Source organism: Hymenobacter tenuis, from assembly GCF_054780495.1.
On sequence record NZ_BAAGWF010000001.1, the window covers coordinates 1716137 to 1773241 of the forward strand.

Sequence of the window (57105 nt, forward strand, 5' to 3'; positions counted from 1 at the left end):
TCAGGCGCCGGTACTCGGGCTGCTGCATCCCCACCGACGACACGCCCAGACAAAAAAAGCAGGCATTGTAGCCCGAGAGCTGATCCTGAATTGGTGCTAAATCTTGAAAGTCACTGTGCAGAATTTCCCGCAGCTTCGGGTGCGTAATCCCGCTAGGCTTGCGACTCACAGAAAGCACCTGTTCCACCTCTGGGTGGTTTAAACACTCGTGCAGCACGCCCTCTCCCACCATGCCGGTTGCCCCGGTCACTATTGCGCGTAGTTTCATAGCTAGGGAGACGTATAAAGGGCGCAGATGTTTTTAGAGCTTATAGCGGATTCACGAACGGTGTACATGGTATCCACGGTAGTTGAACCACGCTTTGACGTCCTTGCTGGTAGTCCAGGCGCAGGCCCGTCTCATCTAGAAAGTAAAACCGGTGCATATCTGTTCACCCAGCAACGGCCTCGACGTGTTGGCGCCGCGACGCCCACACCCGTTCTGCGTCACGCTCACGGGCGTGCACGCTTTTTTGCGGCGCAGGCCCTGCTTATCTACCAAGCGCCCTAGACTAACCCGACGCTCACGCGCTGCCCGGTGTGGGCCAGTAGCGCCTCGCACAGTTCTGCCAATGTCGCATCCGGTTACCGCCCCACCTGGGCCACCAGCCACACCTACGCCTGCGTGTCCAGGCACCGCGGCGGACTACCCCAACCGGACAAGGCGGCCACCGAACCGATTTACAGCTGCTGCCACCTACACCAGCCCAGCACCTAGCTCGGTCAGCGCCTGCGCCACGCACTTACGCAAGTCTAAGGAATACGCTTGCATACAAGGACTTATACATTCTACCTGCTAGCGACTACACCATTCTCGAATCTGCTATAGTTTGTATGCATACATATAATTATTTTTTTTCACAAACGTGAAATCGAACTGAAATGTATTATTGCTAATAATAATATAAAATTAAAAAAACATATTTCTAAATGTGCTTAGTTTCCTAATGTGTAGCAAAAAAACGATAAGCTAAACTTAGATACAGCAAAGGTTATATCTAACCATAGTATAACACGGCAATCAGGCACTCGTTGTAATATCGATACGTTTGCACTCTTGACAAATGCTAGGCTCACTTACTTGCTCAATGAAGCTTATATAGCTAATTTGCAGATACATACAAGAGTTGATAGTATTCCACTTTACGTTCGAAACTATTTAGGCTGTCTTGCAGGGGCAACTTTTCTATAACCAATCTAAACGAGCGGTGTAACAGCTCATGCGACTTTGATGAGACTTTGATGAGACTTTACCAGACCAACAAATAACTTATGTAGGAGTTGGAAGGAGCATAATACTTTTCACCTATTATACTGGTAGTATTGGAAGAAGTCACCATGCTCTAATTATTAAAAATATTGATGGGTAGATCGAATACTACTGGCGTGGGCTAGTTACTTTTGAAGTAGGAAATGCCAATCAAATCATCCTTATCATAGCGCATATTCAGCTGAACAAATGGGCTATTAGAGAAGCGAACCTCATTAGAGAGCATGTTTTAAATTAAAAATGACACTTTAGTAGACGCGTATACTAAAGAATCTGTTATCCGTCATCGCCTTGCTCTATAAATCCTACTGCTTGTTCATTTGAATAATTCCGTAACAACTTAATTTAAGCTATCTTCTATCACCTGGGTTATTCTGATTTCTTTTACGCGTAGTTTTGTTGCTGTAGAGTCGGACAAAGCAGGCGAATATTATACATTGGCGTAGCAAATGTACTTTCATCCAATTCCCTAAGTGTAAACTTTGCAAATTCTATTCTCAGCGGAAGAAAATGGTCGATGGATAAATTGGCTATGTAGCTAATCCCATACTCAGAAGCAGGCTGCTTTCTACGGCTAAATTCATCAATCCGAAAGCCTAAACTAGTGCGTCTTTCTCTTTCTAGAATAGCGTCTATTGTGGCTTGAACTTGCTGAATATGCTCTTTATTTCTTATACCAGATATAATTAGCTGCGACCATACAATAGGCTTGTTCTCATGACTTTCCCAAATAATGACCTCAAGTCGGCTGCGTGAAGCGTCAAACCTAAACTGATCAGCAACAGCATCATGTAATGATGTTATTCCCGATGCACTGCCTTGTTTCATAAGCAACAATAAAAAACACAAGAACTTATATAGGTGATAAGAGCGTAGCAATTTGATGTTTCGCTAATCACCATAGCCTAGAAGCCCACTATTTAAATCAGTTGCTTTGTGTAATATAGTTATAAAGGATTTGCACTCCTTTTGCAAAGGGGCCGATGGTAATCGTTGTTGCAACTTTAGCAACATCCGCGCTACAATTTCATTTCCCCAGCGAAACTTGCCGTAATAATCAAGCCACGGCTCAATAATGCCCTCTTTTTGCAGTTGGAAAAACAACTCATCCTCGATGCCTCCAACGTGCTCTAGTTTCAGTCTCTTACTAGACAAATTTTGGCTGTCGTGAATTAAATAGAAATCCAGCATACATTAATTAACATGATAAGAACAGAGCCAGCTTATACAGCTGGCTCTGTTGATGTTGATGCCGACTACCCTACCACCGGCTCTTCCAGCACCTCCTTCTCAATCCAGCGGCCGTCTTCGCGCATGAGTTCGATGAGTTGGTCCACGGCTTGTTCCTCGGGCACTGATTTCTTGATGACTTCCTGGCCGCGGTAGAGGGCAATTTTGCCTTTGCCCACGCCCACGTAGCCGTAGTCGGCGTCAGCCATTTCGCCAGGTCCGTTCACGATGCAGCCCATAATCCCGATTTTCACGCCCTTCAGGTGGTCGGTGCGCTTGCGGATCATGGCAGTGGTTTCCTGCAGATCGAACAACGTACGCCCACAGCTAGGGCAGCTGATGTACTCCGTTTTGGACATGCGCGTGCGCGCCGCCTGCAGAATGCCAAAGCTGAGCTGGTTAAGCTGATCAAGGGTTTGGAGCCACTCCGCTTTCGGGCGCTCAGGTAGCAGCTCGGTGCTCAGCACTACCCCGTCGCCGAGGCCATCGAGGAGCAAACCGCCAACGTCGGTGGCGGCGTAGAGCTGGGTTTGCTCAGGCGTCAGCTCCGGATATTGGCGGTTGATGATGACCGGATTAGTTACGCCGTGGTTCATCAGCTCGAAGAACGCACGCCGGATTTCCGGCATGGCGTGGGCATTATCCGTGTACAGAATGATAACTGCCGTGGCGTCTTCGCGCAATTGCTGAAGCGCCGTTGCCGTGAGCGAGGCGAAGTTATGAAACACGAAATTGAGCTCGGGGTGGCGCGAGCCGTCGGCGGCGTATTCAGCCTGCGTGAGTACCGGGTAATGCTCGAGACGCTTGCCACCATCCAGCCAGGCATTGTAATCTACTACCTCTTTCAGGCCGTTGGGCAGCATGAACGGAATGGGTTGCTGGCCCGAGTACACGTAGTCGGCCCCGAGGTCGTTCATCTGGAACTTGTCGAGGAACGCGGAATACAGGTGGCCGGCTGCGCGCAGGTCGGCGTACTCCAGGCCGGGCACCCGCGACAGGTCTACCATCACGCGGGGCACGTTCTGGCCGCCCAAATTCAGCACTTCGCGGGTGATGCGGCGGTGATACTGAAACGGGTCGATAGGCACTTCCAGCACTGGCGCAATAGGCTTAGCGTCGGCGGCACGGGTAGTGTAGCGGTCAATGAGGGCTTTAGCCACGGGCGCTTCGGCTTCGGGAGCTTCGGTGAGCGAAACGCGCACGGTGTCGCCTAGGCCATCTTCCAGCAGCGTGCCAATACCCACGGCGCTTTTGATGCGGCCGTCTTCGGCCTCGCCGGCTTCCGTAACGCCTAGGTGCAGCGGGTAGGGCTGCAGGCCTTCTTCATCTAGCTTTTGCACCAGCAGGCGGTAGGCCTGCACCATTACCTGGGTGTTGCTGGCTTTCATGCTCAGCACCACATCGTAGTAATTTTCCTCCTCACACAGCCGCAGAAACTCCAGCGCCGATTCCACCATGCCCAGCGGCGTATCGCCGTAGCGCGACAAAATCCGGTCAGACAAAGAGCCATGGTTGGTGCCGATGCGCATGGCCGTGCCGTACTGCTTGCAGATCTGGACCAGGGGGCGGAACCGCTCCCGGATGCGGTTTACCTCATCCTGATAGCTAGCATCGGTGTACTCGATGATGTCGAACTTCTTCTTATCAGCGTAGTTGCCGGGGTTCACGCGCACTTTTTCTACAATGCGAGCGGCTAGCTCGGCAGCGTTGGGCGTGAAGTGGATGTCGGCAATAAGCGGCACATTGCACCCACGCTTGCGCAGCTCCTTCTTGATTTCCAGCAGGTTTTGGGCCTCCTTCACGCTAGGCGCCGTGATGCGCACATACTCGCAGCCCGCCTCCACCATACGAAGCGTTTGCTCTACTGAGCCCAGGGTGTCCATCGTATCCACGGTGGTCATGCTCTGCACCCGAATAGGGTTAAGGCCACCCATGGGCAGGTCGCCGATTTTCACTTCCCGGCTAAGGCGGCGCTTGTATTCAGTGAGGCTGGGGCAATAGTGTTTATTCATAACCCGATGGGGAGGCGTGTTTCAGAGGAGTAACAAAGGTACGGAAGGTTTGTGCTCAACATATGTGCCAGTGCTAGGATGCGGGGAGCAATACATCAACCGAATGGGTGTTGCGTTACTAGGCACCATGGCTCCCGCAACTTCCTGTTCCATTGCCTGTCTATAGCACAACTACTGCTTTTCTACTTCATGAACTACTTGAAATTCATTGCGCTGGCGGCGGTTCTGCTGCTAGCCCTACCTAGTAAAGGCCAGCAGGTAGCCGTTATTAAGCTGCCGGAGCTACAAAAGCGCCTGAGCCAACCCAACGACACAACGTACATCGTGAACTTCTGGGCTACGTGGTGCGCGCCCTGCGTGAAAGAGCTGCCGCACTTTGATCAGCTCTCGACCACCTACGCCAAGCAGAAAGTGAAGGTGCTGCTAGTTAGCATGGACTACGCCTCGCAGCTGGACAAGAAGGTGAAGCCCTTCGTGACCAAGCGTGGGCTGAAATCAGAGGTAGTACTGCTGAACGAAACCGACCCAAATACCTATCTTGATAAAATAGATGCCAAGTGGAGCGGCGCCTTGCCCTTTACGCTTTTGCTGAATAACTCCCGGAAGAAACGCGCCACCTTCGAGCAGGAATTCACGGCCGCTGAGCTCAACAAGCAGGTGCAAGCGTTTCTGCCGTAATCTTCCTAAGGTACCAGTTCAACCTCCCTTCCGGTTAGGCTAGGCAGCGGATGCTTTTGTAACGGTTTTTGCTAGGTATCTTAGGTAGCTCAAGCCCGCTAGTATTCCAACGGGCACAACAGGGCTTGCCGAATGATTCGACGTTTTTCTGTTTATTCTTCACGTTTTCCTCGCTCACATGAAAAAGCTCCTTCCTTTTCTGGCTTCCTGCCTTATGCTGGCTTTGAGCAGCTTTGTTTTGTTCCGGTCAGATGCAGTAGCTGGCTATCAGGTCGGCGACAAGGCTGCGGACTTTAAGCTCAAGAATGTTGATGGCAAGCTGGTGTCGTTGGCCGATAACAAGACCGCCAAGGGCTACATCGTGGTGTTCACGTGCAATACCTGTCCGTACGCCAAAGCCTACGAGAGCCGTATTATGGCCCTGCACCAAAAGTACGCCGGCAAGGGCTACCCCGTAGTAGCCATTAACCCCAACGACCCCGCCGTAGCCCCTGGCGACTCTTTTGCCGAAATGCAAAAGCGCGCCAAGGACAAGAAATACGCCTTTCCCTACCTGCAGGATGAAGCCCAGCAAGTAGCCAAAACCTTCGGCGCTACCCGCACGCCCCACCTTTACGTACTCACCCGCCAGGGCTCCGACTTTGTAGTAAGCTATATTGGGGCCATCGATGATAACTCGGAAGATGCTACTCTGGTGAAAACCAGGTATCTGGAAAACGCCATGACCGACATCATCGCCGGCAAACCCGTCAGCGTTAGCTCCACAAAGGCTATTGGCTGCACCATCAAATGGAAAAAAGCCTAGGTCTAGTTTCTGTTTAAACCCAAAAAAGCCCGCTGCTGAGCGGGCTTTTTTATTCAAAATCTACCAACCACTTAAGCGGCTTGCCCGGCCCGCCGGAAAACTCCATCCAGTGTATCGGTGCTAAGGCCCGGCGTTTCATCCAGGGCAGCATTGATCATGGCCTGCGCCACAATTCGGGCATGCACGGGGCGATACGCGCGCAGCGGCGGCACGGCCCCAACTAAAGACGAAAGCACTAGGCCTACTTTTTCGCCAAGCCTCGGTTTTGGGCGGCTTCCGGCCAATACGCCAGGCTGCAAAATACGAATATGCCGGAATGGCAACCGCTGAATATCCCGCTCCAGCTCTCCTTTCATGCGGTTATAAAACACAAAAGAATCGGCATCGGCCCCGGCCGAGGACACGAGCACGTAGGTGGGCACGCCATTTCGAGCTGCTGCCTGCGCCGTGCGATACTGGTAGGTATGGTCGACTTTGTATTGCGCCTCCTGACTGCCGGCTTGGCGCAGCGTGGTGCCTAGTGAGGAGAAGAGCACGTCGCCAGTAAGCAGGTTGCTCCAGCTCTCGGGTTGGTCGAAGTCCACCACGTGTTCTTCCAGCTTGGGGTTTTGATAGCCCGTGGGGCGCCGAACAAACACTTTGAGCCGGTCGAACCGCGAATCAAGCAGGAGTTGCTGAAGCAACAAGTCGCCCACTAGCCCAGTGGCGCCAATAAGAAGAGCAGTGCGCATATCGAAGAGAAAGGAAAATAAGGGAAGAACAGAATGTCAGCAAGCTACCTATAGTAAGCAAAACCGCTCTGGCACTAGCGTCCATTACCCATCAAAGCAATGAACAAGCCTTGAGTGCTTTGCCAGCCGTTTGGCACAAGGCTGCTTACGGTAACGTCAGAACAATTTTGCCAATGTGGGCGCTGCTTTCCAGCAGGCGGTGAGCTTCCGCCGCTTTGGCTAGGGGCAGCGTGGCATACACTACGGCGCGCACCTTTCTATTGTTGAGCAAGGGCCACACATGGCGCTCCACCTCGGCCGCCAAAGCGGCTTTAAAATCAGCCGACCGAGGCCGCAGCGTACTGCCTGTTATGGTCAGGCGCCTTGACATAACCTCCAGAGCATTGAAGTTAGCGGCTCCGCTCTGCATGGCATTAATGAACACCAGCCGCCCATCGTCGCGCAGCAGCCGCAGGTTTTTAGCGGTGTAGTCGCCGCCAATCATATCCAGCACCACATCTACCCCGCCCGCAGCTGCCAACACATCTTCAAAATCCTGCTCTCGGTAGTTTATACTCCAGTCGGCACCTAGCGCTTTCACGGCAGCGCATTTTTCGGCGGAGCCGGCGGTTGCGGCCACGTGGCTGCCTAGGGCATGGGCCAGCTGAACCGCCGTTACGCCTATGCCGCTACTACCGCCGTGCACCAGCAGGGTTTCGCCGGGCAGCAGCTGGCCCCGCTGAAACACGTTGTGCCACACGGTAAACACGGTTTCGGGCAGGCTGGCAGCCTCGGTCATGGTCCAGCCAATGGGCACGGGCAGGCAATGACGCGCATCCGCCACGGCGTACTCGGCATAGCCGCCCTGGGCCAACAATGCACAAACGGTGTCGCCGGGTTGCCAGCGGCTTACGGCCGCCCCGCATAGCTCCACGGTGCCTGCTACCTCTAGTCCGGGCACCAAGCCGGTTACATCCCCGCTTCCCCTGTACTTGCCCTGGCGCAGCAGCACATCGGGCCGGTTGACACCCGCCGCCGCCACTCGAATTAGGACCTCATGTGCGGCCGGAGTGGGCTGGGCTACGTGGTGGAGTTCCAGCACTTCGGGTCCACCGGGCTGGGTAATGGTAATTGCCTTCATATGGAGGTTCCTATTCGCGCCAGCAGCAGCGGCTTTGCCTATTCGTTGGAGCTAGTACGTAATTGGGCACCCAAGGCTTCGTTTTTCCGTTTCTTGCAGTATGAAAAAGATTTTTTTGCTGCCCCACTTCCTGCGCACGGCAGGCCAGCTCACTGGCCTAGCCGCCTGGCAAACCGGTCGCCTGTTTCGGAAAGCAGCCCAATCGGCACTGGAATCGGTACAGGACGTACTGCGGGCGGAGGTACAGAAGGGAAATATGCAGCTAGTGCGCGATTTTCTGACGAATAAAGCGATGCCTGCCGCCCGCACCTTGCTGCTGGAGCGTATGGCTGCGCGACTATTGGTGCGCTTAGGCTTGCGCGGGGTACTGGCCTCTAGTGTGGTTGGTTGGATTTTGCCCCTGGTTCTGGAACAGCTCATCAAAGTAGGTCACAAAACTGGTCTTTTCGACAAGCTTCGCGAGCACGCTACCGTGCAGGACACCCTGCAGCGCCTCGATGAACTCAAGCGAGCTACCTGGAAGCGCTTGGTCCCCGATCATGGTTCCAGCGCTGAACTCCTCCCCGACGACACCGAATTGCCCCGCCAGCTACCCGCCTAAACTTGCTGTAAACCCGCTTTTTCAAGCAATAATTCACTTTTGCGTTTTTATTAGCCGGTAGCACTTTTTCAATCAATTTACTAAATCCGAAGTCCGTTTTGCCCCCGTACGTGGGCACTATGAAAACAAAATTCAGTTGGCTTGGGGGTCCGTCCACTTCTCCTGATACTACCCAGACGGCACTTCGTGACTTATATCGGGCGGCGCGCCGACTTCATTTCTCCGAGCCATACGCTCCGGCCCGGCTAGCTCGCATAGCCGACCAAGCCGAATATTTCCTGCAGGAGTGGCCCGCCGAACGGTGGCCGGCCGGGCTACACTCTGGTCATCCGCTCCCGGCTCGTGAGGAGTTGTTACAGCTGGTACATGAGACCATGCGCATCAAGGCCGTCTATGAGCACACCTCCGCTCAACGCTGGTCGCACACGCACTGGCACCAAGCCATTACGTCGCTCTTGGCTGCACTAGAACCTTTTGCTTAAGATTTGAGCTTGGAGAATGATAACGACTTAGGAAAAACCTACCTAAGTAATCTATAACAGAGATACTGCATTTATAATACAATCTATCTATACATAAAAAAAATCATTTCAACCTTGAAATATGACAATATTCTAAAGTAGACATTTAAGCAATAGTTTAAGATTTAGAAAGCGTATTATGTAATAAGCCCACTAGTCTTTATCAATTATACAGACAGGTCTTGCTGAATCAAACGGTTTTGTAAATGCACAATTTTTACATTTTAAATTTCAGCATAAAATGCTGTTTGTGAAGACTAATAAGAGTTGGTGAAAATGCGTGCGGGGCCCAAGTACGTAAAAGCAAGCATTTTGGATTCTAAATATTTGACTATCTTTGTAAAAAACTGGTTGAGTTGATAGATTTTCTGTGTAGAGGAACAAGGCTGTTGGTGCTCATTAAAATCTGTGTTGTATGCGACTGTTGTCCAGCCTACTACTTTCCCTTATTAAAAAGCGTCAAGTAGGCTACATCCATGTTGCATTTGCTTACTTCTTTCTAATCAGCTTCTACTTTTTCTTTGATCAGTTAGCCGCACCGCCTCATCCAACCGTGGAAGCACTGGCCAAAGAGTTTGCACTCTCCGGAAGGGATGAACTTTACGATCCTAGGCTTGGAGACCTCACTTCCGTTGATAAAGTAATCGCCTACACAGACAGTTTAACTGCATCCGTCGACGCTGCTCACAGAGATTCTTCGACTTTTCCAACACTTCTGAGCAGCGTATTACGCCGTCGGTTTCATCATGGCTACTCCTACTTCGGACCACATGATATCCAACTCGCTTCGCTAGTAGCAAAGGTTACAATAACCGACTTACATGCCATTGTACTGCCAGATGAAATACTTCGTCATGCTCAAGCGGCCTGTAGCCAGCAGTCAATTGTGTGTATGGCAGTTTTGCGGCGAAAGGGCTATCAGGTTCGCAAAGTTGGATTTTTAGGGCCGAAGGAAGTTGGAGGCCATTTTGCCCTTGAAGCCCATCATAACGGCTCTTGGCATTATTATGACTCCAATCTGGAGCCTGATTCTGCACTGCTCGCCAAACACAACCGACCTAGCATTGCTGCATTGGTTTCTGATAGACAACTGCTGCACCAGGTATATGCTCACCGGTTGGATTCAACACAAATAGCTTCACTATTTCCTACTTATCAAGTAGGTGAAGTCAATGCGTCGCCTGCTCCTCGGGCTCATGCATTTCAATTGCTAATGAAATGGGTAACGTATGGCGCTTGGGTTGTTGTGCTGCTATTATGGGGTATATTTTCTTGTTCTTTGCGGAATCTAACCTTACAACCTATTCGACTACATACATCAGTAAGTCGACACGTACCCATTAATCCAATTACTCTCAAACAGCCCGCATCTGGACAAGAGCTAAAAAAAAGCATTTGCTATCCAATGTTTCCCGGCCATTTCAACTATCCCTTTCGGACGTAGAGAATTTGGGATGCGCATATAAAGCAAGTATATCGCTTCATACTGCTTTTATTGAATAGCAGTCAGTTCCCTTTATGATTCGACGCATTGAAAGCCTTAACACTAAAGAACAATTTTATCTGCCTTAACATTATCTTTTCTCATCTAGCCTAAATACAACAAACGGACTGCTTTATACTTTAGTAAGTTAAACGCAAATGATGGCACTCCTACCAATCTTCCGTTTATCCCATTCCTAGTTGTCAATACCGGTAGCTCCATTTGGTTGGCCTTCCTGCTCTTACTAATGTCTAGTTCTATATAGACATTTATCAGCTCATAAATGAGCTGCAAGAGTTTAGCGTCGTATGGCGAAGGCAGCAAAAATCTCGACACTATTCAGGTCTAAGCTTAAGACTACTTATCGATACGAATTTAAACGGCCTTACTGCTAGCAAAAAGGCCGTTTCACTAAGCAGAAAAAGTTAGGGCACAAAAACAAGCCGTCTCCACCCGGATTAGTTCAGTCCTGCATTTTAGGTCGCAGCTGCACTTTTACCTAAAATGGGGGCCATTTTGAGGGCGAGACCCTTGCCTGATACAGGGTGCAACATTACGCTGTAACCCTTGTTATTCAGCTTACAAGCTTCATAGAAGATACCCCAAAGCAAACACTAATTGAGTTTTTATTCAATATTTTATTGCGTTAGTACTACAAAAAGTGACATTGGCGCCGGGTTACGAAATTTTGTTACCTTTGGTTTTAAGGAATAATGTATATTCGTAAAAGCATATACATTTAGGCGTTCCCTACTGGTGGACCGGAAGCTGGCTGCCGCGGAAACAGGGAATTGACTTAAAACCGCAACCTATGAATCTAATTTCCAACGTCTTAGTTGCATTGGTTAGAAAGCATCAGGTACGTTACCTACACGTTGGCTTTGCGTATCTTTTCTTAGGAAGCTTTTACTTTTTCTTCGATCAGCTATCTGCACCTGCTCCCCCGACTGTGCAAGAACTCAAGCAACAGTTCGCTAAAGTTCATAGGGCCGAAATGTTTGATCCCCAATTGCACACCTTAAACTCCGTCGATGAGCTTGTTGCTTATACGGAAGGGCAGATGCATAATCAGATGGCCACAGCGCAGGATTCCTCGCTGTATCCTATAGTACTTAGCGCTGTACTGCGCCGCAGGTTTTATCACGGCTACTCCTACTTTGGCGACCATAATATTAAGCTGGCGTCGTTGGTAGCTAGTGTTACCCTGCCTGACTTGCGTGCCCTTGTTATTCCAGATGATATATTACATCAGATCCAAGCCGCGTGTAGTCAGCAGTCGATTGTATTTATGGCTGCCCTGCGTCAGAAAGGATACCCGGTACGTCACGTAGGCTTTTATGAATCCAAAGGCGGGGGACACTATGCCCTGGAAACGTATTACGATGGTGCCTGGCATTATTTTGACACGAATCTAGAACCCGACTTTGCGCTGCTAAATCAGCATAACCGGCCCAGCATTGCCGCACTGGTCGCTAACAAACCACTGCTCCACCAAGCATATAAAGGCCGCCTAGATTCGGCGCAAGTTGCGGCGCTGTTCCCCACCTATCAGGTTGGAGAGGTAAATGCCGCCCCTGCCCCCCGGGCTTATGCCTTTCAGCTGCTCATGAAAGCCGTGACGTATGGTGGATGGGTAGTAGTGCTGCTCCTATGGAGCCTGACTTCCTGGTATCTGCGCCGGATCACGCACCGGCATATGCAGCGGCCGTCCTTAGAAAGAATTAAGCAGAATGCCCCCTTGCGCATTAGCTCCCCTAGGCTGATTGCCAGGACGCACGCCATACAGCGAATCGGCGGGGACTTTGAGTGGGTGAGAAATGCCTCGGGGGTTCAGCAACCGTGGACTAAGCGTCGATAGCGCTTTACCGTGCTTTCACTGATGCCAGTTACTTCAACAATCTGATGCACGGAGAGGCCGGCGGCTAGGGAAGTCTTTACTTTTTTCAGCTTTTCCTCATTAACGCCCGGTCTGCGTCCCATATGCTTACCTTGGGCTTTGGCTAATTCAATGCGCGCCTGCCGACGTTCCCCGTTGCTCTCACGCTCAAATTCCGCTAAAGCCGCAAACACTGTTAGCACCATGCGCCCGGCCGGCGTGTTCGTATCGATGCCTAAGTCGAGGGCTACGAAGCGCACCTGCTGCCGGCTGAGGTCGGCAATGAGTTAAATCAGGTGGGCCGTGTTGCGGCCCAGACGGGACAATCGGTTTACGGTTACCGTGTCGCCGGGCCGAAGTAGCGCCAGCATCTTATCTAGTTCGGGCCGGGTCGTACTGGCTCCAGTTATCTTCTCCTGAAAGATGCGGTCCACGCCAGCCGCCGTCAGCTCCTTAAGCTGAGTATCGAGGTTCTGATCCTTTGCCGATACGCGGGCATAGCCAAAATTCATAAAGCAGGTCAAAAAGATGGGTTCAGAAAGTTACCATAACCTTTTTACTCGGCCCTACCTTTTGGCCCCAAGTTCTGGAAATAAGCAGGCCCCTCCCGAGCTGATTTCGGAAGGGGCCATGACGGACACCTTGTTGACCTGAACGGTGTACAAAAAGGAGCATAAAAACGGCCCCGAAAAACCGCGTTTTCAGGGCCATGTAGGCGAGTGCTCAACGTGTCCAGAAACCGTTCCCTTTTTGGATACCTTTACCGATCATTATTCTTGCTGAGTCTAATGGCCCCCAATACCTTCACCTACGATCAGGTTACGGTCGTAATTAAAGAGCTCACCGACCACAAGCTGGTGCTGCGCTATATCCCGAACGGGCGGGTGGTGGGTCAGCCCTACTTTGAGGGAGACGACATCTATGCGCGCTAAAGGGGTATTGTGCCTACCTCCTACGATACCTTCCAGATCTTGTCCTTTGAGCAGCAGCTGCCGCTGGTGTGGCTGGAGGGGCGCTTTATTGCCCGGCGCTGGGAGGAGGAAGATGCCGTGGCGCTCTATCACATGGATGGCGGTTTCTTCTGCGAGGTGTATCTGGAGCAGGAGCACTATACCGTGCTGCGCCTGGAGTGCCTCCACTGACTCTGAGCTGCTGGAGGATTATGCGCCCTACATCCACTTGGATGATCTAATCAAGTAAGCACCAATGGGTCAAAAACGCCGCCGCGCTTTCTGGCAGGGCTTTACTTGTGGAGTGCTGTTCGTGTGCCTGCTCTTCCTAGTGGAAATGTGCATGCGGGCGCAGGGTGGGCAATAAAAATATGCACGCTTGACCTACTCGGGCATATATACGCACCTGTGAAATAGGTAGCTTGCGTGCTATTGCCATAGGGGGTGCATCCTCTCGTTGCAGAAGATGCCATTATGAACAGCACTACACCTTTCAACACTTTATACCTACCCTATGCCTAAAGCATTACTCTTGCTTTTCGTGAGTTGCTCGTTGCTCCTTTCGGCGTGTAAAAAGAACGACCCTGAAAACCTGGTCCTAGGCCGCTGGAATATTGTAAAGGAGGGCAGATACATATATGATGAGCATGGCACGCTCCTCTCGACCAGTTTTTGGCCACCCTCTGAGTTCTACATGGTGATAACCAAAGACAGTGTTGAATACTGGGGCAGCACCAATTATAAAATATCAGCCTTTGCCTATCTGAAGGTAACGAAGAATGGATTCCAGAGGAGTGCTGACCCGGAAGACTACGTGAAGATTGCCGAGCTATCGAAGGACAAGATGGTAACCCATAGTAGCAGAAGCACCAACCTTTGGACGAAAGAATACTCGTTTATAGAATATACGTGGGGACGCTAATACGCTGATTCCCCTTTATCTCTGGACGTGTATTATACCCGGTCACGACCTGCTCTAGGCCCGAATACTTCAAAAAGCCATATGTGCGCACCCGGGAAAGCGGTAGCTTGCCGGGTACCACCATTCACCTTATTTCATTTCATGTTTCGAGTTCTATTTCTATTGTTTCTAAGTGTATCGGTATTCTTAGTCGCTTGTCAGAAGGAAGACGCCCCTACCGGCATGGAAGGTCGATGGAGTCTGCAATCCAGCTACTACGATAATTACGACCAGACCGGCAACCGAATTTCGGGTTACACGGACCAGCTCGATACATTGGGCGTTTACTTGATCGTCACGAAGGATAACATGAGGACTTATAATTCAAGAAATCAGGAAGTGCTGCGCTTTGAGTACACCCGGGAAGGCAACGTGCTACATATTACGGCATTTGCCCCCACCTCGACCCAATCTTCGCAATACGACCTCACCCTAGAGGAGCTGACAGATAAAAGAATGCTTACCCGCTTCACTGGCCAGCCAAACCCAGCCACGGGCGTTTACATAATGTCCGGCAGTTTATACACCCGCTAGTAGGACTTCACTCTATACCTCAGCAGCTGCTGAAGATGCCCTTACAAAGATAGCCCAACCATAAGTATGACCCTTTTCTACCGCTACCGTTTCCTCTTCACCTGTTTGTTCAGCTTGGTGCTGCTCACTCTGACGGCGTGTTCCAAGGATAGCTCTGAACCAGAGCCCAAACCAAATGCTCCATTGGAAGGCACGTGGGTGATAAAATTCAAGGAATACAATTCCTTTCGCGCGCAAGGCGCTTTAACGGAGAATAGTGGGAAGCAAGCTGCCTCTGGTACGGAAGTGTATACCATTACTCCTTCTTTGATAACTTTTGTGGATGAGCCGCAAGCCTTAGCTTTTGAGTACTCGTACACGCGTGCCAATGACATCCTTACCCTGCGTAATACCCGTACTGAGCTAACCTATGCAGTGACCATCGTAGAGTTGACTACTAACACGCTTATCCTGCAAGAGAAGGTTCTCGGTGTTCAGGGAGATTATACTATTGTGATTACACATATGGTTCGCCAATAGCCGGGCGGCTACGCCCGAATACACAATAAATCCTCCCAACACGTCGTATAGCCGGTGTCTGCCACTGGCTCTGCCCTACCCAACGTACCGCCGCTCCCCGCTCCCGCGGCAAGGCCGTCGCAAAGCGCACGGCTCCCGCCCCAAAGCGCTGGTTGACTTTATCCAGATCTACCTTATCTCTCTTCCCTTTATCAAGATGAAACGCTTGCTCTCTACCCTGTTTCCAGTTGCCTTGCTGGTTAACACTGCTTGCCAAAAGAACGACCCCACCCCTGCTGCTCCTAGCATACTTGGCCGCTGGGAACAGAAAGAACTTATTGTCCATCGCTTCGATGCTGCGGGACAGCCTCAGCCCGGGTACACAGAAGTAGCCGAAACTTTTTATTGGGATTTTACCCCCGACTCGCTTCATACTACAAGCATATTACACCCGGAATTACCACGTAGCGGTGTAAAGCTTACCCGTGCCAATGATTCGCTCTTCTTTGGGTCTGCGCGCACTAAAATCATGGAAGTAACCGAGCATAAGCTGTTGCTGAGTTTCAGGAGCCCTGCCATTCCTGGGTATAAGCTGTACCACGAGGAGACGGTTGTCTTCTCACGATAAGGTCTAGTGAATCGCTATGAGGTCGTGTATATGTACAGTCGGTAAGTATGCTTAAATTGCTGCTCTTCCTGCTGCTCACTGCCGCCGGTCTGCCTACTGCCTTGGCGCAACGCGTAAACAGTAGCTCTACCGCTCCTGAGCTAAGGCCGCGTCTAGCGGATGCTGCTACGCTGCTGGATCAGGAAAATGGCCTGGGGGCCTACCATTTCGGGGATACCATTGCGCTGTTTCCGCAGCTGCAGGAGTTCATGGCGGATGGCTCCACCGTTGCCTATACTAACCCGCAAGACGAATTACAGTACCACGGCACCCCGGTGGCCAGCATCCTCTATACGTTCACAGAAGGCCGACTAGAATCGATTTCACTGAACACTAAAGGCCGCCGCAATAGCGATCGGCTCCTGCAGGCATTTAGTGCCCGCTACGGCTCTGGGCAGAAAAGCCCCGCTCCTCTTACCGGCTTGCAGTGGCAGGGTCGCAAGGTGATGCTCAGCTTCAGTCCCGCCACCGACTACAATGACGAAGCGCAGGCCCTATTGCTGCGCATTCCCGAGTAAGCAGCCGGCACCTTCGATTTCACTTCGGACTATACACTTTGGCACAGGTGGTCTAACTAACGCGCGCATAGCTGGAGAGCCGTCCGCGCCGGGTCTCGGTGAGCATATGCGTCACGACGCCCCACACCGTAAACAGGTCGGGCTCGGTAATCTGCATTTCCGGAAAGTTGGGTTATCCGGTACCAGAAACCAGGCTTCCGGCCCGCGCTTTACAAGGCGCTTTACGGTGGACTGACCTTAGATTACAGCAATGACCACATCATCCGGGCGGGCCTTCAGCTGGCAGTCCACGGCCAGCAGCGAGCCGTCCTGAATACCGGACTCCCCTCCCGTCATGGAGTTGCCCATCACGCGCACCAGGTAGGTGGAATCAGGATGGGGCAGCAGCATTCGGTTCAAATCCAGCTTCACGCCGCGGTGGTCCTCCGCAGGTGAGGGAAAGCCGGCCGGTACCAAGGAATCAAAGAGAGTAAGCTATACCGGCTGGCGTTCTACGGGGACAAACAATACTTCACACATAGCAACATACAAGTGGGTTTGCCACAAGTATACGCTTGCCTAATTTTATTAGTTAAATTTTTACTAATTTTATTAGTCATACGTATGCAGCAGTAATCTGGCAGCAGGAGTGTGTTTGACTAGTTCCGCGGCCCGCTGCTTAGTTTTCGCCCCTCCTTATTCTTTGTATCTGCTATGGAAGTCACGCGTGAACTGCGGCTGAAACGCCTATCCAAAAAGAAGGGCACAGCCCCTATCCGCCTCATTTTTCGCTGGAAAAGTCTGCGCCTGCTCCTCTCCAGTGGCGAAGCCTGCCGCCCACCCGACTGGAACGAAAAGCAGGGCAAGGTCAAAGACAAGCCCGGCTCCTACGGCGATGTCATCAACGCCGTGCTCGACCGCTGGGCTCGGGCCGGCATCGACGCCCACCAGGACGCGCGCCGGGCCGGGGAGCGCTGGGGCGAGGAGCGTATGGAAGCCGAAATCCGGGTGCGCTACCAGCGCCTGGCCGCCCTGGCCAGCGGCACACCCGAGACAGAGGTGCTACCCCTGCCTCTGATTGCTAGCATGCCCCTGACCCTACTCGAGCACATGGACCAGTGGGCCGACTACATGGACAGCAAGGTTTCCCTGCGCTCGGGCAAGCCCCTGAGCGCCACCTACCGGCGCCGGCTGCGCCACCTGCGCGAGGAGCTGGCCGTGTTTGCCCAGCAGCAGAAGTACCCGCTCACCTTTGCCTCGATAAATGCGGACTTCTACGCCAGATTCCAGCACCACCAGCTCACGGTGCTCGGCAACAAGGTCAACACCTTCAGCGGCTACATCAAAAACCTCAAGAACTTTCTTTACTGGTGCGAGGAGCGCGAACTACCCGTTACCCCAAAATTTCGCAAGTGGGCCACCCCGGAGCACTACGTCGGGCGGACTTTCTCACGGCCGAGGAGCTGCAGCAGTGGGCCCGGCTGGATCTGACTACCCCGGAAGTAGCCGCCTACGTCGCGCAGCACTTCCCACCCGTGGCCACGACCACGGGCAAGGGCCGCCCGCCCCTGCAGGTGCAGGACACTTGCAGCGCCTGTCCTATGCCCGCGACAAGTTTTTGCAGTGCTGTTACCTGGGCCTGCGCATTTCTGATGCCGACGCCATGGCCCCGCACCACATTCACCGCGACTTGGTGAAAATTGAAGCCGCAAAACGGGCATCGTCTGCCTGATTCCTTTCCTCGATGATGCTGTCTTTAAGCCCGTGGCCCTGGTGCGCCAGTACGAGTCCTGGGGCCTGGCTACCTGCTTGCCCTACGTGCAAAAGAACGAGGACTACCTGCCCCACCTGGCGCGGCTGGCTGGTATCGGGCGCCTGCACATCACCACCCGGGTGGGCCGCAAGACCTTTGCCACCCTGAAGATTTACCAGGGCGTGCTCAAGTCCCAGGTGATGCTGGCCACTGGCCACCAGACCGAGAAAAGCTTTAACCGCTACTCAGGGATTAACGAGCAGGAGCTGCTGGAAATCTACCGGCGCACGGTCCGCACGGGGGCCTGAAAATGGGGGCGAGTTTGGGGGCCAATTGGGGGCGAGTCCAGGCTTAAAGCTGATTATCGCTGCTTAACGATGAAAAATCAAACGGCCTTCCCGCTAACAGGAAGGCCGTTTTACTAAGCACGAAAAGTCAGGGCGCAAAAAAAGCCGTCCCCACCCGGAAACGGCTTTTCTGAAATCGGGGCGCGGAGAAAATTCCCACCCAACTCCGGCCCGATTCTGACCTTGGACTTAGTGCCGGAACAACAGTTCGCGGTACTTTACCAGGGGCCAGTCCTCATCGGCTACCATCAGCTCCAGCTTGTCAGCAGAGCGGCGAATGGCATCGAAATGTGCTTTAACGGTGTCGCAGTAGGCAATGGCCCGCTCGCGCGTATCGTCAATCTTGTTAGCTACTTTGCGGGCATTGATCATCTCATCTACCTGAGTTTTGATGGTAGACATATGCCGCGAAATGGCTTTGATAGTCGCTACCGTTACTTCCGAGTTTTCGTCGTCGAGGCCAAGCTCACGCAGGCCACGCACATTGTTTACTAGCTTGGTTTGGTAGGCAACCGCCGTCGGAATAATATGGTTCACCGCCAAATCACCCATTACCCGGCTTTCAATCTGGATTTTCTTGATGTAGTCTTCCAGCAAAATATCGTGGCGGGCGTGCAACTCTACGTGCGAGAAAATCCGGTGACGCTCGAACAGCGAAGCGGCATCTTCTCTCACAATGGCATCCAGCGCCTGTGGCGTGGTCGGCACGTTTGACAGACCGCGCTGCGCCGCCTCTTCTTTCCACTCGTCGGAGTAGCCATTGCCTTCAAAACGAATGTTTTTGGAGGTGATGACATACTCGCGGAGCACATCTACGATGGCTACTTCCTTTTTCTTACCCTGCTCAATGAGCGAATCAACCGACTTTTTGAAGTCTATGAGCTGCTCGGCTACAATGGTGTTGAGCGTGGTCATAGCCGAAGAGCTATTGGCTGAGGAGCCCACGGCGCGGAACTCAAACTTGTTGCCGGTGAAGGCGAAAGGCGAGGTCCGGTTACGGTCGGTGTTATCGAGCAGAATAGCGGGAATCTTGTCAATGCCCAGCTTGAGGTAGATATTGTCGCCTTTGTCGAGGGGCAGCTTGGCAGTGCGCTCCAGTTCATCCAGTACCGAGTCCAGCATCGAGCCGACGAACACCGACATGATGGCTGGCGGCGCTTCGTTGGCTCCGAGGCGGTGGTCGTTGGAAGCGGAGGCAATGCTGGCGCGCAGCAGGTCGCCGAAGCGGTGCACGGCCTTAATGGTGGTGATAAAGAACGCCAGGAACTGAAGGTTCTCTTTCGGACGACGACCGGGAGCCAACAGGTTCACCCCAGTGTCGGTGCTCATAGCCCAGTTGTTGTGCTTGCCTGAGCCGTTCACGCCCGCGAAAGGCTTTTCGTGCAGCAACACCTTGAAGTTGTGCTTGTCGGCCACGCGCTCCATGATGTCCATGAGCAGTTGGTTGTGGTCAACGGCCAGGTTGGCATCCTCGAAGGTAGGAGCGCACTCGAACTGGTGCGGGGCTACTTCGTTGTGGCGGGTGCGGAGCGGAATGCCCAGTTTGTTGGATTCCTCTTCAAACTCCAGCATGTAGGCGTGTACACGGGCCGGAATAGAGCCGAAGTAATGGTCTTCCAGCTGCTGGCCTTTGGCCGGAGCGTGGCCGAACAGTGTGCGGCCAGTCATCACCAGGTCGGGGCGCGCGTTGTAAAGAGCACGGTCGACGAGGAAGTATTCCTGCTCGATGCCGAGGGTAGTGTGCACGCGCTGTACATCTTTATCGAAGTACTGGCATACATCCACTGCTGCCTTTTCCAGAGCGGCCAACGACTTCAGCAATGGGGCTTTGTAGTCGAGCGCTTCGCCGGTGTAGGCTACGAAAATGGTTGGAATGCAGAGCGTTTTGGCACCAGCAGTTTCGATAATAAACGCAGGCGAGGTAGGATCCCAGGCGGTGTAGCCGCGGGCCTCGAAGGTATTGCGGATGCCGCCGTTCGGGAACGACGACGCATCGGGCTCCTGCTGCACCAGGGCCGAGCCTTTGAAGTTTTCAATCGGCCGACCATCGGAGTTCAGGTCGAAAAAGGAATCGTGCTTTTCGGCAGTTGCGCCGGTAAGGGGCTGGAACCAGTGCGTGTAGTGCGTGGCACCTTTCGCCATGGCCCAAGTTTTCATAGCTGAAGCTACGGCATCAGCCACGCTGCGCTCTACCGGAGAGCCCTGCTTAACGGCGGCCTGCAGCTTCTTGAAGTACTCACCGGGCATGGTAGCCCGCATGGCATCAAGATTAAAGACGTTTTTACCGAAAGTATCGGAGCGGCGCTCACCGGTGGCCTCTACGGTCAGAGGCTTACGCTGATCAACTAACTCCAGTGCTTTAAAGCGAAGAATTGCCATGCTATTGTTGAGCGTGAGATAAAATCAGGATTGATAGGGCAAAGTTACAGGTTGTATTCATCGTTTTCCAAAAGACACTATATTTTTTCACCCCATTTTCGACAAACACACTTGTTTACTCGATTACCCCAGTCAATTTTGATACACATTTTCTACAAACTGCTTGCTAAGACTGTCACTACCCCTAATAACTACACCTAGTCCTTATAGCTTACGGAAGTTGTTGGCTGTTCTGGCCGGCACAAATGCGGGAGTGGGGACCGGTGGTTTGGGCGGGCTACCTACCTTTGCGGGGTGAGAAGTCGCTTTGCCTTCCAGCCGCGCTATTTTTGGTTTTGGCTGGTGTATTTCGTAGCTGCCAAGCTACTGTTTGTACTGTACCATTGGAGTCAGACCAGCACTCTTTCGGGGCGCACGGTGCTACGTATATTTGGATATGGCTTGCGGCTGGATGCCTCAGCAGCCGCCTATTTGAGCGTACTTCCTTTCCTGCTGTTTATAATAGGAAGTCTGGCTCCGGCCCGGTTTCCGATGGAGCGCCTGATTCGCTTTTTCACGGCGGTAATGGGCATTGTGGTCGCGGCGGGTACGGTAGCGGATCTGGAGCTATACCGCGCCTGGGGCTTTCGACTCGACGCTACCCCGCTGCAATACCTAAACACGCCCCGCGAAATGCTGGCCTCGGCGGGCAGCGCGCCGGTGCTGTTGCTGGCAGCCCTTTTTGTTGGTTTGCTTGGCCTGGGGTTTGTGTTGTATACAAAGGTAGTAGGACGGCTTTCGGCGCTACCGCCTGGCTTCAGCAAGCTGCGGGCCGGGTTGGCAGGCTTGCTGTACCTAGCGTTGCTGGCCGTGCCCTTGCGCGGCGGATTGCAGCAGATACCGATTAACCAGAGCGACGTTTATTTCTCTAACCAACCCTTTGCCAACCACGCCGCCATTAATGTACCCTGGAATGTAGCCAACTCTTTGCGGCTGCAGAATACGGAGCCCAGCGCCTATAATTTCCTACCTGATTCCACGGCCCACCGGCTAACCCAGCAACTCTACACCCCCACGGCGCCTGATACCGCGACGCTGTTGCGTACTACTCGGCCCAACGTGCTGTTTATCATTCTGGAGAGTTTTACGGCCAAGCTGGTGGGGCATTTGGGCGGCGAGCGAGGTGTCACGCCTACTCTGGATAGCCTGAGCCACGTGGGAGTGTCGTTTCAGCAACTATATGCCGCCGGCGACCGAAGCCAGAAAGGACTGGTGGCCTTGCTTTCAGGCTACCCCAACCAGCCGGCCACCAGTATCATCAAGTACCCGCGCAAAACGGAGCGTCTCCCCCATCTGGCGCAGGAGTTTAAGGTGCTGGGCTACAGCACGGCGTATTACCATGGCGGCGAGCTGGCCTTCGCCAACATGAAAAGCTACCTCGTGACGGCCGGCTACGAGCGGTTTACGGAGCGGGCCGACTTTGCCCGACAGGACCAAAACTCGAAATGGGGTGCCCACGACCATGTGCTGTTTAACCGGATGCTGCGCGAGCTTCCAAGTCAGCGCGTGCCCTTCTTCGTGACGGCCTTTACGCTTAGCAGCCACGAGCCATTTGATGTGCCCATGCCGCCGCGGTTTACGGGCGCCAGCGAAGCCGACCGGTTTCGCAACTCTATGTTCTACACCGACCATGTACTAGGTCAGTTTCTCAATAAAGCCCGGCGGCAACCGTGGTGGGATAATACGCTAGTGGTGGTGGTAGCCGACCACGGCCATCCGGAGCCCGGTAACACGCCCAACGACGCGCCCGCTAAATTCCGGATTCCGCTGCTGCTCACCGGCGGCGCTCTGCGGCCAGCCGCGGCCGGGCGCAGCATCAGCACCTACGGCAGCCAAACCGATGTGGCTGCTACCCTCCTCCATCAGCTAAACCTGCCCAGCACCGCCTTTCCCTGGAGCCGCGACCTGCTGGCGCCTCCACCTGCCTCCTGGCCTCACGGAGTAGCGTTTTACTGCTTTACCGATGGATTTGGGGTAGTAACGCCCGCAGGTACCGTCACCTACGATAACATTGCCCGCCGCGTAATTAGGCGCAAAGGTCGGCCTTCCGCCGCCCAGTTGCAGTTTGGCCAAGCCTATGAGCAAACATCGTTTGCTGACTTTCTGCGGAAATAGTGTACTCATTTTGTCGTCATGGCCGCTAGGTGCTGATTGTGCCACAAGCTGCTACATGATTTTTTACTTCTAATGCCCGAGTTGCTTTTCGTTTACAATGCTGATTCCGGCCTCGTGAATGGCCTGCTCGATACGCTGCACAAAACGTTGTCGCCGGCTACATATGCCTGCTCGTTGTGCGCCGTAACGTTTGGTGCCGCCACCATGCGGCCCGAGTGGCGGGAGTTTATCCAACGCCTGCCAGCTCACACCTCCTTTCTGCACCGCAACGAACTACAGCAGCAGCATCCGGAACTAAGCTCCTACCCTTTGCCGGCCATATTCCGGCGCGCCACAGCTGAGCAACCGTGGCAACTGGCAGCCTCAGCGCAAGAACTTCGCCCCCTTGACTTGCCGGCCCTGATAGACCTAGTAAAACAACACGCGTAAAAGCGGCACGTTTACTTGGTTGCTAAGTGCCAACTATAGGCCGGTTTGCCCTCTATTGGCACCTAGCAACAGGCCGCTTTGAGCAGTACAAACCGGGCGTTAAGGGGCTGGGGGCGTGAACTTGTCGGAATCTTTCCGCAACCCACAACTAAGCAGTATCTTTGCGCCCTTGCTTATGGATACCAGAAAAGTTGCCTTTTATACGCTGGGCTGCAAGCTCAACTTCTCCGAAACGTCGGCCATTGGCCGGCAGTTTGAGGAGCATGGGTTCGTGAAAGCAGCCTTTGAGGATGCCGCTGACATCTACGTTATCAATACCTGCTCCGTCACAGACCACGCCGACCGCAAGTGCCGGAAGGTGGTGAAAGAGGCATTGAAGCATAATCCGGAGGCGTTTGTGGCCATTGTAGGCTGCTACGCCCAGCTCAAGCCCCAGGAAATTGCCGAGATTCCCGGCGTACATGCGGTACTGGGCGCCGCCGAGAAGTTTCAGCTCGTGGAGACCCTAGCCGGTTTCCAGAAGCCCGCCGCCGGGCAGCCGGGCCACGTGTTTGCCTCGCCTATTTCTGAAGCCACAGAGTTTCATGCCGCCCACTCCTACGGCGACCGGACCCGCACTTTCTTGAAGGTTCAGGACGGCTGCGACTATTCTTGCTCGTTCTGCACCATTCCGCTGGCCCGCGGCAAGAGCCGCTCCAACTCCGTGCAGAGCGTGGTAGAGCGCGTGCAAAAGCTGGCCGAAACTGGGGTAAAGGAAATTGTGCTGACTGGCGTAAACCTCGGAGACTTTGGGTTGCAGGGCCCGGAGCGCGAGCGGAAAGAGGATTTCTTTGACCTAGTGCGTGCCCTTGATGAGGTAGAAGGAATTGAGCGGTTCCGCATCAGCAGCTGCGAACCCAATCTGCTTTCCGAAGAAATTATCCGGTTTGTAGCGCAATCGAAGCGGTTTATGCCGCACTTCCATATTCCGCTGCAGTCGGGCTCCAACAAAATTCTGGGCCTGATGCGCCGCCGCTACCGCCGCGAGCTGTACCAGGAGCGCGTAGCTCTTATTAAGGAGGTTATGCCCCATGCCTGCATTGGGGTAGATGTGATTGTAGGCTTTCCCGGCGAAACGGAAGCCGACTTCCTGGAAACCTATCAGTTTCTGAACGAGATGGATGTAAGCTATCTGCACGTATTCCCGTACTCAGAGCGCGAAAACACCCTGGCCCCAACCCTGCCCGGCCGCGTGCAAGACCGCCACCGCCACGAGCGCACTACGCAGCTGCGGGGCCTTTCCGAGAAGAAGAAGCGCTATTTCTACGAGCAGCACTTAGGCACTGAAACGACGGTGCTGTTTGAAGATGATGTAAACAATGGCCATATGGAAGGCTTTACACCGAACTATATTCGGGTTACGGCCAAATACGACCCCTTACTGGTTGGTGAACTAAAGCGCCTTCGTCTGACGGCTGTGAATCCGCAGAACCTGATGGAGGCCGAAGAGCTAGGCATTGAGGTGTTTCAACATTAGCATTCCGGCACATTGCCAGGCTAGCAAACGAAAAGGCCCCTGCTTCCTAGCGGGGGCCTTTTCGTTTCTATAAAGAAGATGATGCTAATTATCAGCGGGTGAGTTGGCGCTGCATCAGGTCCATCATTTGCTGCATTAGCCGCTGCTGCTCCTGTAAGTGTTGGTTGCGCAGTTCAGCTAACGCCAGCTGATGTGCCATTTGCTGAGTATACAAAGCGGTCTGCCAGCTTGCGTCAGAAGCGGCAGGCGCAGCGGGTGTGGGTGCAACGGCAGCTACGGTGGTTGGTGCGGCAGTTTCCAGAGGCGCAGCAACAGCTTGCGGCTGGCTAGCGGCCACAGGGACGGGAACTGCAGCGAGCTCCGGAACTGGTGCGGATATACTTGCTGTAACTACTACTTCATTAACGGCCGCAGGCCTTTCAGTTGGCTGCTTTTGTTCTTGAACTGGGCTAGAAATTTCAGCCACCGGTTGACTGGCAGGCTGACTCTTGCTGGATTCCACAGGCGCTATAGCAGGTGAATCCTGTTGAGAAAGCATCGGACCGTTTCCTTGCAAAAGCCATTCTTTTGAAACATTTGGATACACTTCAAATACTTTACACAAAAGGTCAAATCCGGGTTTATTTCTCTCATCAACAAGGTGTTGGATGACTGTAGCTGTCTTGTCAAGGGAAGCTGCAAACGCATTTTTGCTTATGCCCAAATGAGCAATAAGCTGCACAAACCTTTCTCCGACTGTTGACTTTTCCATTGTCACCAAATGGGTTATACTTCTTTATCGTCTCAAATATAACCCAAATGTTTAATAAACAACACACTTCCTTGCTCCTTATGTTTGGCCGATGCTAGTCATTTCAATGCTCCCCTCTCCGGGATATTGCGCTGGCTTTTACATGTGAGGGCTTTACTTGTTTGCACGTTCGCTTACACTCATGCCACGCCTTGTTACAGCTTCGTTTCAAAAAATTCATTTTCGTCTCTCTGCTCTATTTTTTCTGATTCCTCTTGCCCGCGAAGTCTATGGTGCTGCCACGAGCTTACGTGTTCGTCTCTACGAATTCTAATTTCGGCGTCAGCTAAGACTATAAGCCCAGACTTGATTGTCGCATTTGAAGCTCTCGAGAAAATGTTCACTACAAGTCACTGCGCTGTGACGAAGGGAAGAGGAATCAAAAGAGAGCATTTCTGTCTTGGCCTACCCTACCCTCAGGCAGAGCTGGCAGCGAGCCAAAGGGCGGCGTAGCCAAGGAGTTTGCTAGGTTAACTCAAGCACGACGGCTTGGGGAAGTATAATGGCTTTTCAGACACAGTAAAAAGTGGCAACATCCGTACGCGAGGTGCTTGGCTACTACACCTCTCTTTGGCTCGTCCTTGGCTTGCTGCGCCATATGCTATGGCATGACGGGCTAGTTGATGAGGAAGCTTAAGCCGCCTACGCACCTAGAATATTCACCAACTATTGGGCGCTAAAATCAACTCTAAGCGGTATTTGAAATTCAAGATGGTCATCATGCTTCGGCAAGCGGACGCTGGATCAAGCATAACCAGCAGGAGAATCAAAACGACTTTTCAAGTACAAACTCTACCCTAGCCGAAAAAAAGCATAGGTACCTGGAGGCTTTGCAGTGCTATAAGGCCTAGTACTCTACTCGAAACGAAGTGACTCAATTGGATCGAGGGCGGCGGCTTTGCTAGCCGGATAATAGCCCGAAGCCAGCCCTACCGTCACGCAAATCAGTAGGCCTACCATCATCCAAAGCCACGGGATAATAAAGCCGCCGCTACCTACCAGCAGCGAAACGCCATTGCCCATACCTACTCCAAGCAAGATGCCGAGCGTGCCGCCCATTACACAAATCACAATGGCCTCAATCAGGAACTGCTGCCGGATTTGAAGCGCCGTGGCACCTAGTGCCTTCCGAATTCCTATCTCCCGCGTCCGTTCCGTCACGGAAACCATCATGATATTCATGAGGGCAATACTAGCCCCAAGCAGGGTAATGAACCCCACTAGGAAGCCCCCCATCCGCAGATTTCCCGACAAGGAATCGAGCTTACCCGCTAGCGAGTCGCTGCGTTCCAACTCGAAGCTGTCTTCCTGGCCAAGCGCATCGTGGCGCACGGCGCGCATGATACCCGTGGCCTCACCGGTTAGGTAGTTAAGGTAATTGGCATCGGGCGTGGCGGTTTTGATATCGTAGGTGAGGGCGCGCTGCCGGGGCAGTTGGTTGCCGGTTTCCAGCGGAATCAGCAGAAGGCGGTCGGCGCCACCGCCGCCCATGCTGCTGCCGCTTTTCTCTAGCTCGCCAATCACCTGAAAGCGGCGGCCGAGCATGTATACGTATTTGCCCAGAGGGCTTTGCTGCGGAAACAGCTTGTCTTTGATTTCGCCTCCCACAATCACCACGTTGGCGCCGTTATCAAGCTCCGTAGCCGAGAAAGTGCGCCCGCCCTGCAGGTTGTAGTTCTGAATCATGAGGTAGTTTTCGTCGCCGGCAACTACCTGCATGTTGGGATTGGTTTTCTTATCGTTAGCCTTCACCTCAACGGCGCCGGCTATAAAGGCCGAAATGCCCACTTTGGCGTTGTCTCCGAGCTCCGACTTGTACTGGCGGGCCTGCAGGTACGAAATCACCGGATACGTTTTGCCCTGAATGCCGCCTCGGCGGGAGCGATTATTGTAGCCTTTTGCCTTGATTTCAAAGGAGTTGGCTCCCAAGCTAGCAAACGTAGTGTTCAGAGAGGCCTTAATGGCGTCGATGGCCGTTAGGATGCCTACCAACGACATAATGCCGATGCTGACAATAAGCGCCGTTAGAATAGTGCGCAGCAAGTTGCTGTGGATGGAACGAAACGCCTCTTTGATGTTTTCCAACAGGTGCATAACGGCAGCAGGTAGACGCGAAAACGAAGAACCCACACTTGGGCTGACTAGGCCACACCGGTAGCTGGGCAACACCGGCCGGTACCGCAAGGTAGCGGGTTTCAACTAAACTCCCACCTGCTTTCGTTACCTTTAGAAGCAGGGAGTAACCAGCTGTTTTAGCCTACGCGGACGATGGTTTCTGTCTACTTGCACGGCTTTGCCTGTCTCTAGGCCCTAGTCGTTTGTGTAGTTATTGGAGTAGTTGATTTGCCATTTTCAGTATGAGCTTTCCTCGCCTGCTTACCTTGTTTTTCCTGTTGGCGGCTGGCCTGTTGCAGCCGGCCGGCGCGTGGGCCAACCACATCCTCATCCCGATGGATGAAACTCAAAAAGAGCACCTGAAAGCGTATGGCGTAGCCTATTGGCTGCTAGGCAAACAGGTGGAGGTTGATTGGCTGCTAAACTACCGCGGGGGCTCCTTTGCCTGCGAGGTGGCCGCCGGCGCTGAAAACGAGCTGGCCGTGCGCGGCGTGAGCTACCAGATTATCAGCGAGGCGCAGTACACGGGCATTCTGTCGGAAATAGCCGACCCCAACGCCAACATGGACGTGATGAAGCTGGAGAAGGTGCCCAAAATTGCAGTGTACACGCCCAAAGGCAAGCAACCCTGGGACGATGCCGTGACCATGGTGCTCACCTACGCCGAAATTCCCTACACCCAGATCTACGACGACGAGGTACTGCGCGGCGACCTGCCGAAGTACGATTGGCTGCACCTGCACCACGAGGACTTCACGGGCCAGTACGGCAAGTTCTACGCCACGTACCGCAGCCGCCCCTGGTACCAGCAGCAGCAGCGCGATGCCGAAGCCACGGCCAAGCGCAACGGCTTTGCCAAGGTAAGCCAGATGAAAGGCGCCGTGGTGGTGAAGATGCAGGAGTTTATTGCGGGCGGCGGCTTCCAGTTTGCTATGTGCTCCGCCACCGACTCCTATGATATTGCCCTGGCCGGACTAGGCCTCGATATGGTAGAAACCATGTACGATGGCGACCCTGCGGATGCTACGGCCCAATCCAAGCTCAACTTCAACCGGACGCTGGCCTTCCAGAACTTTCAGCTCCGCATGAATCCGTTTGAGTACGAGTACTCTAACATTGATATGGATCCGCGCGAACGGGGTGTGTACGAAGACAACGACTTTTTCCAGCTCTTCACGTTCTCAGCCAAGTACGACCCGGTGCCGACCATGCTCACGCAAAACCATGTACGCACGGTGCACGGCTTCATGGGCCAGACGACGGCGTTCCGTAAGCAGCTAGTAAAACCCGATGTAGTAGTAATGGGCGATAACAAAGCCTCGGGTGAGGTGCGCTACATGCACGGAACGCTGGGCAAAGGCACCTGGACGTTTTATGGCGGCCACGACCCGGAGGACTATCAGCACTTGGTAGAAGAAGACCCTACCGATCTTGCCTTACACCCTAACTCACCCGGTTACCGCCTGATATTGAACAACATCCTATTCCCAGCAGCCAAGAAGAAGAAACAAAAAACCTAAGGGCAGCAGCTGTGCTTGTTAGCGCAGCAGCCCTACTGAGAAACCCGTTGCACCCATTTTGCATCGGGTTTTTACGTTTTTATGCCCTAGCAAAGTATCCGCAGGCGCATAATCCTCGTTTGTAGATTTCACACCAGTAATGCCCACATGACTGCTCCTGAATCAAATTCCAACTACGGGTTTTCGACTAGCGAACGTAATTTCAGAGCTGCCAATCCGCTTCCTAGGGCGGTATTGCGCGCCAACAACTACTTGCTGCTGGATGGCGAATGGAAGTTTAAACTGGACTCCGACGACGTTGGCTTGCGCGACGGCTGGCACCTAGCCCACAACTACGAGCGCACCGCCAGCTGGCCTGGCTCGGTGGAGGAACACTTGGCAAAGGATGCCCCCCTAGCCCCGGGCTGGAAAGACAAGGTTGTAGCCTGGTATGAGCGGGAGTTTATCTTGCCTGAGCGCGATGACGACGATAAGAACTCTATGTTCCAGATCACCTTCGGGGCCTGTGGCTACGAAACCCGGGTCTGGCTCAATGGCTTCCCACTCCGTACCGTAGAAGGCGAAGACGTGCATTACGGCGAGTACACGTCTTTTTCCTTTGAGCTACGCGAAGAGCACCTGCGGCCGGTTAACCGCCTCACGGTCCGCATTGTAGATACTATGGATGCCGAACGGCCACGTGGCAAGCAGGAGTCGCATGTGTACAAGCGCGGCGGCATTTGGTACCAGACATACACTGGCGCCGTCCGGAGCATCTGGCTGGAAATGGTGGAGCGCAACCGTCTCCGCTCCCGCGTAGGCGTCGACAGTGTGATTGAAGACAAAATGGTGCGCTTCAATATCACGACGCGCATCCACGACCCCGGCCTGTACACACTGCGCCTGCAGGTATTCGATAAAATTGCGCCCACGCCCAAGCCCCTCGCTACCTCTGATTTTACCCTGAAGCTGGAAGCCGGTGAGCGGCAACAGCGGGTAGTAATGGAGCTGACCGGGGCTGAGCTTTGGCAACCAGGCTCCCCTCACCTCTACCGGCTGGTAGCTCAACTCGTTGATAGTGAAGGCTACACCGCCGAAATAGAAACCCACTTCGGGCTGCGCAAGATTGAGTCGAGAGGAAAGTTTGTATACCTCAACAACGAGCCCATCTACATTGATGGCATTCTGTACCAGCCGGGCACGGCCACCTATGAGGAGATGCAGCGCCACATGCACGCCATGAAAGCATTGGGGTGCAACCTAGTACGGGTGCACATTGCTGGCGTCGACCCACGTATTTACAACCTAGCCGACGAGTTGGGCTTGCTGCTGTGGGTAGAAGTACCTAGCCCGCACTCCTCCACTGCCAAAAGCCGAGAAAACCACCAGGCCGAGCTGCTGCGTATGCTAGCGCACATTGAGTCTCACCCCTCTGTAGTCATCTGGAGCCTTTACAACGAGGACTGGGGCGCCCAGGACATTGCCACAAATCCGGAAACACGCCGGTATATCGTGGACATGTATCATTACATGCTTATAAACCATCCCCAGTTTCTGGTGGTCGACAACGATGGCTGGCAGCACATTTCCGTGAACGGACGGCTGAAGTCGGATCTGCTGACGGCGCACGTATATACCCCGGAGCTCAGTCGCTGGTCGGAGCTGCTCGACCGCATGGTGCAAGGCGACTTAAATAACGTAGCTGTACTGCCGCTGGTCATCGGCGACCCGTTCTTCTATGCCCGCCAAAAGCCGCTAATCATCAGCGAATGGGGCGGCTTTGGCTTTGCCGATTACGGCGGACCGAAGGACTCGGCAGAGCGTACGGAGCGCATTCAGCAATTCAAGCAGGAACTTCGCAAACGTCCCATTGCCGGCGACGTGTACACGCAGGCTACTAACATTGAGGATGAGCGCAATGGCTTGATTGATGCCCACACCGGCGAGCTTTCTGTGCCGGAAGGCCTGCTAGCTTCCAAACCCTATCAAGCCGACGCCACGAGCGAAGCATAGCGTCGGCTGCAACTGCCTGAGTGGCCCCGGCTACTTAGGCAGTCGCAGAATCTGGCGGGCGGCGGCCGGAAGGTCGGCCGTTTTTTCCGGGTCGGTGGGCAGCACCAGGTCAATTAACACCGGCTGGCCCTTGGCAATACCATAGGCAATAAGCTGATATGCAATACCTCCCTGCTCCGTGGGGTAACTCAGCCGGAAACCCTTGGCGGGCGTGTCCAGAATAAAACAATCCAGAGGCTGACGCTCCACGTTCTTGTGCTTTTTCTGCATCTGACGCGCGTATTGCTCTGGATACGTTTTCAGAAAAGCGAAGTCAAGATACATCCACGTCAGCTGGTAGTCAGTACACGTCAGCTGATTTTTGGAGCTAGGGGCGCAACCAGCCTCCACCGGCACATTAAGGCCGCAGAAGTTCAGCACCACCGGATCCGAAGCGGCTGAGGCTTGGGCCAGTGCCCCAAGAGGCAAACCAACAAGTAAAAGAAGCAGAGTAAAGGTGTGTTTCATAGACCGCTATTGAAGATGCCAGCGACGAAACTACAATTACTTTTCAGACAACAAAGCCCTCTTGAAAAAATAAGATTTGCGGCTGTAAGTCTCACTTTCACAATTAGGTAGCATAGCCCCTGAGTAAAGCAAAGCTAAACTGCCAGGTGCCGCTTTTATGCGCCCTAGAACTGGTGGTTACCCAGCCGGCAAGCCACCCACAAACTACGTAGCAAAGGCCGGTTCGGCCACCAAGCCGGGCTAGTGCATCCGGTCGTCGCGGACGGGCAGGTTGGTTACGATTTCGCCCTCAATTTTCAGCAGCTCCTGCAGGCGGGCATCTACCTCCTCTGCGTTGCAATATTCCTTGGCCAAGTCTACGTAGCTCACGAAATGCCCCGCCTCTGATGCCATCAGCTCATAGTAGAATTGGCTGAGCTCGGGGTCTGGAATGTGCTTCCACAACAGCTTGAACCGTTCGCAGCTACGAGCCTCTATCAGAGCACTTACCAACAGCTGATCCATTAGCTGCCGCTCCCGGGCGCCGCCTTTGCGCACATGGCTCATTAGCTGCACCACGTACTCATCGCGGCGCGGACGGCCCAGCTCGTGGCCTCGCTTGCGTAGCTCCTGCAACACCCGCGCAAAGTGCTCCCACTCCTCGGCTACCAAGGCGGTTAGCTCTTCAACCAGCCGCGTTTTTTCGGGGTATTTAACGATGAGGGAAATACCGGTGCTGGCTGCCTTCTGCTCGCAATAGGCATGGTCCACGAGGATATCCTCGATGTTTTTACTGGCAATATCAACCCACCGTGGGTCAGTGTTCAGCTTCAGCTTGAGGATAGTTTTTTCTTTCATGAGGAGAAGCAAAATTGGCCTAGAACCCGAGGCAAACAAGTGTATTGCACGAGGGGCACGCCAGGGAGGTTTGACGGGCAGGCAAGGCTAGTTAAAAAACTGCCAACGAATACCGAACTGAAAGCGCCGGGGCAAAGCCGCATAATAGGGCGCCGTGAAATAGCCCGACTGCGGCAAAAACTGATTGATGTACGCCATCTTCAGAAACACATTCACCGTTTTGATATCGGCGCTCAGGAAGGCGTCTACCACCGGAATATTGCGGCTGGTAAAGTGATTCTGAACAAAGAACTGCTGCGTGCTAGGGCTGTAGTCATAGGGTTTCCAGCGTGACTGGAAATAACCTTGCACCCCCACCTGCCCTAGTAACGCCTTCTTAAACACAAACCCCTGGAAGTACAGCCGGGCGTCGCCAACAATCTTGGGCACGCGCAATCCTTCCTTATCGTCTTCGCCCCCAATAGTGTACGTGGCTTGGTTGTCAGAATAGAGCGGCCCAAAATTAACGCGGTAGCGCGCCGAAAGTGTGGTTAGCTGGCGGGTGCCACTGAGTTGACGAGGCGCACCACCCGCCTGTTCCTCGCTGTAATAGATCAGATCAATGATGTTAGCTATTGTACCACCTGCCTCCAGATAATGCCGGCCTAATTGCTGCGCTACCCGCACCCGGAGCTGCTGCACATCGGTGTTGGAAAACGCATTGGAGCTGCTGCCCTTGTGGTCCCATTCATAATGGTTGCCTCTGAATTCCAGTTCGGTAAGGGTAGGTGCGTAGCTGGCTACCAGCAGTTCGCCGCTTAGTGGCCCCAAGCGCGTGCCGCCGCGCAGCCAATATTCGGTGTTGTTTAACTGCGCGGAAGGCTTGAACTCGCCGGCTGTTTCAATAGCAAACTGACGGTAGCGAAACGCCGCCGTACCGCCTACAAATAACTGATTGAACGTACGACGGGGCAGGGCCTGCATCAGTACGGCGGGCTCCCCATCAGCAGCACGGGTTTCTAGGGAAGCATTACGGTGACGCCCGTACAGCCGGTACTCAATAGTAGTAGTGCGGCCCATCACACCCACCGTATTTTCCAGCTGCCGGAATTCGGCCCGGTCGTCGGTAGCGGCGGTGCTCAGTCGGAATTCGGGGTAGAACACCGGCGTACTTCCGTTCGGTTTTAATTCGGTATCGTTGAAGCGGTTGTTTTGCCGACGCCAATCAAAGGTGTGAAATGCGGTAAGCCCCCGACCCAATAGCCGGTAGGTATGCGTAAGCCGAACCTGGTCGCGTGCTTCTCGGTTAAGGGCATTTGTCAGGTTTACTACCTCCCGCTGATAGTCAAACAGGCCTTTTAAATCTACTTTTCCCGTCGCATCAAAGTCAGAAGTTTGAGGCTGAATACCGCCTTGCTCAGCTACGCGGTGGCGGGCCGTGCTGAAGTTAGCCACAGCATTATAACGGTCATCGGGCGAGTGGTAGCGGGCAAAAAACAGGAAGTTGCTGTGCTCTGTCTGACCCTCACGGGTACTCGTAACCGCTATGGCCTTGTTGGCCCCAAAACGTTCGTAGGCAAAGCCTACGTTGAAGTTCTTTTTCAGGCTTCGAGCATACGAGAGCTCAAAAATCTGCTCGTAGGGGTTGCCTTGGTGAAAGCGAAAGAACGTGTAGGGCGAGCGGGTATCGTAGTAAGGGATGGTGGCGGCGTTGCGCGCGTACCGGTCAAACACGTTCCGGCCCAGGCGGGCTCCCAACTGCAGGTTTGGCTCCCAAAGCAACGGCCGCGAGGCGGTTCCGAAGTTACCTAGGTCCTGCTGATAGGTGGAGTCGTGGGTCCAGAAGCGGTGCTGAGGCAGGCGGGTCAGGGTGGTGTCAATCATGCGCCCTACCGTATCCTGCCGCATAATATCGGCCTCCCGCAGAATGAAGGTAGTGCGGGCGCCGTAGATGTTTTTAGTGGAATCGTCGACAATCTGGGCAAGGGTTGCGCTAGGCAACAGGCCTAGTACCAGCAGCAACAGGGCCGGCAACGCGGCCATGAGCAGCCGGCGCGCCCGGCAGCCTCGGCCGCCAGAATCAACAGAACGGGGCTCCAAAGCCTTCAATAAGGAATACAGCAGCGAATCAGACAACAGCGTGGGGCTGAAAGTACGGGGTCAAGAAGTTGGCTAATCGGGTTTCCCCATCGGCCAGAAACCGAACCTTAATCGGAATGTAAAATACGGGCAAATCGGCCACAAGTGCAGCCAAGGCTGGCTCCAACAGGCGGGCGGCATCTTTCTGGGTAGTCAGAACGCACTGGCCGGGCCGTAATTGCGCCGCCAGCGCCCGAATCTCCTCGGGCTGAAAGGCATGATGATCTGGAAAACGGGCATGAGTAAGCACGTGAAAGCCCGCAGCCTCCAGGTGCTGGTGCAGCGGCTCGGGGCGGGCAATACCGGTAAGTAGCAGAACCTCAGTGCCCGGCTGCCCCCTAGTAGCTCCCAACGGCACGGGCATACCATAGTCGTAGCACGAGAACAACACCGGCACAGCAGGGCTAGCATAGCGCCTGATGTGGTTTGTAATGGTAGTTTGCTCTTTCTCTGATAAATCGGACTGGCACTTGGTTACAATCACCATATCGGCTCGGGCCGCCCCGGCGCGGCTTTCGCGCAAGCGGCCAGCCGGCAGCACGTAATCCTTGTAAAATGGCCTTTCCTGCTCGGTAAGCAGGATGTTCAGGGTGGGCTTTACGCGGCGGTGTTGGTAGGCATCATCGAGCACTACCGCGGTGGTGGCGGGCACATCGCGCAAAAGCCGTTGCAGCCCAGCTACCCGGTCTTCACTCACAACTACGGGCACTAGCCCCCCAAACTGCCTGAACTGCTGCAACGGCTCGTCGCCGATGGTAGCGGCAGTATCCGTTGCATTGGCTAGGCGGTAGCCGCGGGTACGGCGGCCGTAGCCGCGGCTGAGCAGGGCTGGCTGCTGGCCATGTTGCTGCAGCCAGCTCACGAGCCAGGCCACGTGCGGCGTTTTGCCAGTGCCCCCTACCCGCAGGTTGCCCACGTTCAGAATGGGCAGCGGCTCAAACTGCGTCTGGGGTTTCCAGCCCGCCTCGTACAGCCAGTTGCGTACGGCCATCACGCCGGCATACAGCCAGCTTAGCGGAAGTAGCAACAGGGTAAGAATAGGAGGCATAGTGGGCGGCCAGATAGCGGAAGGCACAAAAGTAGCGGGTTGCTGCTAGGTTGCGGCGCCTTAGCAAGGCATAAGAGACGAGCGTACCAGGAAATTTCCGTTCAATTCGTCGGCAAACCCAGATATTTGCCGCATTCCACAGCCTCCTCCGAGTTTTATTTGCTACTGCAGTAGCCCAGGCTGTGGCCTGACGGATTATGCGAATCTATCAACTACTAAAAATCGGGCGCTACCATTCTGATTTTTGCGAAGACTTTACCCTGGTGCTGAAGCAGGGAGAAAACAAGCTGGTATGCGCCGTAATGGATGGGTGCACGATGGGCCAGGAAAGTCATTTTGCGGCTACTTTGATGGCTAAAATCATCCGGAAGGTAATTAAGGAGCGGCAGTACCACGAATTTTACGGCAGCATTTCCGCTGATCTTTCCCTCCAAGAGGAGTTACATGATATTTTGGCCGCCGTGTTTCTGGAATTCAGAAATATGAAAAGCCAATTGCTGCTGGATACCTCGGAACTGCTCACTACGCTGGTGCTAGGGCTTATTAACGCGAGCACCCAAGAGGTGTATGGCCTAGCCATCGGGGATGCTACCGTTGCCATAAATGGCCAGCTCATTCGCTTTGAGCAGGATAATACGCCTGACTATCTCGCTTATCACTTGGGTCAGGACTTCGAAAAGTGGTATGGGAAGCAGAAGCAGTTTTTTCAGGCAACCGCTTGCACTGATGTAAGCCTGGCTACCGATGGCATTGACAGCTTCCAAAACCTGGATTCCGTCGCTTCTGACCCAATTAATGTAGCCCGCTACCTCCTCATCGACCAAGAGCTTTGTGAGCGGGACGAGATGCTCAATATCAAGACCAAACGCCTGGAGAACCGTCACTCTCTTTCACCAACCGATGATGTAGCCATTGTCCGGGTAATGCTCGGATGAGTCTTTTGGTGTTCAGGAAGAGGGTAAGCAACAGGGCGGCAGAGCATATTTTACCGTAGAGCTGAACTGCCTAGTACCATCTCGTGCCCTCGTATGTTCTCCGACCGCCTGTTTCGCTTTCTCACTGAGTTTCCTCTGCCTGCTGCTTTGCCCGAAGGGGTGGAAGCGTATAGTCCGTTCCAAGATCCTACGCCGCGCGGCTTGTTTCAGCAGTTTGCGCAGCGCTACTATACTGGCAATCAGCCGCGTATTGCGTTACTAGGCATTAATCCGGGCCGACTAGGCAATGGGCGCACCGGCGTGGCCTTCACCGACCCCACGGCCCTAGCAGCCTGGGGCATCCACAACGAGTTGCCGCGCCGCCGGGAACCATCCAGTGAGTTTGTGCAGGCCGTGGTGCTAGCCATGGGCGGGCCGGAAGCCTTCTATCAGCAGTTTTTCCTGGGCTCCCTGTACCCGCTGGTGTTGCTGCGCAACGGGCTGAACTACAATTTTTATGATTCGCCGGCCGTCACGCAGGCGCTGTGGCCCGCTATTAAGACGGGGCTTCAGCAGCAAGTGACGCAGGTGGGGCTGGCGCGCCATGCGGCCATCTGCCTGGGCCGGCGCAACGGGCTGTATTTCACGAAGCTCAATCAGGAACTTCAGCTCTTTGATCAGATCCATATCCTGGACCACCCTAGGTACCTGATGCAGTACAAGCGCCGGGCCTTGACCGAAAATGTAGCGCGCTATGTGGAGATGTTACATAGGGTGAGCAGCAACAACGCATAAGGTTAAGACTTGGGCGCCACTGCTGCTTTCCGGATTTATTCCCCACATTCCGCACATTTGCCCTGCTTACTAGCCCCATACCCCATGCCAACCGTCCAAGACCTTGCCCGCGTGCTGGAGCGGGCCGCTCCCCTGGCCTACCAAGAATCATATGATAACGCCGGCCTGCAGTGCGGCGACCCCGCCATGGAAATACGCGGCGTACTGATTGCTCTTGACTGCACGCCGGCGGTAGTAGATGAAGCCCTGCGCCGGGGCTGCAATGTGGTAGTGGCGCATCATCCGGTGGTATTTCGGCCGCTTAAACGCCTGACGGGAGCTAGTGAGGTAGAGCAAACGCTTATCAAGGCCATCAAAAACGATGTGGCCATTTACGCCGCCCATACCAACCTCGATAATATATACCACGGCGTAAACCGCAAGCTCGCCGAGAAGCTGGGCCTGCAAAACCTGCGCATCCTTGACCCGAAGCCGGCTTTACTGGCCAAGCTCATCACCTACGTGCCCACCACGCACACTGAGGCCGTGCTCCAAGCGCTCTACCAGGCCGGGGCGGGGCAGGTAGGCAACTACTCGGAGTGCAGTTTCCGCTCCGAAGGCATGGGCACCTTCACGCCAGGCGCGGCCACTGCCCCTTTTATTGGGCAACCCGGACAGCCCGAGCTGGTGCGCGAGGACCGGGTGGAAATACTGCTACCCCTCCACCAGCAAGCAACCGTGCTGCGGGCCCTGCGCGGCGCTCACCCCTATGAAGAGGTAGCGTATGAAGTAGTGAAGCTCGAAAATCTGCACCAGGAAGTAGGCTCCGGAATGATAGGGGAACTACCCGAAGCTCTGAGCCCGCAGCAGTTTCGGCAGCAGCTGAAGCACGCGTTGCTAGTGCCCGTGGTAAAACACACTGCCTTCGAGCGTCCCATTAAGAAAGTGGCGCTATGCGGCGGAGCCGGTAGTTTCCTGATCAGTAACGCCCGCCGCGCCGGGGCCGATGCCTACGTAACCGGCGACCTGAAATACCACGAATATTTCGGGGCTGAGGGCCAGCTACTGCTCTGCGATGTGGGCCACTTTGAAAGTGAGCAGTTTACCGGCGAAATTTTTCAGAATTTGCTTGCCGACAACTTTGGGAGTACTTTTGCGCTCTTAATTGCTGAGACTTTTACCAACCCCGTCCGTTATGATTTCTAATCCCTCCGCGGAAACCCCCGTTGCCAGTAAGCTGGAAGCCCTTCTGAATTTGCAGCGCATTGACTCGCAACTGGATGAAATCCGGCGTGTGCGCGGCGACCTGCCCGAAGAAGTTCGGGACCTGGAGGACGAAATTGCCGGGTACGAGGTTCGGGTAGGCAAATTCGACGAGGAAATCGCCTCCCTTAACGACCAGATCAAGCAGCGCAAGCAAAACGCTAAAGACGCGGATGGCCTGATTAAGCGTTACGAAGATCAGCAGACCAACGTACGCAACAACCGTGAGTACGAGGCTATTGCCAAGGAAATCGAGCTGCAGAAGCTGGAAATTCAGATTTCGGAAAAGAAAATCAAAGAAGCGCAGTACCAGATTGAGCTGAAGAACAACGAAATCAGCGGTACCAAGCAGCGTCTGGAAGAGCGCAAAAAGGACCTCGACAACAAGAAGGTAGAGCTGCAAACCATTGTAGGTGAAAGCGAAGCCGATGAGAAGACGCTCATGGATGAGCGCTCTAGCGCAGTGAAGCCCGTGGAAGAGCGCCTTTTGATGGCGTATACCCGTATCCGGGGCAACGTACGCAACGGTTTGGCCGTGGTAACGGTAAAGCGTGACGCCTGCGGTGGCTGCTTTAACACGGTGCCGCCCCAGCGCCAGGCCGATATCATTGCCCACAAGAAAATTATCGTGTGCGAGCACTGCGGCCGCGTGCTGGCCGATGTAGAAGCCCGCATTGCGTAAGTTTTTGCCCTAGCAACTTTAAAAAAGAACGGCCCTAGGGCCGTTCTTTTTTTGCTTATGATAGTTTCTGCCGAACCTGCCGTACGCCTTTTTCCTGCGTTGCCCCGCGTCGGGCGGAGGGCAGCGTTACATGGGTGGGGCTTGGTAGTGCTACTAGCCCTGAGTGTAAGCAACAGCTTAAGTGCGTTGCCCTTAGCAACGCGTGAGTTTGAAGCGGGCGCCAAATTCAGCCTTACTCCTACCCAGGCTCGCGCTTATGCGGAAGTGCTGAAGATGCGGCCCGAGGCAGCCCGCACCGCACTTCGGGGGGCAGATGCCACCGCTGCTGGCACACTGCTGGTACAAGACTGCCTGGCCATTACGGAACTGCTTGTCAGTCAAGATGCAGCTCGCTATGAGGGAACGGTTGCAGCCCAGGACCAACGCTTGAAGACTCTGGAAAAATCGTCGGAGGCAAGCGCCTTACGCGACTATGCCCAGGCCGAAATTCGGTTGCATCAGGCAGCAGCGCAGGTGGTGTTCGGCCACGAAGTGCAGGGCGCCTGGAGCTTGCGCCAAAGCTACCTGCACATGCAGCAGGTGGTGCGCCACTACCCTAGTTACTTGCCGGCCCGCAAAACACTGGGCATGATGCAGTTCTTCATCGGTTCACTTCCCGAGTCGTACCGCTGGTTTCTTAAGTTGCTAGGGTTGCCGGGTAGCGTAACCGCCGGGCTGCACAACCTGCGCCTGGCCGCTACCCAGCCCAACGACTTCCAGCTGGAAGCCAGCCTGATTCTGGCTCTGCTGGAAGAAACTTACTACAAACAGCCCGAGGCGGCGCTAAAGCTAGTAGAGACACTACGCCACCAGCAACCCGACAACTTGCTGCTGAGCTACTTAGTTATCAGTCAGCATAAAAAGCAACACCACACCGATGCAGCATTGGCAGCGTATCGGGCCCGGCCTAACGGACCTGGCTATCTGCCGCTGCCCTACCTGCACCACATGGCCGCCGACCTGCTACTGTATCAGGGGCAGTATGCGGCCTCTCTAAGGGCAAACCAGCTGTTTTTGCAAGAGTACAAGGGCCAGCATTACCGTAAGGACGCCGCTTTCAAGCTCTATCTGGCCGCCTGGCTCAGTGGGGATTCAAATGCGGCCGAGCAGTACCGCCGCACCATTGCGCCGCGGGGCCGCACGGTGCTGGAGGAAGACAACTATGCGCAGCGGTTTTTTTCTGACAATCTGCCCCTGAACAAGCACCTTACGCTGGCTCGCCTCCAAATTGATGGCGGATACTACAGCAAAGCCCTAACTACCCTGCAAAGCTTCCGGCCAATGGTCTCCACACCCCTACGCGACCGGCTAGAAGAACCCTATCGGCGGGCCCGGGCTTGGCACCTGCTCGGTAGGCTGGACTCGGCGCGCCTGTTTTATGCCCAAACCATTGCGCGGGCCGGTACGGCGCCGTATTATTTTGCGCCCCAGTCGGCGCTGCAGTTAGGCTACCTCTACCAGGCTGAAGGACAAAACAATACGGCTAGATCCTATTTCCAGAAAGCGCTTTCCTATTCCAAACACGAATACAAAAACAGCACCGATACAAAAGCTAAACTGGCCTTAAAGGAGTTGGAGTAACCAGTTGACCTGGGGAAGCTGCTTAGCCACCGCGGTTTCACCTTGCAGCCGGGCTAGTACTTGGCCTGTATTACGCCGCCGGCCCATTGTACCTTTGCTTCGTGCTCACCATTCCGTTCACCGACCTTCCCGCCCAGTTTAGCGCAAAAGCCCTGCAGTGGGCCGCTGGCTTTCCGCATTGCGCCTACTTTGAACCCAACGACCTCTCCTATCCGCACGGCCCGTTTTCGAGGCTACTTGCGGTAGCGGAGCAAGCCCCGGCCGCACCAGCTACCCTAGCGGAGCTCCAGCAGTGGGTTCCTACGAAAGAAGAGAATGCGCCCGCCTGTGGCTTCATCACCTACGATGTTAAAAACGAGATTGAGGCCCTGCACAGCGCTAATTTCTCTGGTTTTAACTGGCCCCAACTGCACTTCTTCACGCCTACCACGTGGCTGTATTGGCGCGAAACTACACTTGAAATCCACGCACCGGAGCCGGCGGTCGTACTGCGCCAGATTCAGGACCTGCCACTATCTGTGGTGGCGGCCCCGACGGTACCGGCCATGCAGTCCCGCATGTCGCGCCCCGCATATTTGGCTGCGGTGCAGGCCGTGCAGGAAGACATTCTGAACGGCGAAGTGTACGAGCTTAACCTGTGCCAAGAGTTCTTCGCGGAGAACGTACACCTGAACCCAGTTGACGTTTTCCTGCAGCTCCAGGAGGCCTCGCCTACTCCTTTCGCGGGCTTTTACCGTCACCACGACCATTTCCTGCTGTGTGCCTCTCCGGAGCGCTTTCTGCGACGGCAAGGCAATACGCTGCTTTCCCAGCCCATCAAAGGCACCATTCGGCGCGGCGCTACCTCTGAGGCGGATGGGCAACAACGTCTTACGCTGCTGCAGGATGAAAAAGAACGCGCCGAAAACCTGATGATTGTGGACCTGGTGCGCAACGATCTGGCCCGCGTGGCACTGACCGGCACCGTGCAGGTTCCGGAGCTGTTTGGCCTCTACCCGTTCCGCCACGTGTGGCAAATGATTTCTACGGTCCAGGCTCAGGTTCGGCCCGAAGCCGACCTAGTAGACATCCTGCGCGCCGCCTTCCCGATGGGCTCGATGACCGGGGCCCCAAAAATCAGGGCCATGCAGCTGATTGAGCAGTATGAGCACACCCGGCGCGGCCTCTACAGCGGTAGCATCGGGTATGTGCTGCCCAACGGCGACTTCGATTTCAATGTAGTGATACGAAGCCTGCAGTACCGGCAAGATACCGGCTACCTCTCCTTCCAGGTCGGCTCGGCCATCACCTACGACTCGGTGCCGGAGCGTGAGTACGAAGAATGCCTGCTCAAAGCCCAGGCGCTGCTGGAAGTACTAAGGGTAAAATTGTGAGTAAGTGCCGGAAGGGGTTTGCGGTTTCGGCAGGCCTAGCCAGATGCTAAACAGGCCAGCTTCTGCTTTCACTTGCCCATAATTTCACTTGTACGCTCTTCTGACATTCTGTCATTTTCAGCCTAAAACAGCTACCTTTGCTGTTCTCTGAATCGTGATGCTGCTGTCTCTTTGAGGCCTTTCCCATGTCCCAACCGCTGATTACTCTCGACTTTCTCGATACCCCTGCGCTGCCCACGCCCGCCGTTGATGCCGCCACGCACGAACACGAGCCCTCGGGCGAGGTACGCGTGAATCCGGCTACCCGCACGGGCCGCACCCGAAAGCTGTACATTGAAAGCTACGGCTGCCAGATGAACTTCTCCGACTCCGAAATCGTGTCGAGCATTCTGTTTGAGCAGGGCTTTGACACTACTGAGGAGCTAGAAGGTGCTGATTTGGTACTGCTCAATACCTGCTCCATCCGGGAAAAGGCCGAGCAGACAGTCCGCATGCGCCTCTCCCAGATTAACAGCCATAAAAAGCGCAACCCCGGCCTGCTGGTGGGTGTGCTGGGCTGCATGGCCGAGCGCTTGAAAAGCAAGTTTCTGGAAGAAGAAAAACTGGTAGACCTGGTAGTGGGCCCCGATGCCTACCGCGACCTACCCCAGCTGATTCAGCAGGTTGATGGCGGGCAAAAAGCCGTGAACGTGCTGCTCAGCCGCGAAGAAACCTATGCCGACATCACGCCCGTGCGCCTGAACAGCAACGGTATTACGGCTTTCATTAGCATCATGCGTGGCTGCGACAACATGTGTTCCTTCTGCGTGGTGCCCTTCACCCGGGGTCGCGAGCGGAGCCGCGATGCACACAGCGTTGTGCAGGAAGCCCGCGATTTGGTGGCGCAAGGCTACAAAGAAGTTACGCTGCTGGGCCAGAACGTTGACTCCTACAAATGGGCTAGTGAAGATGGCTCCGAGCACGTCAACTTTGCCCAGTTGCTGGAGCGCGTGGCCCTCATCAGCCCCGAGCTGCGCGTCCGCTTCTCCACGTCCCACCCCAAGGACATCACCGACGAGGTGCTGTATACCATGGCGCGGTACGAGAACATCTGCAAGTACATCCATTTGCCGGCCCAAAGCGGCAACACTAGGGTGCTGAAGCTCATGAACCGCACTTACGACCGGCCCTGGTATGAGGAGCGCGTGCAAGCCATCCGCCGCATCCTCGGCGAAGACTGCGCCATCAGCACCGATATGATTTCGGGCTTTTGCTCGGAAACGGAAGAAGAACACCAGGACACGCTGAGCCTGATGGAGCTGGTGAAGTACGACATGGCCTACATGTTCTTCTACTCGGAGCGCCCCGGCACCCTAGCCGCTCGCAAGCTGGAGGATGACATTCCGCTGGACGTGAAAAAGCGCCGCCTAGCTGAGGTGATTGCCTTGCAACAGGAGCATAGCCGCTTGCGCAACTTGCGGGGGGTAGGCAAAGTGCATAAAGTACTGGTAGAGAACTTCTCGAAGCGCAGCCTAGAGCACCTCAGCGGCCGCAACAGCCAGAATCAGGTTGTTATCTTCCCCCGCAAGCACTACAAGAAAGGCGACTACGTAGAGGTGCTCGTGCACGAATCCACGACCAATACGCTCCTTGGCGAAGCACTATAGGGTAAGCACCGCCATTCCGGAAATCTATGCTACCTGCCAACGCGCAAATTCTTCACAAATGGGATACTCCCTGCGCAGAGGCTCCGGAGCTGTACTTCCATCAGTTGCTCAATTCAGGCGAACAATTTCGCTTTTCGGTAACAGACCAGAAAGCAGTGTATGAGTTTCATTTTGAAAAGATTGGCCCGTATCAAGTGGCTGACGAAGCACATGTAGCGGTTTATCAAACACCGGACTATCAAACGCTTGATAACGGCACGAGCAAGTTCTGGACCTATACCGTTGTTGGGTCACCTTGGGCAGCCTTGTTTAATCAGGCGCTTCTGGAGCTTTACTTCATCAGCTATACTCATTATTGTATTATGACCTATGATGGCTGCCTCGACATTCTGGCTGCCCAGCCACCAACTATTTCAGTGGTGAAACTACCACCCGTAAAATAAACTGCTCCACTTTTCGTCTTTCCCACGAAAACCTACTTCCGACCTTGACTCCTTCCGAAATACAATCAATTAAACAACGGTTCAGCATCATCGGTAATGCGCCGTCGCTGAATTACGCTATCCAGGTGGCCGCGCAGGTGGCCCCTACGGATATGACGGTGCTGATTACTGGCGAGAGTGGTTCTGGCAAGGAGTCGTTTTCGAAGATTATTCATGCCCTTTCGCCCCGCAAACACGGCCAGTTCATCGCCATCAACTGCGGTGCTATTCCGGAGGGCACGATTGACTCAGAGCTATTTGGCCACGAGAAGGGCTCGTTTACTGGTGCTCAGGAGGCCCGCAAAGGCTATTTCGAGGTGACCAATGGCGGCACCATTTTCCTGGATGAGATTGGGGAAATGCCGCTCGGCACGCAGGCGCGCCTGTTGCGCGTGCTGGAAAATGGGGAGTTCATTCGGGTTGGTTCCTCCAAAGTACAGAAGACCGATGTGCGCGTGGTGGCCGCTACCAACGTGAACCTCTTGGATGCTGTGCGCGAAGGACGCTTCCGCGAAGACCTCTATTACCGCCTGAACACGGTGCCCATTACGGTTCCACCATTACGTGAACGAGGCGACGATATCTACTTACTGTTTAGAAAGTTTGCTACCGATTTTGCTGATCGTTACCGCGTAAAGCCGATCAGCCTTTCCCCGGATGCGGTGCAGGAGTTGCAGCGCTTTCGGTTTCCCGGCAACATCCGCCAGCTCAAGAATGTGGCCGAGCAGATGTCGGTGCTGGAGACCGACCGCGAGGTAGACTCGCGCCGCTTGCGCGGCTACCTACCTGCCGATCAAAGTAGCCGCCTACCCATGCTGGTGCACGCCGCCGGCTCCGCCACCGATGGAGCCGGCAATGCCTACTCCGAGCGTGACCTCTTGTACAAGGTGCTGTTTGATATGCGCCGCGATATGACCGACCTGAAAAAGCTGGTGCTGGACTTGGCCGGCGGACAGCGGCCGCACGAAACGCAGGAGCTGCTGCGCCAGAACAGCCATCTTTTCTCCAGCGTGAACGTGGCCCCCTACGAAGGCCCGGCGGGCCGCCCCCTGCGTCAGGCTTCACCGGACGGCAACTCGGAATACATCCTAAATTCGCGCGATTTGAGCATGGATGATGCGACGGATTATGAGGAGGAAGAGGTGCAGCGTGTAGAAGACATTCCGCACGAAACGGAAGAGGAAACCCTTTCCCTGGAAGCCAAGGAGAAGGAAATGATTATCAAAGCCCTCAAAAAGCACAATAACAAGCGTAAGTATGCCGCTCACGATTTAGGCATTTCGGAGCGCACCCTCTACCGCAAACTAAAGCAGTATGACCTGGAACAAGCGTAATTGGATAGGTGGGCTCCTGCTCCTGTTGGTATTACCCCTCTTTAGTGGCTGCGGCATCTATTCCTTTAGCGGTACTAATATTGATCCGTCGGTCGAGACGATATCCATAGCCACCTTCGCCAATAACGCCAACAACGGCCCTTCCTTTCTGGCGCAGCGCTTTACGGAGGATTTCAAGGACTATTTCCAGCGCAACACTACCCTGAAACTGGTACCCCGCGACGGCGACCTACAGTTTGAAGGTCAGATCATTGCCTATGATTTTGCCCCCGCCGCCATTCAGCAGCAGAACGGACAAGACCAGGCCGGCGCCAACCAGCTCACCATTCAGGTGCGGGTAAAATTCACGAACAGCAAAGACCCGAAGCAGGACTTCGAGCAGACACTGCAAACTACCCGCCCCTTCCCCGCCACCCGCGACATTACCAGCATTAACAACGACCCGACGGCTCTGCGGGAGCTATTTCGCAACATCATTACGGATGCATTCAACAAGTCGGTAGCCAACTGGTAGCACGTTAAAAACTCAGAACAGAAGCTCATTATTTCCCGCTGTGCTTCTTTGATCTGGCGCGAAATTGCCAAGATTACAATCGGTTTCCTGCCTAAATTCACGCACCTTTGTCGCCCCTGTTTTACTAGGCAGGCTTCACTTCTAAAGTACCCTTTTCAATGACCCGCGCGTCGCTCTTACACATCCTGGACCATGTAAACGGAATTTCGGAAGCCGAAGTCCGGGAGCTGGAACAGCTGGCGGCCGCGTTTCCGTATTGCCAAACTGCGCACATGCTGCTGGCCAAAGCTGCCCACGACCGGGGCAGCATGCTCGCCAGCCAGCGCCTGCGCCGGGCCGCCACCTACGCGCCCGACCGGGAGTTGCTGCGCCAGCTGCTGGAGCAAACGGCGGCCCCCGTCCCTACCGTTGAAGCCGCTCCGGAGCAGCCCCTTAGTGCACCCGAAAAAGCAGTAGCCTCCGTAGCGGCAGCCATTCCGGCCGCTCCAATTGTGGCTGAACCAGCTACCATAGTTACTACCCCCGAGCAGGAGCCAAACCTATTTGAGGCAGTTGCCTCCGATTCAGTAGCTAGCGCGGAGACAATCACCGACACGGAGCCTGAGGCAACATATAACGACACGGGCGTTCAGATTACTGATCCTGAGCCGGTTGAACAGGTAACAGAAGAGCCACAAATTTCGGAAAGTGTAAATCCGCTAGCCCTTTCTTCCTCTGAAACCGAGACGTCCGAAGAAGAACCAACGGTTATAACCCTCACAGAGCACAGTGCACTTCCAGAGGCAAACGAGGAGCTCGCAGACTTCCCAACCGAAGAGCACCTAGCAGATCTTCCTGGTGCTACGCCTGTTGAATCTGAGGTTGAAGTTGCAACTGATGCACAGACATCGGATGAGCTTTCGATAGTGCTTCCCGGCCACGAGACACTAGCCCCTGCTACTTCCGAAACCTCAGCGCCGACGACGGAGAGCATTACGTTAGAGCAGGATAGTGAGAAGCAAGCAGCCGATGACGATATACTGCCTGCTATGGCGCCGCCTATTCGGCCGCCTGCTGAAGCAGGTATTTCCCGCTTTGAATTTGGCTTGACTGAGCCGGCCCTACCGGAGCCTTCCAGCTATCAGTTGCCTGAACTGAGCGAAGACCCAGATAGTCTGGAGGCGCTACCCAGTGTTATCAAGGACATTCCGATTCCGATAGTAACGGCGCCGTTTCATGCCGATGAGGACCTAGGCTACGCCTTGGCCGCCGGCAGCCGGCTGGGCTACGACCTGCAACCGCACGACGGGTTTACGCTCGATCTGCCCTTGACCACTTTCTTCGAGCCCGATGCACTGCTGCTGGCCCATATGGCCGCACACCGTCCAAAACCGAAGGCGTCGTCGCTGGACTTGATTAACCGCTTTCTGACCAACAAGCCTCGCATCAAATCGCCCGCCGGTGTGCCACTGCCCGCCGATGAGCAAACCGATTTATCAGTGCGCAGCACCAGCGTAGCTCCCGCGCTGGCCTCTGAAAGTCTGGCCAAAATCATGGTGCGCCAGGGCAAGAAGGATAAAGCTATTGAAATATATGAGCGCCTAATGGAGCGTCAGCCCGAAAAAAAGGCGTATTTTGCCGAGCAAATTCAACAACTGCAACAACTTTCCGAGTAGATGTACTACGCTCTTATTGCCCTGATTCTTTTCATTTGCCTGCTGCTGGCGTTAGTAGTATTGGCCCAAAACCCCAAAGGCGGTGGAATTTCCAGCCAATTTGGCGCTGGCGGTGCTGCTCAGCTCATGGGCGTGAAGCGCACCGGCGACTTGCTGGAAAAGCTCACCTGGGGCTTCGCTATTGCTCTCATGGTACTTAGCTTGGGCACGCACATCGTTGGCGGTGCCTCTGAAAACGGTCCGATCCGGAGCGTTAACCAGCAGAAAGCCCTCGAAACCCGTATTCCAGCTACACCTGCTCCGGGTGCTACGCTTCCGGGTGCTCCGGCAGCCCCAGGCGCTGGCGCTCCAGCAGCTACTCCTCAGGCGGCTCCGGGCACCGCTCCGGCTACCCAGCCTGCACCGGCTCCGGCCCAGTAAGTAACACGTTATCTTCGGCATACAAGCCGGTAGTTCCTTTTGCAGGAGCTACCGGCTTTTTGCTGTAGCGGCATCCAAGGCAAGGCAGGCATTAGGTACGTAGAATGCCCGAATTTTCATCTGCATTAACTTAACTAGTCCTACCTATTGGGCGTAATAGCGGCGCGGGCTACCGACCAAGGAAATGCATATTCTGACATTCCTGACAGGGTTACGGTGCAAATCTGACGTTTAGCTGGCGGTTAGGCGTCCATTCTGTCAGGTTTCTGCTAGCTGGCACAAGAAGTGTAGCACCGCATGCACCGTCTTACTACAAGTAAACCTTTCAACCAAAACGTACAATATGTCGCTTAGCATCAAACCGCTGGCTGACCGCGTTATCATCGCGCCGGCCGCTGCCGAGGAGAAAACCAAATCGGGTATTATCATCCCCGACACGGCCAAGGAAAAACCCCAGCGTGGCGAAGTAGTTGCCGTAGGCGAAGGGAAAGTTGCCGATAACGGCACTACCATCAAGCCGCAGGTAAAAGCCGGCGACCAAGTGCTGTATGGCAAATATGCCGGCACTGAAATCACCGTAGATGGCCAGGACTACCTCATCATGAAGGAGTCAGACATCTTCGCCGTACTGTAAGCTTTTCTCTCCTCTCTGATTTCCACTATCCGAACCCAAGATGGCTAAGAACATCCAATTCGATACCGATGGCCGCGACAAGCTGAAGCGCGGCGTTGATAAACTAGCAAACGCAGTGAAGGTAACCCTGGGTCCGAAAGGCCGCAACGTGGTTATCGACAAGAAATTCGGCGCCCCCACCATCACCAAAGACGGTGTGACGGTAGCTAAAGAAATTGAACTGAGCGACCCGGTTGAAAACATGGGCGCCCAGTTGGTAAAAGAAGTAGCCAGCAAAACCGCCGACCAGGCTGGTGACGGCACTACGACTGCTACCGTGCTGGCCCAGGCTATCTACGCTGCCGGCTCGAAGAACGTAGCTGCTGGTGCTAACCCCATGGACCTGAAGCGTGGTATCGACAAGGCGGTGAAAGCCGTTGTGGAGAACCTGAAGCAGCAGTCGAAGAAGATTGAAAACTCTTCAGAAATTGCGCAGGTAGGCGCTATTTCGGCCAACAACGACATGGAAATCGGCAAAATGATTGCTGATGCCATGGACAAGGTTGGCAAAGAAGGTGTTATCACGGTAGAAGAAGCTCGCGGCACTGAAACCGAAGTAAAAACGGTGGAAGGCATGCAGTTCGATCGTGGCTACCTCTCTCCTTACTTCGTGACCAACCCGGAGAAAATGGAGGCGGAGTTTGACAACCCCTACATCCTGATCTACGACAAGAAGGTGAGCACCATGAAGGAGCTGCTGCCCGTACTGGAGCAGGTAGTTCAGACTGGTAAGCCCCTGGTTATCATCTCGGAAGATGTGGACGGCGAAGCTCTTGCCACTTTGGTAGTGAACAAGCTGCGTGGCTCGCTGAAAATTGCGGCCGTGAAGGCTCCTGGCTTCGGCGACCGTCGTAAGGCTATGCTGGAAGACATTGCCGTGCTGACGGGTGGTACCGTAATTTCAGAAGAGCGTGGCTACAAGCTCGACAGCGCTACGCTGGAGTACTTGGGTCAGGCCGAGAAAGTTATCATCGACAAAGACAACACGACCATCGTAAACGGCCGTGGTGAGAAAGACACGATTTCGGGCCGTATCAACGAAATCAAGTCTCAAATCGGCACCACTACTTCCGACTACGACAAGGAGAAACTGCAGGAGCGTCTGGCCAAGCTGTCGGGCGGTGTAGCTATCCTCTACATCGGTGCTTCTACGGAGGTAGAGATGAAAGAGAAGAAGGACCGCGTTGACGATGCTCTGCACGCTACTCGCGCTGCCGTTGAGGAAGGCGTAGTACCAGGTGGTGGCGTTGCGCTGGTGCGTGCGCTGGAGTCGTTGGAAGCTGTTGATACCCTGAACGGCGACGAGCGCACGGGTGTAAACATCATCCGGACGGCTATCGAAGCTCCGTTGCGTACCATCGTGGCCAACGCTGGTGGTGAAGGCTCAGTAGTGGTACAGAAAGTGCGCGAAGGCAAAGGTGACTTTGGCTACAACGCCCGCGAAGACCGCTACGAAAACCTGATGGCTGCTGGTATTCTTGACCCAACCAAAGTAACGCGTCTGGCCCTGGAAAATGCCGCTTCTATTGCTGGTCTGCTCCTGACCACCGAGTGCGTGATTTCGGATGAGCCGGAAGACGATAAAGGTGCTGCTGGTGCCGGTGGTGGCATGGGCGGTATGGGCGGCGGCATGGGTGGCATGATGTAATCATCCACTTGGCCAGCTGCGCTGACCTAGTAAAAATCCCCGCCGGACATTTGTCCGGCGGGGATTTTTCTTGTGTTGTTGTGCAGTAGCGGTTTATTACTCAGCGGCACCTAGTATTAGGAGGCTTATCTGAATGACAAGGGCCGGCTTACACAACGCTGCTTCCTGTTGCCGTAGAGTTACTAGCCTCTGTATACAAACAAAACGCCCCGCCGAACATGTGTTCAGTGGGGCGTTTTATGTGAAATGACAGACGAAATTAGCCGCGTCCGTGCATCATGTGGAAGAGCTTCTTGGCAATGGCAATCAGGATCAGGCCGGCCAGAATCACGAAGCCGGCAATCAGGCCGAATACCTTCAGAGCACCCAGTTCTTCAACGTAGGCGGCAATGTAGCCACCGGCGATTTGCGCCACGAAGGGGGCTAGGAACCACACGCCCATCAACATCGAGGTAAGCGCGGCCGGCGACAGACGCGACACCATGGAAAGGCCCACCGGTGACAGGCACAACTCGCCAATGGTATGGAAGAAATAAGTAGCAATCAGCCACCAGATGCTGGCTTTGATGGTTTGGTCGGCTACGTCGCCGCCGCGCTCCATTACGGCGCCCACCATGAACAGGAAGCCTACGCCCAGCAACACCATGCCCAATCCCATTTTCACGGGAATGCTCAAGTCTTTGCCACGGCGGCCCAGATACACCCACAGGGCTGCTACTGGTGCGCCCAGCAATACAATGAAGCCGGCATTTACAGACTGAAACCACGAAGTTGGAATCAGGAAGCTGCCAACTTCACGGTCGATAAACTTATCGGTATACAGCGTGAGGGAAGAACCGGCCTGCTCGAAACCAGCCCAGAAGAACACCACAAACAGCGTGATAATGAAGATTACGGCCATACGGTCGGTTTCTTCTTTGGTTAGCGGCGCTTTCGTTACCGTTTTGTCTTCGTTACGGCCCTCGGGGTACATGCCCACGTCGCCGAGATAGCGCTTGCCGAGCAGATTAAAGGCCAATTGGCCCAGCAACATGCCCACACCAGCGGCCAGGAAGCCGTAGCGGAAACCGTAACTAGCCACCTGCTCCACGCCGTTTACTACCGTTTTGGCGGCAAACAGGTCTTCGGCAAAGTAGCCGCACACCAGCGGGGCCAGGAAGGCGCCCGTGTTGATACCCATGTAGAAGATGGTAAACGCAGCATCCCGACGCGGGTCGCCTTGCTCGTACAGTTTTCCTACAATGGTCGAGATATTCGGCTTAAAGAAACCGTTGCCCAGAATCAGCATCGAAAGGCCAATGACCGTAGGCCAGGGCAGCCCAAAGAAAAACGCCTCCGTTGACAGAGCAGGCTGCATGAACAGGAAAAACTGCCCCAGCGCCATGGTCAGGCCTCCTATAAGGATAGCCCGCCGCTGCCCGATGTACTTGTCCGCAATCCAGCCCCCGATAATAGGGGTCAGGTACACGAAGCCCGTGAAGTAACCATAGATAAGGGAAGCGCTGGCAGCATCAATGCCCAAGCCACCTTCTATAGCCGTCTTCGAGAGGTAGAGCATGAGCAGGCCCCGCATACCGTAGTAGCTGAACCGTTCCCACATTTCCGTGAAGAACAAAAGATAGAGCCCCGGAGGATGCCCCTGCTGGGTACTAGGCTGCTCCTGAATAGCGGAGGTGGTTTGCATGAAAGGTGAATGAAAAGAAGTGATTGGGAAACACCCGCGGCTGCAACCGCATGGCAGGTTGGTAAAGCTACAAAAGTTTCCTAACCCTGTTGTGCTAACAAGCGTTAGGCCGAGTACCCGGCTTAGCTGATATGCGCCCCTAGCGAATTTTCGCTATTTTTTCACCCAAACGGTGCTCCCATCAGGTTTTTGTCTATTTTTGTTTCTTAATTCCCCCATTTCCCACCCAACCCCAACCCACGTTTTCGGCCCTTTTTTATGATGGACTCTGCCGCCAACGCCCGCCTCGCCCCTCTGGGTATTTCCCACGCTGCCCAGGTACACCTCAACCTCACCCCAGCCGAGCTGGTGGAAGAAGCTTTGCGCCGAGGCGAAGGCACTCTCACCGACACCGGCGCGCTTATGGCCGATACCGGTGCTTTCACCGGCCGCTCGCCCAAAGACCGCTTTGTGGTGAAAGACGCCAACACTGAAGACAGTGTATGGTGGGGCGACATTAACATTCCCTTCGACGCCGACAAGTTCGACCAGCTACACCTGAAAATGGTGAAGTATCTGGAAGACAAGGAGCTGTACGTGCGCGATGCCTACGCCGGGGCCAACCCCGATTATGAGCTAAAGCTGCGTATAGTGAACGAGCTAGCTTGGCACAACCTGTTCTGCTACAACATGTTCCTGCGCCCCAGCGAAGGAACCGACACCAGCTGGACGCCAGATTTCAGCATCATCTGCGCCCCCGGTTTTGAAGCCGACCCAGCCGTAGATGGTACCCGCCAGAAAAATTTCGCTATTCTAAACTTCACCAAGAAGATGATTCTGATTGGTGGCACCGGCTATGCGGGTGAGATGAAGAAGGGCATTTTTGGCGTGCTGAACTATCTGCTCCCCCACGAGCGCGAAACTCTGCCCATGCACTGCTCTGCCAACGTGGGCAAAGACGGTGACACGGCTATCTTCTTCGGCCTTTCCGGCACGGGCAAGACTACCCTCTCCGCCGACCCCAACCGCGGCCTGATTGGAGATGATGAGCACGGCTGGACACCTAATGCTGGTATTTTCAACTTTGAAGGTGGCTGCTACGCCAAGGTAATTGACCTGTCGGCGGAGAAAGAGCCGGAAATCTGGAATGCCATCAAGTTTGGCTCTATCGTGGAGAACACGCGCTTCGTGCCCGGCACCCACACGGTAGATTACGCTAACAAGTCGGTAACGGAAAACACCCGCACGGCTTATCCAATCAATTTCATTCCGAACGCCATTGAGCCCTCGGTAGCCGATGCGCCCAAGAATATTTTCTTCCTGACGGCCGATGCCTTTGGCGTATTGCCTCCTATCAGCAAGCTGGATAAGTGCCACGCCATGTACCACTTCATGTCGGGCTACACGGCGAAGGTAGCCGGTACTGAAATGGGCGTAACCGAGCCTCAAACTACTTTCTCGGCGTGCTTCGGCGCCGTGTTCCTGCCCCTGCACCCCACCAAGTACGCGGAAATGCTAGGCAAGAAAATGGACGAAAACGAGGTAAACGTATGGCTGGTAAACACCGGCTGGACGGGCGGCTCGTACGGCGTAGGCTCGCGCATGAAGCTTAGCTACACTCGGGCCATGATTACGGCTGCCCTCAACGGCGAGCTGAACGAGGTGGAGTTCCACAAGCACCCCGTCTTCGGGGTAGAAATTCCGACTTCCGTTCCTGGCGTACCGAGCGAAATTCTGGATCCGCGCGACACCTGGGCCAACAAAGAAGAGTATGACCACACAGCTGCCGATCTGGCGCAGAAGTTTGTGGCCAACTTTAAGAAATACGCCGATTACGCCAATGAAGAAATTCTGGCGGGCGCCCCCAAAGCAGAAGTAGCCGCCAGCGTTTAGTTGCTTTAGCTACCTGGTAAGATCCCTGCTGGTTTCGGTCAGCAGGGATTTTTGCTTTTTATCACAACTCTTGTATCTCATGCCCTAGCCCGCACAACAGGTGTTGCAGCCTGGGGTACACCGCTACATCGGCAGTTATCTCTTCACCAGTTTCGGTTTACATAATGCTGCACTGAAAACAGATATTCAGCACGCCTACCAGCTCATCTTGGGCACTGTAAAAGGCTAGCGCATCTCGAAAAACAGGCGCGCACATCCAGGAGTCTCGCTCTCTGTAAGGGGTCAGGAAGATTCGTTCCAGCTCAGTGACAGCCTCAGAATCGCGGCGCAACGTAGCTACCGGACTGGCCGTGATATTATAGCTGTTGTTTTCGTCTGTCAGCCGGGGGCCTACACCGTTTTGGCGCTCAATTTCTTTAAGCCGGGAGCGCAGGGCAGCTAGCTGAACTGAATCAGCCGATACAAGCAACCTTCGATTGACTTGTTTCTCTTTGGCCAAAACAGCCAGCAGCTGGTCCCATTTAGGCCCACGGTGTAGCGAATAGGTGATGATGTAGTCAAACGAAAGCCCAGACCAATACTCGCTTGTTGCTTTCACCGAAATCATCTTAGAGCCGTCTGGTTAGGGTGCTGAAGTAAACTTTTACGGCAGGATACCTGAAGCACTAGCCCCAGCCTTTCGCGAAACGCAGTAATTTTACCCAAAATAGTTTACCCTTCTTCTTACATTTGTATGCGTAAGCGTCTTCTTCCGCTGTTTCTTCTGCTGCTCTCCCCGCTCACACTGTGGGCTTGGGGCGCCGATGGGCACCGTGCGGTTGGCAAAATTGCCGAAAATCACCTGAGCCGGAAAGCCCGGAAGGAAGTACAGCGCCTGCTAGGCACCGAAACCATGACGCTGGTGAGCACCTGGCCCGATGAAATCCGCTACTACCCGGAGTTCAAGGATACGGCCCCCTGGCACTACGTAAATACGCCTTCGGGCCTGAACCACGACCAGTACGTGCAGGCAATCAAGACCCAAACAACGGCCAATGCCTACACGGCTCTGGAAGCCAAGCTGAAAGAGTTGGCCGACCAAACCAAGTCTCGCGAGGAGCGTTTGGCAGCTCTCAAATTTGTGATTCACATCGTGGGGGATGTGCATCAGCCCATGCACACAGGCCACGCCGAGGATAAAGGCGGTAACGATATCAAGCTGAAGTACCGCGGCAAGGATACCAACCTGCACAGCCTCTGGGACAGCGGCCTGCTCGATTACCAGGGCCTGACCTACACTGAAATGGCGACGCAATACGACCAGAAGCTGAAGCGCCGGCAGGTGCGGGAGCTGCAGAGCGCTCCGGCAGAGCAGTGGCTATGGGAATCGTACTCGGCCTCTGAGAAGCTTTACCAGGAAACCCCGGCCGGCACCGATGTCGATTACAAATACTATCCGGCCCACGCTGACCTGATGCGCCAGCGCATTGTGGAAGCTGGGGTGCGGCTAGCCGGCCTGCTAAACGAAGTGCTGGGATAATCAGCCACAGCACTTCGTTTAGGTCTTGCTACAGCACAAAGCCCCGATACATCTGCGTATCGGGGCTTTGTGCTTTATCCGTCTGTAGTACAACTCTTTACTAGGTCGCCCGAAGGCTACAGAGGTGCGGTTGTGATATGGAATGCGAGGTAGTACTAGCCGTACGGTTTGGCGACTAGAAAGGCCTAGTTATCATGATAAGCGAGGGTGTGGCTGTAGTCTTTATCTGCCGCCGCTGGCGAAGAGGCAGATCCGTTACCGTTGCTATTGCCGCCTTTGCTTTTGGCTCCTAGCCAAGTAGCCAGCGCTACCCCAGCACCTACCAATAGCGCGGTTCGGAGGGCGGGGCTACCTAGCGTGGTGGCTTCGGTATAGTAGCTGGTTTCGCGTGTATGCCCGGGGTAGTTGCCGCGCTCCTCTAAAGACCCCATAGGCCGGTCGAGGGCGTTCTGCGGCAAGGGCCGGGGCGCGTAATCTGCCTTTTCCTGCTTAGAAAACGACTTCTCCATGAATTTATCGAGCAGTCCGGGGGTCCAGTGCTCCATGCCAATCATGGCCTTGCCCCCCCCACCTACTACCACCGAGCGCTCAGGCGTAACGGCACAATGCAGAATAGCGCGGGCCACAGTTTCGGGTGCGTACGCGGGTGGTGCGTGCTGGGCTTCCCGCTCCATATAGTTTTTGGAGTGAATGGGGTATGGCGTATCAATGGCGGCGGGCTGGATTAGGGTAACAGAAATGGGCGCGTTGTCCATCTCCAGCTCCATCCGAAGTCCATCGGTAAAGCCTTTCACGGCGTGCTTACTGGCGCTATAAATGGTTTGCAGAATGGCCGTAACATCTGAGAGAATACTGCCCACATTGATAATGGCGCCACCCTTAGATTTCAGGTGCTTAGATGCTTCCAGGGAGCCGTTTACCAAGCCCCAGAAATTTACCTCGAACAGCTGACGCATATCTTCCAGCGGCACCTCTTCCACCTTGCCATAAATGGACACGCCCGCATTGTTAATCCAGGTATCGAAGCCGCCGAACACAGTAGAAGCTTCATGCG

General features: G+C 54.5%; 55 protein-coding genes and 1 pseudogene (2 of these 56 only partly in view). 37 read left to right on the forward strand and 19 right to left on the reverse strand.

Going from position 1 to position 57105, the window contains the following annotated elements; genetic code table 11:
• From ACYVGU_RS07485 to ispG, 4 genes are all read right to left on the reverse strand, one after another.
• Positions 1–268: the 5' portion of a Rossmann-fold NAD(P)-binding domain-containing protein gene (locus tag ACYVGU_RS07485; RefSeq protein ID WP_460621533.1), read on the reverse strand. The gene continues 395 nt to the left of window position 1, outside the view; 268 of the gene's 663 nt are visible here — the first part of the coding sequence; its start codon is at positions 266–268; the stop codon falls past the left edge of the window.
• Between the two features lie 1425 nt (positions 269–1693).
• Positions 1694–2137 carry a hypothetical protein gene (locus ACYVGU_RS07490; protein ID WP_460621534.1) on the reverse strand — a complete coding sequence of 148 codons (444 nt, stop codon included), beginning with the start codon at positions 2135–2137 and terminating at the stop codon, positions 1694–1696.
• Positions 2138–2200: 63 nt separating this feature from the next.
• The gene (locus tag ACYVGU_RS07495) at positions 2201–2500 is read right to left on the reverse strand and encodes a hypothetical protein (RefSeq protein ID WP_460621535.1); all 300 of its coding nucleotides are present in this window, start codon (positions 2498–2500) and stop codon (positions 2201–2203) included.
• 65 nt (positions 2501–2565) lie between these two features.
• The gene (ispG, locus tag ACYVGU_RS07500; RefSeq protein WP_460621536.1) at positions 2566–4551 is read right to left on the reverse strand and encodes a (E)-4-hydroxy-3-methylbut-2-enyl-diphosphate synthase; all 1986 of its coding nucleotides are present in this window, start codon (positions 4549–4551) and stop codon (positions 2566–2568) included.
• 189 nt (positions 4552–4740) lie between these two features.
• Between ispG and ACYVGU_RS07505 the strand changes: the two genes are divergently transcribed.
• Complete coding sequence (locus ACYVGU_RS07505; protein WP_460611706.1) at positions 4741–5229, forward strand: TlpA disulfide reductase family protein; 489 nt, start codon at positions 4741–4743, stop codon at positions 5227–5229.
• 178 nt (positions 5230–5407) lie between these two features.
• The gene (locus tag ACYVGU_RS07510; protein WP_460621537.1) at positions 5408–6034 is read left to right on the forward strand and encodes a thioredoxin family protein; all 627 of its coding nucleotides are present in this window, start codon (positions 5408–5410) and stop codon (positions 6032–6034) included.
• A 71-nt stretch (positions 6035–6105) separates the two neighbouring features.
• Here ACYVGU_RS07510 and ACYVGU_RS07515 read toward each other — a convergent pair whose 3' ends face one another.
• Positions 6106–6765: a Rossmann-fold NAD(P)-binding domain-containing protein gene (locus tag ACYVGU_RS07515; protein ID WP_460621538.1), complete on the reverse strand. Its 660-nt coding sequence runs from the start codon at positions 6763–6765 to the stop codon at positions 6106–6108.
• A gap of 145 nt (positions 6766–6910) precedes the next feature.
• Complete coding sequence (locus ACYVGU_RS07520) at positions 6911–7885, reverse strand: NAD(P)H-quinone oxidoreductase (protein WP_460621539.1); 975 nt, start codon at positions 7883–7885, stop codon at positions 6911–6913.
• A 100-nt stretch (positions 7886–7985) separates the two neighbouring features.
• On the opposite strand from ACYVGU_RS07520, the gene ACYVGU_RS07525 reads away from it, so the two are divergent.
• From ACYVGU_RS07525 to ACYVGU_RS07540, 4 genes are all read left to right on the forward strand, one after another.
• Positions 7986–8486, forward strand: a complete 501-nt coding sequence (locus ACYVGU_RS07525; protein ID WP_460621540.1) for a hypothetical protein — start codon at positions 7986–7988, stop codon at positions 8484–8486.
• A gap of 119 nt (positions 8487–8605) precedes the next feature.
• On the forward strand, positions 8606–8968 hold the full coding sequence (locus ACYVGU_RS07530) for a hypothetical protein (RefSeq protein WP_460621541.1): 363 nt from the start codon (positions 8606–8608) through the stop codon (positions 8966–8968).
• Between the two features lie 454 nt (positions 8969–9422).
• A complete protein-coding gene (locus ACYVGU_RS07535; RefSeq protein WP_460621542.1) occupies positions 9423–10451 on the forward strand; it encodes a hypothetical protein in 1029 nt (342 codons plus the stop codon).
• A gap of 850 nt (positions 10452–11301) precedes the next feature.
• Positions 11302–12348 (forward strand): hypothetical protein, encoded by a 1047-nt coding sequence (locus ACYVGU_RS07540; protein ID WP_460621543.1) that lies wholly within the window; start codon positions 11302–11304, stop codon positions 12346–12348.
• Here the strand turns inward: ACYVGU_RS07540 and ACYVGU_RS07545 are convergent.
• Together ACYVGU_RS07545 and ACYVGU_RS07550 are read right to left on the reverse strand one after the other, a co-directional pair.
• Entirely contained in the window at positions 12321–12470 is a 150-nt protein-coding gene (locus tag ACYVGU_RS07545) for a helix-turn-helix domain-containing protein (protein WP_460622001.1), read from the reverse strand. The genes ACYVGU_RS07540 and ACYVGU_RS07545 overlap by 28 nt on opposite strands.
• Positions 12471–12482: 12 nt before the next feature.
• Positions 12483–12878: pseudogene (locus ACYVGU_RS07550) on the reverse strand (recombinase family protein); the annotation flags it as partial.
• 276 nt (positions 12879–13154) lie between these two features.
• Between ACYVGU_RS07550 and ACYVGU_RS07555 the strand changes: the two are divergent.
• The 7 genes from ACYVGU_RS07555 to ACYVGU_RS07585 all read left to right on the forward strand — a co-directional run bounded on the left by ACYVGU_RS07555 (position 13155) and on the right by ACYVGU_RS07585 (position 16494).
• Entirely contained in the window at positions 13155–13298 is a 144-nt protein-coding gene (locus ACYVGU_RS07555; RefSeq protein WP_460621544.1) for a hypothetical protein, read from the forward strand.
• Between the two features lie 9 nt (positions 13299–13307).
• Complete coding sequence (locus tag ACYVGU_RS07560; RefSeq protein WP_460621545.1) at positions 13308–13508, forward strand: hypothetical protein; 201 nt, start codon at positions 13308–13310, stop codon at positions 13506–13508.
• A gap of 322 nt (positions 13509–13830) precedes the next feature.
• On the forward strand, positions 13831–14238 hold the full coding sequence (locus ACYVGU_RS07565; protein WP_460621546.1) for a hypothetical protein: 408 nt from the start codon (positions 13831–13833) through the stop codon (positions 14236–14238).
• A 141-nt stretch (positions 14239–14379) separates the two neighbouring features.
• On the forward strand, positions 14380–14811 hold the full coding sequence (locus ACYVGU_RS07570; protein ID WP_460621547.1) for a hypothetical protein: 432 nt from the start codon (positions 14380–14382) through the stop codon (positions 14809–14811).
• A gap of 66 nt (positions 14812–14877) precedes the next feature.
• Positions 14878–15330 carry a hypothetical protein gene (locus tag ACYVGU_RS07575; protein ID WP_460621548.1) on the forward strand — a complete coding sequence of 151 codons (453 nt, stop codon included), beginning with the start codon at positions 14878–14880 and terminating at the stop codon, positions 15328–15330.
• 196 nt (positions 15331–15526) lie between these two features.
• On the forward strand, positions 15527–15937 hold the full coding sequence (locus ACYVGU_RS07580) for a hypothetical protein (RefSeq protein WP_460621549.1): 411 nt from the start codon (positions 15527–15529) through the stop codon (positions 15935–15937).
• Between the two features lie 47 nt (positions 15938–15984).
• On the forward strand, positions 15985–16494 hold the full coding sequence (locus ACYVGU_RS07585; RefSeq protein WP_460621550.1) for a hypothetical protein: 510 nt from the start codon (positions 15985–15987) through the stop codon (positions 16492–16494).
• 237 nt (positions 16495–16731) lie between these two features.
• Here ACYVGU_RS07585 and ACYVGU_RS07590 read toward each other — a convergent pair whose 3' ends face one another.
• Positions 16732–16950: a LexA family protein gene (locus ACYVGU_RS07590; RefSeq protein WP_460621551.1), complete on the reverse strand. Its 219-nt coding sequence runs from the start codon at positions 16948–16950 to the stop codon at positions 16732–16734.
• 237 nt (positions 16951–17187) lie between these two features.
• Between ACYVGU_RS07590 and ACYVGU_RS07595 the strand changes: the two genes are divergently transcribed.
• The 3 genes from ACYVGU_RS07595 (at position 17188) to ACYVGU_RS07605 (ending at position 18534) form a co-directional block, all read left to right on the forward strand.
• On the forward strand, positions 17188–17964 hold the full coding sequence (locus ACYVGU_RS07595; RefSeq protein WP_460621552.1) for an Arm DNA-binding domain-containing protein: 777 nt from the start codon (positions 17188–17190) through the stop codon (positions 17962–17964).
• Positions 17965–18058: 94 nt separating this feature from the next.
• Positions 18059–18205, forward strand: coding sequence for a hypothetical protein (locus ACYVGU_RS07600; RefSeq protein WP_460621553.1), 147 nt, complete (start codon positions 18059–18061; stop codon positions 18203–18205).
• Between the two features lie 32 nt (positions 18206–18237).
• Positions 18238–18534, forward strand: a complete 297-nt coding sequence (locus ACYVGU_RS07605; protein WP_460621554.1) for a site-specific integrase — start codon at positions 18238–18240, stop codon at positions 18532–18534.
• A 228-nt stretch (positions 18535–18762) separates the two neighbouring features.
• On the opposite strand, the gene ACYVGU_RS07610 is transcribed toward ACYVGU_RS07605, so the two are convergent.
• Complete coding sequence (locus ACYVGU_RS07610) at positions 18763–20952, reverse strand: glutamine synthetase III family protein (RefSeq protein WP_460621555.1); 2190 nt, start codon at positions 20950–20952, stop codon at positions 18763–18765.
• Positions 20953–21246: 294 nt separating this feature from the next.
• On the opposite strand from ACYVGU_RS07610, the gene ACYVGU_RS07615 reads away from it, so the two are divergent.
• The 3 genes from ACYVGU_RS07615 to mtaB all read left to right on the forward strand — a co-directional run bounded on the left by ACYVGU_RS07615 (position 21247) and on the right by mtaB (position 25051).
• Positions 21247–23106, forward strand: a complete 1860-nt coding sequence (locus ACYVGU_RS07615) for an LTA synthase family protein (RefSeq protein ID WP_460621556.1) — start codon at positions 21247–21249, stop codon at positions 23104–23106.
• 72 nt (positions 23107–23178) lie between these two features.
• Positions 23179–23535 carry a hypothetical protein gene (locus tag ACYVGU_RS07620; RefSeq protein ID WP_460621557.1) on the forward strand — a complete coding sequence of 119 codons (357 nt, stop codon included), beginning with the start codon at positions 23179–23181 and terminating at the stop codon, positions 23533–23535.
• Between the two features lie 175 nt (positions 23536–23710).
• Positions 23711–25051, forward strand: a complete 1341-nt coding sequence (mtaB, locus tag ACYVGU_RS07625) for a tRNA (N(6)-L-threonylcarbamoyladenosine(37)-C(2))-methylthiotransferase MtaB (protein WP_460621558.1) — start codon at positions 23711–23713, stop codon at positions 25049–25051.
• Positions 25052–25142: 91 nt separating this feature from the next.
• Here the strand turns inward: mtaB and ACYVGU_RS07630 are convergent, their stop codons facing one another.
• Together ACYVGU_RS07630 and ACYVGU_RS07635 are read right to left on the reverse strand one after the other, a co-directional pair.
• Positions 25143–25802: a hypothetical protein gene (locus tag ACYVGU_RS07630; RefSeq protein ID WP_460621559.1), complete on the reverse strand. Its 660-nt coding sequence runs from the start codon at positions 25800–25802 to the stop codon at positions 25143–25145.
• Between the two features lie 894 nt (positions 25803–26696).
• Positions 26697–27935: an ABC transporter permease gene (locus tag ACYVGU_RS07635; protein WP_460611695.1), complete on the reverse strand. Its 1239-nt coding sequence runs from the start codon at positions 27933–27935 to the stop codon at positions 26697–26699.
• A 263-nt stretch (positions 27936–28198) separates the two neighbouring features.
• Between ACYVGU_RS07635 and ACYVGU_RS07640 the strand changes: the two genes are divergently transcribed.
• Together ACYVGU_RS07640 and ACYVGU_RS07645 are read left to right on the forward strand one after the other, a co-directional pair.
• Positions 28199–29476: an asparagine synthetase B gene (locus ACYVGU_RS07640; protein ID WP_460621560.1), complete on the forward strand. Its 1278-nt coding sequence runs from the start codon at positions 28199–28201 to the stop codon at positions 29474–29476.
• 147 nt (positions 29477–29623) lie between these two features.
• The gene (locus tag ACYVGU_RS07645; RefSeq protein ID WP_460621561.1) at positions 29624–31468 is read left to right on the forward strand and encodes a glycoside hydrolase family 2 protein; all 1845 of its coding nucleotides are present in this window, start codon (positions 29624–29626) and stop codon (positions 31466–31468) included.
• 30 nt (positions 31469–31498) lie between these two features.
• Here the strand turns inward: ACYVGU_RS07645 and ACYVGU_RS07650 are convergent, their stop codons facing one another.
• The 4 genes from ACYVGU_RS07650 to lpxK all read right to left on the reverse strand — a co-directional run bounded on the left by ACYVGU_RS07650 (position 31499) and on the right by lpxK (position 35978).
• Positions 31499–31975, reverse strand: a complete 477-nt coding sequence (locus tag ACYVGU_RS07650; RefSeq protein ID WP_460611692.1) for a hypothetical protein — start codon at positions 31973–31975, stop codon at positions 31499–31501.
• A 240-nt stretch (positions 31976–32215) separates the two neighbouring features.
• Positions 32216–32812, reverse strand: a complete 597-nt coding sequence (locus tag ACYVGU_RS07655) for a MiaE family protein (RefSeq protein ID WP_460621562.1) — start codon at positions 32810–32812, stop codon at positions 32216–32218.
• An 87-nt stretch (positions 32813–32899) separates the two neighbouring features.
• A complete protein-coding gene (locus ACYVGU_RS07660) occupies positions 32900–34927 on the reverse strand; it encodes a putative porin (RefSeq protein ID WP_460621563.1) in 2028 nt (675 codons plus the stop codon).
• Positions 34920–35978, reverse strand: a complete 1059-nt coding sequence (gene lpxK / locus ACYVGU_RS07665; RefSeq protein WP_460621564.1) for a tetraacyldisaccharide 4'-kinase — start codon at positions 35976–35978, stop codon at positions 34920–34922. The genes ACYVGU_RS07660 and lpxK overlap by 8 nt, the downstream gene beginning before the upstream one ends.
• A gap of 197 nt (positions 35979–36175) precedes the next feature.
• Here lpxK and ACYVGU_RS07670 point away from each other — a divergent pair, with 197 nt between their 5' ends.
• The 14 genes from ACYVGU_RS07670 (at position 36176) to groL (ending at position 50976) form a co-directional block, all read left to right on the forward strand.
• Positions 36176–36913: a protein phosphatase 2C domain-containing protein gene (locus ACYVGU_RS07670; protein ID WP_460621565.1), complete on the forward strand. Its 738-nt coding sequence runs from the start codon at positions 36176–36178 to the stop codon at positions 36911–36913.
• Positions 36914–37006: 93 nt separating this feature from the next.
• The gene (locus tag ACYVGU_RS07675) at positions 37007–37687 is read left to right on the forward strand and encodes a uracil-DNA glycosylase family protein (RefSeq protein ID WP_460621566.1); all 681 of its coding nucleotides are present in this window, start codon (positions 37007–37009) and stop codon (positions 37685–37687) included.
• Between the two features lie 84 nt (positions 37688–37771).
• Complete coding sequence (locus tag ACYVGU_RS07680; RefSeq protein ID WP_460621567.1) at positions 37772–38872, forward strand: Nif3-like dinuclear metal center hexameric protein; 1101 nt, start codon at positions 37772–37774, stop codon at positions 38870–38872.
• Entirely contained in the window at positions 38862–39611 is a 750-nt protein-coding gene (locus ACYVGU_RS07685; protein WP_460611686.1) for a zinc ribbon domain-containing protein, read from the forward strand. The genes ACYVGU_RS07680 and ACYVGU_RS07685 overlap by 11 nt, the downstream gene beginning before the upstream one ends.
• A gap of 57 nt (positions 39612–39668) precedes the next feature.
• Positions 39669–41231, forward strand: coding sequence for a tetratricopeptide repeat protein (locus tag ACYVGU_RS07690; RefSeq protein ID WP_460621568.1), 1563 nt, complete (start codon positions 39669–39671; stop codon positions 41229–41231).
• Positions 41232–41332: 101 nt separating this feature from the next.
• A complete protein-coding gene (pabB, locus tag ACYVGU_RS07695) occupies positions 41333–42604 on the forward strand; it encodes an aminodeoxychorismate synthase component I (RefSeq protein ID WP_460621569.1) in 1272 nt (423 codons plus the stop codon).
• Positions 42605–42789: 185 nt separating this feature from the next.
• A complete protein-coding gene (gene miaB / locus ACYVGU_RS07700) occupies positions 42790–44250 on the forward strand; it encodes a MiaB/RimO family radical SAM methylthiotransferase (RefSeq protein WP_460621570.1) in 1461 nt (486 codons plus the stop codon).
• 26 nt (positions 44251–44276) lie between these two features.
• Positions 44277–44693, forward strand: coding sequence for a hypothetical protein (locus ACYVGU_RS07705; RefSeq protein WP_460621571.1), 417 nt, complete (start codon positions 44277–44279; stop codon positions 44691–44693).
• A 44-nt stretch (positions 44694–44737) separates the two neighbouring features.
• Positions 44738–46066, forward strand: coding sequence for a sigma-54 interaction domain-containing protein (locus ACYVGU_RS07710; RefSeq protein ID WP_460621572.1), 1329 nt, complete (start codon positions 44738–44740; stop codon positions 46064–46066).
• Positions 46047–46580 carry an LptE family protein gene (locus ACYVGU_RS07715; protein WP_460621573.1) on the forward strand — a complete coding sequence of 178 codons (534 nt, stop codon included), beginning with the start codon at positions 46047–46049 and terminating at the stop codon, positions 46578–46580. The genes ACYVGU_RS07710 and ACYVGU_RS07715 overlap by 20 nt, the downstream gene beginning before the upstream one ends.
• Positions 46581–46738: 158 nt before the next feature.
• A complete protein-coding gene (locus ACYVGU_RS07720) occupies positions 46739–48235 on the forward strand; it encodes a hypothetical protein (protein ID WP_460621574.1) in 1497 nt (498 codons plus the stop codon).
• The gene (gene secG / locus ACYVGU_RS07725) at positions 48236–48655 is read left to right on the forward strand and encodes a preprotein translocase subunit SecG (RefSeq protein WP_460621575.1); all 420 of its coding nucleotides are present in this window, start codon (positions 48236–48238) and stop codon (positions 48653–48655) included.
• A gap of 343 nt (positions 48656–48998) precedes the next feature.
• A complete protein-coding gene (gene groES / locus ACYVGU_RS07730) occupies positions 48999–49289 on the forward strand; it encodes a co-chaperone GroES (protein WP_045687497.1) in 291 nt (96 codons plus the stop codon).
• A 40-nt stretch (positions 49290–49329) separates the two neighbouring features.
• Entirely contained in the window at positions 49330–50976 is a 1647-nt protein-coding gene (gene groL, locus ACYVGU_RS07735) for a chaperonin GroEL (protein ID WP_460611678.1), read from the forward strand.
• Between the two features lie 259 nt (positions 50977–51235).
• Here groL and ACYVGU_RS07740 read toward each other — a convergent pair whose 3' ends face one another.
• Positions 51236–52660, reverse strand: coding sequence for a peptide MFS transporter (locus tag ACYVGU_RS07740; protein ID WP_460621576.1), 1425 nt, complete (start codon positions 52658–52660; stop codon positions 51236–51238).
• 258 nt (positions 52661–52918) lie between these two features.
• Here ACYVGU_RS07740 and pckA point away from each other — a divergent pair, with 258 nt between their 5' ends.
• Positions 52919–54532: a phosphoenolpyruvate carboxykinase (ATP) gene (pckA, locus tag ACYVGU_RS07745; protein ID WP_460621577.1), complete on the forward strand. Its 1614-nt coding sequence runs from the start codon at positions 52919–52921 to the stop codon at positions 54530–54532.
• A 157-nt stretch (positions 54533–54689) separates the two neighbouring features.
• On the opposite strand, the gene ACYVGU_RS07750 is transcribed toward pckA, so the two are convergent.
• Positions 54690–55139 carry a hypothetical protein gene (locus ACYVGU_RS07750; RefSeq protein ID WP_460621578.1) on the reverse strand — a complete coding sequence of 150 codons (450 nt, stop codon included), beginning with the start codon at positions 55137–55139 and terminating at the stop codon, positions 54690–54692.
• Positions 55140–55265: 126 nt separating this feature from the next.
• On the opposite strand from ACYVGU_RS07750, the gene ACYVGU_RS07755 reads away from it, so the two are divergent.
• Positions 55266–56051, forward strand: a complete 786-nt coding sequence (locus ACYVGU_RS07755) for a S1/P1 nuclease (protein WP_460621579.1) — start codon at positions 55266–55268, stop codon at positions 56049–56051.
• Between the two features lie 185 nt (positions 56052–56236).
• Here the strand turns inward: ACYVGU_RS07755 and ACYVGU_RS07760 are convergent, their stop codons facing one another.
• On the reverse strand, positions 56237–57105 hold the 3' portion of the coding sequence (locus ACYVGU_RS07760; RefSeq protein ID WP_460621580.1) for an SDR family oxidoreductase. 232 nt of this gene lie beyond the right edge of the window; 869 of the gene's 1101 nt are visible here — the last part of the coding sequence; the start codon falls outside the window, past its right edge; it ends in the stop codon at positions 56237–56239.

Coding starts and splice junctions, on each gene's coding strand:
- ACYVGU_RS07490 (WP_460621534.1), bottom strand. CDS start 2,137: ATGAAACAAGGCAGTGCATCGGGAATAACATCATTACATGATGCTGTT.
- ACYVGU_RS07495 (WP_460621535.1), bottom strand. CDS start 2,500: ATGCTGGATTTCTATTTAATTCACGACAGCCAAAATTTGTCTAGTAAG.
- ispG (WP_460621536.1), bottom strand. CDS start 4,551: ATGAATAAACACTATTGCCCCAGCCTCACTGAATACAAGCGCCGCCTT.
- ACYVGU_RS07505 (WP_460611706.1), top strand. CDS start 4,741: ATGAACTACTTGAAATTCATTGCGCTGGCGGCGGTTCTGCTGCTAGCC.
- ACYVGU_RS07510 (WP_460621537.1), top strand. CDS start 5,408: ATGAAAAAGCTCCTTCCTTTTCTGGCTTCCTGCCTTATGCTGGCTTTG.
- ACYVGU_RS07515 (WP_460621538.1), bottom strand. CDS start 6,765: ATGCGCACTGCTCTTCTTATTGGCGCCACTGGGCTAGTGGGCGACTTG.
- ACYVGU_RS07520 (WP_460621539.1), bottom strand. CDS start 7,885: ATGAAGGCAATTACCATTACCCAGCCCGGTGGACCCGAAGTGCTGGAA.
- ACYVGU_RS07525 (WP_460621540.1), top strand. CDS start 7,986: ATGAAAAAGATTTTTTTGCTGCCCCACTTCCTGCGCACGGCAGGCCAG.
- ACYVGU_RS07530 (WP_460621541.1), top strand. CDS start 8,606: ATGAAAACAAAATTCAGTTGGCTTGGGGGTCCGTCCACTTCTCCTGAT.
- ACYVGU_RS07535 (WP_460621542.1), top strand. CDS start 9,423: ATGCGACTGTTGTCCAGCCTACTACTTTCCCTTATTAAAAAGCGTCAA.
- ACYVGU_RS07540 (WP_460621543.1), top strand. CDS start 11,302: ATGAATCTAATTTCCAACGTCTTAGTTGCATTGGTTAGAAAGCATCAG.
- ACYVGU_RS07545 (WP_460622001.1), bottom strand. CDS start 12,470: ATGGGACGCAGACCGGGCGTTAATGAGGAAAAGCTGAAAAAAGTAAAG.
- ACYVGU_RS07555 (WP_460621544.1), top strand. CDS start 13,155: ATGGCCCCCAATACCTTCACCTACGATCAGGTTACGGTCGTAATTAAA.
- ACYVGU_RS07565 (WP_460621546.1), top strand. CDS start 13,831: ATGCCTAAAGCATTACTCTTGCTTTTCGTGAGTTGCTCGTTGCTCCTT.
- ACYVGU_RS07570 (WP_460621547.1), top strand. CDS start 14,380: ATGTTTCGAGTTCTATTTCTATTGTTTCTAAGTGTATCGGTATTCTTA.
- ACYVGU_RS07575 (WP_460621548.1), top strand. CDS start 14,878: ATGACCCTTTTCTACCGCTACCGTTTCCTCTTCACCTGTTTGTTCAGC.
- ACYVGU_RS07580 (WP_460621549.1), top strand. CDS start 15,527: ATGAAACGCTTGCTCTCTACCCTGTTTCCAGTTGCCTTGCTGGTTAAC.
- ACYVGU_RS07585 (WP_460621550.1), top strand. CDS start 15,985: ATGCTTAAATTGCTGCTCTTCCTGCTGCTCACTGCCGCCGGTCTGCCT.
- ACYVGU_RS07595 (WP_460621552.1), top strand. CDS start 17,188: ATGGAAGTCACGCGTGAACTGCGGCTGAAACGCCTATCCAAAAAGAAG.
- ACYVGU_RS07610 (WP_460621555.1), bottom strand. CDS start 20,952: ATGGCAATTCTTCGCTTTAAAGCACTGGAGTTAGTTGATCAGCGTAAG.
- ACYVGU_RS07620 (WP_460621557.1), top strand. CDS start 23,179: ATGCCCGAGTTGCTTTTCGTTTACAATGCTGATTCCGGCCTCGTGAAT.
- mtaB (WP_460621558.1), top strand. CDS start 23,711: ATGGATACCAGAAAAGTTGCCTTTTATACGCTGGGCTGCAAGCTCAAC.
- ACYVGU_RS07630 (WP_460621559.1), bottom strand. CDS start 25,802: ATGGAAAAGTCAACAGTCGGAGAAAGGTTTGTGCAGCTTATTGCTCAT.
- ACYVGU_RS07635 (WP_460611695.1), bottom strand. CDS start 27,935: ATGCACCTGTTGGAAAACATCAAAGAGGCGTTTCGTTCCATCCACAGC.
- ACYVGU_RS07640 (WP_460621560.1), top strand. CDS start 28,199: ATGAGCTTTCCTCGCCTGCTTACCTTGTTTTTCCTGTTGGCGGCTGGC.
- ACYVGU_RS07645 (WP_460621561.1), top strand. CDS start 29,624: ATGACTGCTCCTGAATCAAATTCCAACTACGGGTTTTCGACTAGCGAA.
- ACYVGU_RS07650 (WP_460611692.1), bottom strand. CDS start 31,975: ATGAAACACACCTTTACTCTGCTTCTTTTACTTGTTGGTTTGCCTCTT.
- ACYVGU_RS07655 (WP_460621562.1), bottom strand. CDS start 32,812: ATGAAAGAAAAAACTATCCTCAAGCTGAAGCTGAACACTGACCCACGG.
- lpxK (WP_460621564.1), bottom strand. CDS start 35,978: ATGCCTCCTATTCTTACCCTGTTGCTACTTCCGCTAAGCTGGCTGTAT.
- ACYVGU_RS07670 (WP_460621565.1), top strand. CDS start 36,176: ATGCGAATCTATCAACTACTAAAAATCGGGCGCTACCATTCTGATTTT.
- ACYVGU_RS07675 (WP_460621566.1), top strand. CDS start 37,007: ATGTTCTCCGACCGCCTGTTTCGCTTTCTCACTGAGTTTCCTCTGCCT.
- ACYVGU_RS07680 (WP_460621567.1), top strand. CDS start 37,772: ATGCCAACCGTCCAAGACCTTGCCCGCGTGCTGGAGCGGGCCGCTCCC.
- ACYVGU_RS07685 (WP_460611686.1), top strand. CDS start 38,862: ATGATTTCTAATCCCTCCGCGGAAACCCCCGTTGCCAGTAAGCTGGAA.
- ACYVGU_RS07690 (WP_460621568.1), top strand. CDS start 39,669: ATGATAGTTTCTGCCGAACCTGCCGTACGCCTTTTTCCTGCGTTGCCC.
- miaB (WP_460621570.1), top strand. CDS start 42,790: ATGTCCCAACCGCTGATTACTCTCGACTTTCTCGATACCCCTGCGCTG.
- ACYVGU_RS07705 (WP_460621571.1), top strand. CDS start 44,277: ATGCTACCTGCCAACGCGCAAATTCTTCACAAATGGGATACTCCCTGC.
- ACYVGU_RS07715 (WP_460621573.1), top strand. CDS start 46,047: ATGACCTGGAACAAGCGTAATTGGATAGGTGGGCTCCTGCTCCTGTTG.
- ACYVGU_RS07720 (WP_460621574.1), top strand. CDS start 46,739: ATGACCCGCGCGTCGCTCTTACACATCCTGGACCATGTAAACGGAATT.
- secG (WP_460621575.1), top strand. CDS start 48,236: ATGTACTACGCTCTTATTGCCCTGATTCTTTTCATTTGCCTGCTGCTG.
- groES (WP_045687497.1), top strand. CDS start 48,999: ATGTCGCTTAGCATCAAACCGCTGGCTGACCGCGTTATCATCGCGCCG.
- groL (WP_460611678.1), top strand. CDS start 49,330: ATGGCTAAGAACATCCAATTCGATACCGATGGCCGCGACAAGCTGAAG.
- ACYVGU_RS07740 (WP_460621576.1), bottom strand. CDS start 52,660: ATGCAAACCACCTCCGCTATTCAGGAGCAGCCTAGTACCCAGCAGGGG.
- pckA (WP_460621577.1), top strand. CDS start 52,919: ATGATGGACTCTGCCGCCAACGCCCGCCTCGCCCCTCTGGGTATTTCC.
- ACYVGU_RS07750 (WP_460621578.1), bottom strand. CDS start 55,139: ATGATTTCGGTGAAAGCAACAAGCGAGTATTGGTCTGGGCTTTCGTTT.
- ACYVGU_RS07755 (WP_460621579.1), top strand. CDS start 55,266: ATGCGTAAGCGTCTTCTTCCGCTGTTTCTTCTGCTGCTCTCCCCGCTC.